50 protein-coding genes (1 of these 50 running past the window's edge) are annotated in these 57,671 nt (G+C 64.8%); 18 read left to right on the top strand and 32 right to left on the bottom strand.

The window, feature by feature from the left end:
* From CO669_RS17335 to CO669_RS17315, 5 genes are all read right to left on the bottom strand, one after another.
* A protein-coding gene (locus CO669_RS17335) for an ABC transporter permease (protein ID WP_097661020.1) crosses the window boundary here: on the bottom strand, positions 1-519 show its 5' portion. The gene continues 1,371 nt to the left of window position 1, outside the view; the window shows 519 of its 1,890 coding nt (coding positions 1-519); it begins with the start codon at positions 517-519; its stop codon lies off the left edge, out of view.
* A 171-nt stretch (positions 520-690) separates the two neighbouring features.
* Positions 691-1,893 carry an ABC transporter substrate-binding protein gene (locus CO669_RS17330; RefSeq protein WP_097661019.1) on the bottom strand — a complete coding sequence of 401 codons (1,203 nt, stop codon included), beginning with the start codon at positions 1,891-1,893 and terminating at the stop codon, positions 691-693.
* A 77-nt stretch (positions 1,894-1,970) separates the two neighbouring features.
* The gene (locus CO669_RS17325) at positions 1,971-2,555 is read right to left on the bottom strand and encodes an amino acid synthesis family protein (RefSeq protein ID WP_097661018.1); all 585 of its coding nucleotides are present in this window, start codon (positions 2,553-2,555) and stop codon (positions 1,971-1,973) included.
* 15 nt (positions 2,556-2,570) lie between these two features.
* Positions 2,571-3,464, bottom strand: a complete 894-nt coding sequence (locus CO669_RS17320; RefSeq protein WP_097661017.1) for a UPF0280 family protein — start codon at positions 3,462-3,464, stop codon at positions 2,571-2,573.
* Positions 3,461-4,918 (bottom strand): 6-hydroxynicotinate reductase, encoded by a 1,458-nt coding sequence (locus CO669_RS17315; RefSeq protein WP_097661016.1) that lies wholly within the window; start codon positions 4,916-4,918, stop codon positions 3,461-3,463. The genes CO669_RS17320 and CO669_RS17315 overlap by 4 nt, the downstream gene beginning before the upstream one ends.
* 238 nt (positions 4,919-5,156) lie before the next feature.
* Here CO669_RS17315 and CO669_RS17310 point away from each other — a divergent pair, with 238 nt between their 5' ends.
* The 3 genes from CO669_RS17310 to CO669_RS17300 all read left to right on the top strand — a co-directional run bounded on the left by CO669_RS17310 (position 5,157) and on the right by CO669_RS17300 (position 10,858).
* Positions 5,157-5,639, top strand: a complete 483-nt coding sequence (locus tag CO669_RS17310) for a (2Fe-2S)-binding protein (protein WP_097661015.1) — start codon at positions 5,157-5,159, stop codon at positions 5,637-5,639.
* Positions 5,639-9,160, top strand: a complete 3,522-nt coding sequence (locus CO669_RS17305) for a molybdopterin cofactor-binding domain-containing protein (protein ID WP_097661014.1) — start codon at positions 5,639-5,641, stop codon at positions 9,158-9,160. The genes CO669_RS17310 and CO669_RS17305 overlap by 1 nt, the downstream gene beginning before the upstream one ends.
* A gap of 165 nt (positions 9,161-9,325) precedes the next feature.
* Complete coding sequence (locus CO669_RS17300) at positions 9,326-10,858, top strand: hypothetical protein (RefSeq protein ID WP_097661013.1); 1,533 nt, start codon at positions 9,326-9,328, stop codon at positions 10,856-10,858.
* 6 nt (positions 10,859-10,864) lie between these two features.
* Here CO669_RS17300 and CO669_RS17295 read toward each other — a convergent pair whose 3' ends face one another.
* On the bottom strand, positions 10,865-11,827 hold the full coding sequence (locus CO669_RS17295) for a catechol 2,3-dioxygenase (protein WP_097661011.1): 963 nt from the start codon (positions 11,825-11,827) through the stop codon (positions 10,865-10,867).
* Positions 11,828-12,242: 415 nt separating this feature from the next.
* On the opposite strand from CO669_RS17295, the gene CO669_RS17290 reads away from it, so the two are divergent.
* Positions 12,243-14,000, top strand: a complete 1,758-nt coding sequence (locus tag CO669_RS17290) for an ATP-binding protein (protein ID WP_097661010.1) — start codon at positions 12,243-12,245, stop codon at positions 13,998-14,000.
* Between the two features lie 267 nt (positions 14,001-14,267).
* The gene (locus CO669_RS17285) at positions 14,268-14,783 is read left to right on the top strand and encodes an MgtC/SapB family protein (RefSeq protein ID WP_097661009.1); all 516 of its coding nucleotides are present in this window, start codon (positions 14,268-14,270) and stop codon (positions 14,781-14,783) included.
* A 3-nt stretch (positions 14,784-14,786) separates the two neighbouring features.
* On the opposite strand, the gene CO669_RS17280 is transcribed toward CO669_RS17285, so the two are convergent.
* The 5 genes from CO669_RS17280 to CO669_RS35995 all read right to left on the bottom strand — a co-directional run bounded on the left by CO669_RS17280 (position 14,787) and on the right by CO669_RS35995 (position 21,431).
* Positions 14,787-14,945 carry a hypothetical protein gene (locus CO669_RS17280; RefSeq protein WP_245444334.1) on the bottom strand — a complete coding sequence of 53 codons (159 nt, stop codon included), beginning with the start codon at positions 14,943-14,945 and terminating at the stop codon, positions 14,787-14,789.
* A 53-nt stretch (positions 14,946-14,998) separates the two neighbouring features.
* Positions 14,999-16,144 (bottom strand): PepSY-associated TM helix domain-containing protein, encoded by a 1,146-nt coding sequence (locus tag CO669_RS17275; protein ID WP_097661007.1) that lies wholly within the window; start codon positions 16,142-16,144, stop codon positions 14,999-15,001.
* Between the two features lie 5 nt (positions 16,145-16,149).
* Positions 16,150-18,117 carry a TonB-dependent siderophore receptor gene (locus CO669_RS17270; RefSeq protein ID WP_097661202.1) on the bottom strand — a complete coding sequence of 656 codons (1,968 nt, stop codon included), beginning with the start codon at positions 18,115-18,117 and terminating at the stop codon, positions 16,150-16,152.
* Positions 18,118-18,666: 549 nt separating this feature from the next.
* Positions 18,667-21,267, bottom strand: coding sequence for a cation-translocating P-type ATPase (locus CO669_RS17265; protein ID WP_097661006.1), 2,601 nt, complete (start codon positions 21,265-21,267; stop codon positions 18,667-18,669).
* On the bottom strand, positions 21,264-21,431 hold the full coding sequence (locus tag CO669_RS35995; protein ID WP_198964075.1) for a hypothetical protein: 168 nt from the start codon (positions 21,429-21,431) through the stop codon (positions 21,264-21,266). Before CO669_RS35995 ends, CO669_RS17265 begins: the two co-directional genes overlap by 4 nt.
* Positions 21,432-21,854: 423 nt before the next feature.
* On the opposite strand from CO669_RS35995, the gene CO669_RS17260 reads away from it, so the two are divergent.
* Positions 21,855-22,769, top strand: a complete 915-nt coding sequence (locus CO669_RS17260) for a hypothetical protein (protein WP_097661005.1) — start codon at positions 21,855-21,857, stop codon at positions 22,767-22,769.
* A 94-nt stretch (positions 22,770-22,863) separates the two neighbouring features.
* On the opposite strand, the gene CO669_RS35990 is transcribed toward CO669_RS17260, so the two are convergent.
* The gene (locus CO669_RS35990) at positions 22,864-23,007 is read right to left on the bottom strand and encodes a hypothetical protein (RefSeq protein ID WP_198964074.1); all 144 of its coding nucleotides are present in this window, start codon (positions 23,005-23,007) and stop codon (positions 22,864-22,866) included.
* Between the two features lie 435 nt (positions 23,008-23,442).
* Positions 23,443-24,072 carry a ParB-like protein gene (locus tag CO669_RS17255; RefSeq protein WP_097661004.1) on the bottom strand — a complete coding sequence of 210 codons (630 nt, stop codon included), beginning with the start codon at positions 24,070-24,072 and terminating at the stop codon, positions 23,443-23,445.
* Between the two features lie 330 nt (positions 24,073-24,402).
* Here CO669_RS17255 and CO669_RS17250 point away from each other — a divergent pair, with 330 nt between their 5' ends.
* The 6 genes from CO669_RS17250 (at position 24,403) to CO669_RS17225 (ending at position 29,205) form a co-directional block, all read left to right on the top strand.
* Positions 24,403-24,744 carry a hypothetical protein gene (locus CO669_RS17250; protein ID WP_097661003.1) on the top strand — a complete coding sequence of 114 codons (342 nt, stop codon included), beginning with the start codon at positions 24,403-24,405 and terminating at the stop codon, positions 24,742-24,744.
* 220 nt (positions 24,745-24,964) lie between these two features.
* Complete coding sequence (locus CO669_RS17245; RefSeq protein ID WP_007592476.1) at positions 24,965-25,252, top strand: acyl carrier protein; 288 nt, start codon at positions 24,965-24,967, stop codon at positions 25,250-25,252.
* Positions 25,253-25,262: 10 nt separating this feature from the next.
* A complete protein-coding gene (locus tag CO669_RS17240; RefSeq protein WP_097661002.1) occupies positions 25,263-25,733 on the top strand; it encodes a 3-hydroxyacyl-ACP dehydratase FabZ family protein in 471 nt (156 codons plus the stop codon).
* Entirely contained in the window at positions 25,730-26,935 is a 1,206-nt protein-coding gene (locus CO669_RS17235) for a beta-ketoacyl-ACP synthase (protein WP_097661001.1), read from the top strand. Before CO669_RS17240 ends, CO669_RS17235 begins: the two co-directional genes overlap by 4 nt.
* A gap of 51 nt (positions 26,936-26,986) precedes the next feature.
* Entirely contained in the window at positions 26,987-28,264 is a 1,278-nt protein-coding gene (locus CO669_RS17230; RefSeq protein ID WP_097661000.1) for a beta-ketoacyl-ACP synthase, read from the top strand.
* An 8-nt stretch (positions 28,265-28,272) separates the two neighbouring features.
* Complete coding sequence (locus tag CO669_RS17225) at positions 28,273-29,205, top strand: lipid A biosynthesis lauroyl acyltransferase (protein ID WP_097660999.1); 933 nt, start codon at positions 28,273-28,275, stop codon at positions 29,203-29,205.
* A gap of 134 nt (positions 29,206-29,339) precedes the next feature.
* On the opposite strand, the gene CO669_RS17220 is transcribed toward CO669_RS17225, so the two are convergent.
* The 7 genes from CO669_RS17220 to CO669_RS17190 form a co-directional block, all read right to left on the bottom strand.
* Positions 29,340-30,446 (bottom strand): polyamine ABC transporter substrate-binding protein, encoded by a 1,107-nt coding sequence (locus tag CO669_RS17220; RefSeq protein WP_097660998.1) that lies wholly within the window; start codon positions 30,444-30,446, stop codon positions 29,340-29,342.
* 6 nt (positions 30,447-30,452) lie between these two features.
* Positions 30,453-31,634, bottom strand: coding sequence for an aminotransferase (locus tag CO669_RS17215; protein WP_097660997.1), 1,182 nt, complete (start codon positions 31,632-31,634; stop codon positions 30,453-30,455).
* 7 nt (positions 31,635-31,641) lie between these two features.
* On the bottom strand, positions 31,642-31,968 hold the full coding sequence (locus tag CO669_RS17210) for a rhodanese-like domain-containing protein (RefSeq protein ID WP_097661200.1): 327 nt from the start codon (positions 31,966-31,968) through the stop codon (positions 31,642-31,644).
* Between the two features lie 305 nt (positions 31,969-32,273).
* On the bottom strand, positions 32,274-34,202 hold the full coding sequence (locus tag CO669_RS17205; RefSeq protein ID WP_097660996.1) for a potassium transporter Kup: 1,929 nt from the start codon (positions 34,200-34,202) through the stop codon (positions 32,274-32,276).
* Between the two features lie 141 nt (positions 34,203-34,343).
* Entirely contained in the window at positions 34,344-36,242 is a 1,899-nt protein-coding gene (locus CO669_RS17200) for a potassium transporter Kup (protein ID WP_097660995.1), read from the bottom strand.
* Positions 36,243-36,472: 230 nt separating this feature from the next.
* Positions 36,473-37,303: an OmpA/MotB family protein gene (locus CO669_RS17195; RefSeq protein WP_063195488.1), complete on the bottom strand. Its 831-nt coding sequence runs from the start codon at positions 37,301-37,303 to the stop codon at positions 36,473-36,475.
* 22 nt (positions 37,304-37,325) lie between these two features.
* Positions 37,326-38,099, bottom strand: a complete 774-nt coding sequence (locus tag CO669_RS17190) for a motility protein A (protein ID WP_063195489.1) — start codon at positions 38,097-38,099, stop codon at positions 37,326-37,328.
* A gap of 254 nt (positions 38,100-38,353) precedes the next feature.
* Between CO669_RS17190 and plsY the strand changes: the two genes are divergently transcribed.
* Positions 38,354-39,043 (top strand): glycerol-3-phosphate 1-O-acyltransferase PlsY, encoded by a 690-nt coding sequence (gene plsY, locus CO669_RS17185; RefSeq protein ID WP_097660994.1) that lies wholly within the window; start codon positions 38,354-38,356, stop codon positions 39,041-39,043.
* Positions 39,044-39,045: 2 nt separating this feature from the next.
* Here the strand turns inward: plsY and CO669_RS17180 are convergent, their stop codons facing one another.
* Positions 39,046-39,765: a hypothetical protein gene (locus CO669_RS17180; RefSeq protein ID WP_097660993.1), complete on the bottom strand. Its 720-nt coding sequence runs from the start codon at positions 39,763-39,765 to the stop codon at positions 39,046-39,048.
* Between the two features lie 167 nt (positions 39,766-39,932).
* On the opposite strand from CO669_RS17180, the gene CO669_RS17175 reads away from it, so the two are divergent.
* Positions 39,933-40,226, top strand: a complete 294-nt coding sequence (locus CO669_RS17175; RefSeq protein WP_097660992.1) for a hypothetical protein — start codon at positions 39,933-39,935, stop codon at positions 40,224-40,226.
* Between the two features lie 3 nt (positions 40,227-40,229).
* Here the strand turns inward: CO669_RS17175 and CO669_RS17170 are convergent, their stop codons facing one another.
* From CO669_RS17170 to CO669_RS17155, 4 genes are all read right to left on the bottom strand, one after another.
* Complete coding sequence (locus tag CO669_RS17170; protein WP_097660991.1) at positions 40,230-40,949, bottom strand: RraA family protein; 720 nt, start codon at positions 40,947-40,949, stop codon at positions 40,230-40,232.
* A gap of 124 nt (positions 40,950-41,073) precedes the next feature.
* On the bottom strand, positions 41,074-41,955 hold the full coding sequence (locus CO669_RS17165) for a CDP-alcohol phosphatidyltransferase family protein (protein ID WP_097660990.1): 882 nt from the start codon (positions 41,953-41,955) through the stop codon (positions 41,074-41,076).
* 85 nt (positions 41,956-42,040) lie between these two features.
* The gene (locus tag CO669_RS17160) at positions 42,041-42,745 is read right to left on the bottom strand and encodes a phosphatidylserine decarboxylase (protein WP_283806795.1); all 705 of its coding nucleotides are present in this window, start codon (positions 42,743-42,745) and stop codon (positions 42,041-42,043) included.
* Positions 42,746-42,826: 81 nt separating this feature from the next.
* The gene (locus CO669_RS17155; protein WP_097661199.1) at positions 42,827-44,779 is read right to left on the bottom strand and encodes an ABCB family ABC transporter ATP-binding protein/permease; all 1,953 of its coding nucleotides are present in this window, start codon (positions 44,777-44,779) and stop codon (positions 42,827-42,829) included.
* 201 nt (positions 44,780-44,980) lie between these two features.
* On the opposite strand from CO669_RS17155, the gene CO669_RS17150 reads away from it, so the two are divergent.
* Complete coding sequence (locus CO669_RS17150; RefSeq protein ID WP_198964073.1) at positions 44,981-45,586, top strand: LOG family protein; 606 nt, start codon at positions 44,981-44,983, stop codon at positions 45,584-45,586.
* 4 nt (positions 45,587-45,590) lie between these two features.
* Here CO669_RS17150 and CO669_RS17145 read toward each other — a convergent pair whose 3' ends face one another.
* The 4 genes from CO669_RS17145 to cysS form a co-directional block, all read right to left on the bottom strand.
* Entirely contained in the window at positions 45,591-45,968 is a 378-nt protein-coding gene (locus CO669_RS17145) for a VOC family protein (protein ID WP_097660987.1), read from the bottom strand.
* A gap of 139 nt (positions 45,969-46,107) precedes the next feature.
* On the bottom strand, positions 46,108-47,706 hold the full coding sequence (gene cimA, locus CO669_RS17140) for a citramalate synthase (RefSeq protein WP_097660986.1): 1,599 nt from the start codon (positions 47,704-47,706) through the stop codon (positions 46,108-46,110).
* A complete protein-coding gene (locus CO669_RS17135; protein WP_198964072.1) occupies positions 47,703-48,194 on the bottom strand; it encodes a GNAT family N-acetyltransferase in 492 nt (163 codons plus the stop codon). Before CO669_RS17135 ends, cimA begins: the two co-directional genes overlap by 4 nt.
* A 115-nt stretch (positions 48,195-48,309) precedes the next feature.
* Positions 48,310-49,692: a cysteine--tRNA ligase gene (cysS, locus tag CO669_RS17130; RefSeq protein ID WP_097660984.1), complete on the bottom strand. Its 1,383-nt coding sequence runs from the start codon at positions 49,690-49,692 to the stop codon at positions 48,310-48,312.
* Between the two features lie 289 nt (positions 49,693-49,981).
* Between cysS and CO669_RS17125 the strand changes: the two genes are divergently transcribed.
* Positions 49,982-50,275 (top strand): hypothetical protein, encoded by a 294-nt coding sequence (locus tag CO669_RS17125; protein ID WP_097660983.1) that lies wholly within the window; start codon positions 49,982-49,984, stop codon positions 50,273-50,275.
* Positions 50,276-50,418: 143 nt separating this feature from the next.
* Positions 50,419-51,609 carry a DUF2865 domain-containing protein gene (locus CO669_RS17120; protein WP_097660982.1) on the top strand — a complete coding sequence of 397 codons (1,191 nt, stop codon included), beginning with the start codon at positions 50,419-50,421 and terminating at the stop codon, positions 51,607-51,609.
* 188 nt (positions 51,610-51,797) lie between these two features.
* Here CO669_RS17120 and CO669_RS17115 read toward each other — a convergent pair whose 3' ends face one another.
* The 3 genes from CO669_RS17115 to CO669_RS17105 are packed head-to-tail and all read right to left on the bottom strand — an operon-like array spanning position 51,798 to position 55,324.
* Positions 51,798-53,555, bottom strand: coding sequence for an NAD+ synthase (locus CO669_RS17115; RefSeq protein WP_097660981.1), 1,758 nt, complete (start codon positions 53,553-53,555; stop codon positions 51,798-51,800).
* Between the two features lie 22 nt (positions 53,556-53,577).
* A complete protein-coding gene (locus tag CO669_RS17110) occupies positions 53,578-53,931 on the bottom strand; it encodes a diacylglycerol kinase (RefSeq protein ID WP_097660980.1) in 354 nt (117 codons plus the stop codon).
* Between the two features lie 4 nt (positions 53,932-53,935).
* Complete coding sequence (locus CO669_RS17105; protein WP_097660979.1) at positions 53,936-55,324, bottom strand: class II 3-deoxy-7-phosphoheptulonate synthase; 1,389 nt, start codon at positions 55,322-55,324, stop codon at positions 53,936-53,938.
* A gap of 183 nt (positions 55,325-55,507) precedes the next feature.
* On the opposite strand from CO669_RS17105, the gene CO669_RS17100 reads away from it, so the two are divergent.
* Positions 55,508-56,404: an alpha/beta hydrolase family protein gene (locus tag CO669_RS17100; protein ID WP_097660978.1), complete on the top strand. Its 897-nt coding sequence runs from the start codon at positions 55,508-55,510 to the stop codon at positions 56,402-56,404.
* The last annotated feature ends 1,267 nt before the right edge of the window (positions 56,405-57,671 follow it).

The raw sequence follows: 57,671 nt of genomic DNA, 5'->3' as shown, positions 1-57,671 counted from the left end.
GGCCCGCACCAGGACGCCCCAGCGCGTACGCTGAAACAGCAGCCAGAGAACGCCGAGCACGACGGGCCCCAGCACGATCAGGAACAGATCATAGCTCGGGATGTTCTGGCCGAAGAAATCCACCGCGCCCTTGAAGCCCGGCGCACGGCGGCCGACGAGATCGTCCGGTCCCCAGATCAGCACCACGAGATCCTCGACCATCAGGGTCAGGCCGAAGGTCGCGAGCAGCTGGAACAGCTCGGGTGCGTGATAGATCCGGCGCAGAAGCACCATCTCGACCAGCACGCCGATCAGCGCCACCGCGAGCGCAGCCAGCACGATGCTGCCCCAGAAGCCGAAGGCTCCCGACAGCCGCTCGGTCAAGGTGAAGGCGATGTAGGCGCCGATCATGTAGAAGGCGCCGTGCGCGAAATTCACGATCCGCGTCACGCCGAAGATGATCGACAGGCCCGAGGCCACCAGGAACAGCGACGCCGCGCTGGCGAGACCGGTCAGAAACTGTACGACGTAAAAGGCCATCGGCGGTCCGGGTTGGTTGAAATCCTAGGGTGGGTTAGCCCAGCGACTGCGCGGAGCTCAGTTCGCCCGGCGTAACCCACCAATTCTCGTGTGGCGCCGCGGGTGGTGGGTTACGCCCCGCAGATGCGCGTTGCGCATCCGCAGGGCTAACCCACCCTACGGCAGCGGAGATCAATCCTTCGGCCGCAGCTTCTCGACTTCGGCGTCGCCAGGAAGGTAGTCCGAGCCCTTCTTGTAGGACGAATCCACCATCACGCCCTTGCCGTCCTTCAGCGCGGTCTTGCCGACATAAGCGCCAAGCGTCGATTGGTGGTCGATCTTGCGGAAGGTGATCTCACCGAATGGAGACGGCACGGAAAGGCCTTCCGCCGCAGCGATCAGCTTCTCCGGATCGCTCGAGCCGGCTTTGGCAAGGATCGCCGCCGCCGACTTGATGGTCTGGTAGCCGACGATGGAGCCGAGGCGCGGATAGTCGTTGTACTTGGCCTGGTAGGCCTTCAGGAACGCGTCATGCTCGGGGGTCTTGATCGAGTACCAGGGATAACCGGTGACGATCCAACCCTCCGGCGTCTCGTCCTTGAGCGGGTCGAGATATTCCGGCTCGCCGGTCAGGAACGAGACGACCTCGCGTCCCTTGAACAGGCCGCGGGTGTTGCCCTCGCGCACGAGCTTGACGAGATCGGCGCCGAAGGTGACGTTGAGGATCGCCTCGGGGTTGGCGGCGGCAACCGCCTGCACCACCGGGCCCGCATCGATCTTGCCCTGCGGCGGCCACTGCTCGTCGACCCACTGGATATCGGGGCGCTTCTCGGACATCAGCTTCTTGAACACCGCGACCGCCGACTGGCCGTATTCATAGTTCGGCGCGATCGTCGCCCAGCGCTTGGCGGGCAACTTGGCGGCAGCCTCGACCAGCATCGCGGCCTGCATGTAGTTCGAGGGGCGCAGGCGGAAGGTGTACTTGTTGCCCTTCGACCAGGTGATGGCGTCCGTCAGCGGCTCGGCCGCGAGGAAGAACACTTTCTTCTGGTTGGCGAAGTCGCTGACGGCAAGACCGATGTTGGACAGGAACGTGCCCGCGAGCATCGCCACGCCCTCGCTCGAGACGAGCTCGTTGGCCGCGGTCTGCGCATCGGCCGGCTTGCCGCCGTCGTCCTTGGAGATGACGACGAGCTTCTTGCCGTTGATGCCGCCGGCCGCATTGACTTCCTCGACCGCGAGCTGCCAACCCTTGCGATAGGGCTCGGTGAAGGCCGGCAGCAGCGAGTAGCTGTTGATCTCGCCGATCTTGATGTCCTGCGCCAGGGCCGACTGAGCCATGCCGCCCGCCAGAAGCGCGAAGGCCGCGCCCACAAAATAGTTTCTCGCTCGCATCCCAACCTCCAGTTTTGAACTCTACGTCTTCAGCGTGTCTTGTCGGGGAAGCCGTGTCCGCCTCCCCGGTTCAAACCCTATCTCAGACCGTCTTCGCCCTTGATCTCCGCAACCGTCAGCCCGCCGACGCGCGGCAGCGGCCGGCCACTGTCGGTGACGGCGACCGCGACCATGATCTCGTTGGCGCGCGGCGCGTCGTTGATCTGCACCTCCATTCCGTCGAAATGGCTGCGCACGAAGGCGGCGTCCTTGTGCCCCAGCGGAATGTCGAGCGTCGTGCCCGGCCCGCTGCGCTTCTTCGACGACGGGATCAGCGCCGCGCCCTTGCTCAGGACCTTGCGTACCGGCGCGCCCATTTTCGGATGGAGAATCGCGGCGGCATGTTCCAGCTCGCCGTTCTCGCCGACGGCTGCGGCCTTGCCATAGCTCTGCGCCTTGGCGCCATCGATGCCGAGCGCGGCCACCGCACGCTTCGACAGGAGCTCGCCGAGCTCCTCGCCGATCGTGATCAGCGGCGACAGGTCCTCGACGTATTTTCCGGCAAAGGGATTTTCGATGACGGCGATCGCCGCGGCGCGACGGGTCGGCGGCGAGACCTGCCGGCCCATCTCCATCTGGGTCTCTTCGACGACGGTGACGATCTTGCGGATGATCGCGCTCATGTTTCGCTTCCCTGTTCAGGCAACCGCGCTCTCCAGCACAACCGGGCGCGCGCGTTGCTCTTCTATATCCTTTGCTCCGATGACAAGCATATCACCACAAAGCCGCACCACGGCACCCTCGATCAATCCGCGATCGAACAATCGACGTGCACATTCCGCGCCAGATTCGAGGGCGGCCCCGATCTCATTCCGTGACAATTCACCGACATGCCGGGTGACAAGACGCGCGCCGAGATCGCTGTCGGGCTGAAGCTCGCAAGCCGGCCGTCTGATGATGGCGGGATGCCCGGGCAGATCGACGGCGTTGGCGATGACGGTCGCAGCCGCATCGGCCTGCGACGCCGTCGTGGCCAGCACCGTCACGGCATCGGCGATACCGAGCGAAAAGCTGCGGCCGTGACGCCCGCTGGTCGCGACGCCCCGTACCGGGTCATCCGCATCGATCCTCATGGCGCGCATCACGCCATCACGATCGGGACGATCCATCAGGCCAATCGAAAAATGCTCGCCTGTACCCAGATGGAGGGCGATGTCGCCGCCGTTGTTGACATAGGCTTGATCGAGGCCCGCGGCGCCCAGCATGGCACCGAGAATCTCCTCCGCCACGCTGCCGGCGACCGCGGCCATCGGCGTGATGAAGCCATCCGCGGCAAAAGGCGCGACCGCGGCGTGCATCCGGCGCGCCACAACGCCCGTCAGCGAGGTCCGCTCCTGAGCGGCGGCGCGCAGCTCCGGCAGTTCCGCGCAGAGTTCGTCGAGCAGCCCCGTGAACCGCTGCGCCGCAGCTTCGTAAGCCGCATGCACCGAGCCCCCGGGGCCCCTCGCCTCGAGGATCAGATCGATCGGTCCATCCTGCAAATGCAGCCGCCGGCCATCAGACAGCAATGCGATTTGCGGGAGCCTCGTCATGCCCGAGGTCCCGGGATCGGATTCTGCCAGGGCAACTGCCTGATATCCTCACCGCTCTGCACTTCGGAGAGCGGCTTGACGTAATCCATATGCCCGCCCAGCGCGGCATAGTCGGACAGCTTCATCGTGAACTCGATCGGCGCGACTAGCGCCGGTGTCGGCACATAACCGAACGCCCCCGCCGGCATCTGCGTGACGTCGACCATGTAGGTGATGCCGCCGCCGGGCCAGACATAGACTGGCGCGCCGCCGCTGGTGACGCGCGTCAGCGCGTCCTTCACCGAGCGCGTCAGCCGCACCGGATTGTCGGTGACGCCCGCGCGCAAGGAACCGCCGGCACCCGCCATGAACAGCACCGTGCACAGCGCCGGCTCGCAATTTTCCTGGATGCGCTCGACCGAGAATTTCAGGTCGGCCGGCATCTCGGTCTCGACCGGCTTCAGGGCCTCATCGAGCACGTAGTAGGATGAATGCTCACCGGTGGTGGAGACCATCAGCATGGTCAGCCCGGCCCTGGCTTCCTTCTTGTCGAAGGGGCCGAGAATCGCCAGCGGATCGGAGATGTCGGTGCCGCCCCAGCCCGTGCCGGGATCGGCGACCTGGAAATAGCGGCCGGGCGTCGAGCGGCGCCCCTTCATCTTGATGCCGGTGTCGGCGATGTCGAGCAGCTTGCCGGCCTGATGCTCCGAAAGCACGCCGGTGATGTGGTCGTCGACGACGACGACTTCATCCACCTTGCCATGCCACTGCTTGGCGAACATGCCGATCGTCGCCGAGCCGCAGCCGACGCGCATGCGCTCTTCCCTGACGCCGTTGACGATCGGAGGCTGACCGGCCTGCACCACGACGCTCGCGCCGCCATCGATGGTGAGCTCCACCGCCTTGCAATTGGCGAGGTCCATCAGCGTGTCGCAGGTGACGCGGCCCTCCTTCTTGGAGCCGCCGGTCAGGTGATGCACGCCGCCGAGCGACAGCATCTGCGAGCCGTACTCGCTGGTCGTGACGTGACCGACGGCTTCGCCCTGCGCACGGACGGTCGCCGTCTCAGGGCCGAGATAGCGGTCGGTGTCGATCTTCACCTTGATGCCGCAGTAAGAGAAGATTCCCTCGGTGACCACGGTCACCATGTCGACGCCGTCGACCTCCGCAGAGACGATGAACGGCGCCGGCTTGTAATCGGGATAGGTGGTGCCTGCACCGATCGCGGTCACGAAAGTCGAGGGCTCGTGGACGATCTTGCCGTCCCAGTCTTCGGTCCGGCTGAACGGAACGAGCTTGCCGCCATGGGAGACCGTGCGCTCCAGGATCACGTGCGGATCGACGCGGACGAGCTTGCCGTCGTGATTGGCGTAGCGATCGCAGGCCCCCGCCGCGCCCGGCTTGATGTAGCACATCACCGGACAAGCATCGCAGCGGATCTTGTCGATGACGGCGTTCGTGGTTTCAGTCGTCATGTCGGAGCCAGCGGACTTGCGTTATCATTCGTATACGAACGATGTTGCGCGCTGTGCCCCGGGACTGTCAAGCGGCGGTGCAGTGCAAAAGATACAGCTGCCGCATAAAACCTCATTTGCCTATCCGCGCTGTCCACAAACAAGGCAGTCGCGCTGCAGTGCGGCATGCGCGGCTTGCACGTTTGTGTACAAACGGTATCGTCGCGATGGCGAATTTCATACGGGCCTGGGACGAGGGATGACGCAAACACCGATCCGCTTCACCGTGAACGGCAGGATCCACGAGGTCACGGCAGAGCAGCAGACACCGCTGCTCTACGTGCTGCGCAACGACCTCGCGCTCAACGGCCCGAAATACGGCTGCGGTCTTGGCGAATGCGGCACCTGTACTGTCCTGATCGACGGCGCCGCGGCGCGCTCCTGCGTGATTCCGGTTGGCGGTTGCGCCGGCCGCGACATCGTGACGCTCGAAGGGCTCGGCACGCGCGACAAACCCGATGTGGTGCAGCAGGCCTTCATCGACGAACAAGCCGCGCAATGCGGCTACTGTCTCAACGGCATGATCATGACCACCAAGGCGCTGCTTGCGATCAACCCGCAGCCGACCGAACAGGAGGCACTGTCGGCGCTGCGCTACAATCTTTGCCGTTGCGGCACGCATGTCGAAATCCTGCGCGCCGTGATGCGCGCGTCGGGCCAGCTCGCCGAGGCCGCGGACTGATGGCCTCCCCTGTTTCGAATGGAGCTGAGCGGCCGTCCGGTTCGCTCATTGTCGCCCGCACCGTGGACGAGGTCACATCGGAGACCTTCATCCGCATCACCGCGGACGGCTCGGTCACCGCCTATAACGGCCACGTCGATCTCGGCACCGGCATCCGTACCGCCCTCGGCCAGATCGTCGCCGAGGAGCTCGACGTGTCGTTTGCGCGCGTCGTGATCGTGCTCGGCGATACCGCCCTGGTGCCGAACCAGGGCGCGACCATCGCCAGCGAAACCATCCAGATCACAGCCGTCCCCTTGCGCAAGGCCGCGGCGCAGGCGCGGCAGTTCCTGATTGCGCGCGCCGCGGAGCGGCTGGAGTTGCCGGCGGCCGACCTCAAGATCGAGGACGGCCTCGTGCGCGGGCACGACAACCGCAGCGTCAGCTATGGCGAGCTGATCGGCGGCGAAGACATCCGGCTCGAGCTCGCCGACGACGTCACCGTCAAAGCGGTCGGCGACTACGCCATCGTCGGCCAGTCGATGCCGCGCATCGACCTGCCGGCCAAGGCCACGGGCGAATTGACCTTCGTCCATGACATCCGCGTACCAGGCATGCTGCACGGCCGCGTGGTGCGACCGCCCTATTCCGGCGTCGATGCCGGCCCCTTCGTGGGCACCAGCCTGATTTCAGTCGATGACTCCTCCGTGCGCGACATTCCCGGCATCAAGGCCGTGGTGCGCATCGGCGATTTCGTCGGCGTCGTCGCCGAGCGCGAGGAGAATGCGATCCGAGCGGCGGAACAGCTCAAGGTGAGTTGGAAGCCGACGCCTGATCTGACCGACCTTTCCGATGTCGAGACAGCGCTGCGCGCCAATCCGTCGACCCCGCGTACGCTGATCGACAAGGGCGACGTCGACGCGGCGATCTCGGGTGCTGCCAAGCCGATGCAGCGCACTTACGTGTGGCCGTATCAGATGCATGCCTCGATCGGCCCGTCCTGTGCGGTAGCCGACTTCCAGGACGGCAACATCCGCGTCTGGTCGGGCACGCAGAACCCGCACGTGCTGCGCAGCGACCTCGCGCTGCTCGTGGAGCGTCCCGAGAGCGAGGTGGAAGTCATCCGGCTCGAGGCCGCCGGCTGCTACGGCCGCAACTGCGCCGACGATGTCACTGCCGACGCCCTGCTGCTGTCGCGTGCGGTCGGCCGCCCCGTGCGCGTGCAACTCACGCGCGAACAGGAGCACGCCTGGGAGCCCAAGGGCACCGCGCAGCTCATCGACGTCAATGGCGGGCTCGATGCCGATGGCGGCATTGCCGCCTACGATCTCGCCACGCGCTATCCCTCGAACGCCGCGCCGACGCTGGCGCTGCTCCTCACCGGCCGCATTGCGCCCAATCCTGCCGTGCTCCAGATGGGCGACCGCACCGCGATTCCGCCCTACGACTACGACAACATGCGCGTCGTCGCCCACGACATGGCGCCGATCGTGCGCGCCTCCTGGTTCCGCGGCGTCTCGGCGTTGCCGAACACTTTTGCGCATGAATCCTATATCGACGAGGCCGCGACCGAAGCCGGCGTCGACCCGATCGAATACCGCCTGCGCTATCTGAAGGACCGGCGCGCCGTCGATCTCGTCAACGCGGTCGCCGAGCGTGCGGGCTGGGTACCGCGGCCGGTCCGCGAGGAGAAGGACGGCGAAGTCGTTCACGGCCGCGGCTTTGCCTATGCGCTCTATGTCCACAGCAAGTTTCCGGGCTACGGCGCGGCGTGGTCGGCCTGGGTCACTGACGTCGCGGTGAACAAGGCCACCGGCGATGTCAGCGTCACGCGCGTCGTCGCGGGCCAGGACTCCGGCCTGATGATCAATCCGGACGGGGTGCGCCACCAGATCCACGGCAACGTCATCCAGTCCACCAGCCGTGCACTGATGGAGGAGGTCTCGTTCGAGCGCGGCGCAGTCGCCGCACGCGAATGGGGTGCCTATCCGATCATCCCCTTCCCCGACGTGCCCAAGATCGACGTCTTGATGCTGCCGCGGCAGGACCAGCCGCCGCTCGGCGTCGGCGAGTCCGCCTCGGTGCCGAGCGCGGCGGCGATTGCGAATGCGATTTTCGATGCCACCGGCGTGCGTTTTCGCGAGCCGCCGTTTACGCCCGAGCGGATCCTGAAAGGCCTGCACGGTGAAACATCGCCGGTCCCGCAGGCGCTGCCCGCGCCTGCTCCACCGCCGCCGTCCCGCATCTGGGCGAATCCGTTCGCCAAGCGCGCCGGCGTCTTTGCGACGATCGCAGCCGTCTGCACCGCCGCGATCGGCGTCGGCGCAGCGCTGCTCCCGGGGCGCGCCATCGCGCCGATCGCGCGTCCCGATGCATCGGTCTATTCCGCAGCAACGATTGCCCGCGGCCAGCAGCTTGCCGCGCTCGGCAATTGCGCGGAGTGCCACACCAACATTGGCGGCGTACTCAACGCCGGCGGCCGCGCGCTGGAAACGCCATTCGGCACGATCTACTCAACCAACATCACGCCCGACGTCGAGACCGGCATCGGCGCCTGGTCCTACCCCGCTTTCGAGCGCGCGATGCGCGACGGCTTGCACCGGGACGGACGGCAGCTCTATCCCGCCTTCCCCTACACGCACTTTGCGAAGACTGATGATGCCGACATGCAGGCGCTCTATGCCTATCTGATGGCGCAACCTTCTGTGCGCGCGACGGCGCCGGCGAACGACCTCGCATTCCCGTTCAATCTGCGTCCTCTTCTGGCAGGCTGGAATGCGCTGTTCCACGACACGAAGGCGTTCAAGCCGGATCCCGCGAAGTCGGAAGCCTGGAATCGCGGCGCCTATCTCGTCGAAGGTCTCGGCCATTGCAGCGGCTGCCATTCACCGCGCAACGCGCTCGGCGCCGAGCAGCGCAAGGCCTATCTCGCCGGCGGCTTTGCCGAGGGCTGGGAAGCGCCGCCATTGACCTCGCTCTCGCACGCGCCGATCCCGTGGAACGAGGACGAGCTCTACGCCTATTTGCGCACCGGCCATTCGCGCTATCACGGCGTCGCCGCCGGCCCGATGGCGCCTGTCGTCAGGGATCTCAAGGCGCTGCCCGACCAGGACATCCGCGCGATGGCGGTCTATCTCAATTCCTTCAACGACTCCGCCGCCGATGCACCCGCGCTCGCCGCAAAACTCGAAAGCGCGACGCAAGTCACCGTCGCCTCGTCCACCGGCGCACGGCTCTATCAGGGCGCCTGCGCCGTCTGCCACGAAGTCGGCGGCCTGCCGCTGTTCGGCAGCCGTCCCTCGCTCGCACTCAACAGCAACATTCACAGCGCGACATCGGACAATCTCGTGCAGGTGATCCTGCACGGCATCGCCGATCCCGTGTCGAGCGATCTCGGCTACATGCCCGCGTTCAAGAACAGCATGAGCGACGCGCAGGTCGAGGAGCTCGTCACCTTCCTGCGCAAGCAGTTTGCGCCCGACAAGCCGGCGTGGACCGGCGTGCGCGAGACGATCCATCGCGCAAAAATGTCGGCGAATTGATCTCCATCGACAACGATGGCGCACCGCAGCAAACCGCCCTGAATCTCATCCTCTGGTTGTAGTAAACAATTATTGATGGTAGCCTTCTCAACTTAAATCGCGAAGCTACTTTGGGAATTCCCCGTCAGTGATTGCTCCGGCAGATTGCCAGTCCCGATTCCAGGGATGCGCATTGCGATGAGATATTTTGTAGATCGTCTTTGGTGGCTCTCGGTCCCGGTGTTGGCATTCGCCATCATCGCCGCCGTTCTGAGCGGCAACTCCGCGATTGCCATCGTAGCGGCCGCACTGCTCGGGATTGTGCTCGCGACGCCGCGCTATCACTTTCTGCTTGCAACCATGCTGATCGCGCCGCTCACGCTGCTCGCACTCATCCTGTTGGTCGTGGGGACATCGTGGGGTATCTCCAGCTCCCCGCTGGGCGATGCGGCTGCCGCGGTACCGCTCGGCGTCCTCGCCGGAGGCAGCGCCGTCTGCTCGCTCATTCCATACGCAGCCGCCCGATGGTCGCGACGCGGTCTTTCGGCCGCGCTGCTCACCTGGATCTGCGGCACTATTGCGATCGCTGCGGCGGCGAGCTTTGCGACGTCTGCGCTGGAGCGGCGGCTGCCGAACGCGCCTCTGCTCGGCCCCGAACGCGCTAAGCAAGTGCGTGCAATGAATGCCTCGATGTGGGTCACTTTCAGCAATGGTGCCGTCTACTTTCAGTATGATGGTCAGGTCGACTTGCCGGCCTGCAACGGCGTGCGTTCGCACGTCCACACCATGCAAATCTCTCCCGAGGCGCGCGGCCGGGTCGCGCAATTCGTCGATGGGCCCTTCGCCGAAAAACTCAAGCGCTGGTTTGACGGCAGTTATGACGGAGATCCGAGAATCCCCTGCCAGACGTCGGTAGACACTACTGCGGCAGGCATCACGAAGGTGACCAGAAGATGCGAGCCAACCGCACGCATGAAGACGTTCACGGAGCAGAATCCGATGCAAGGTTTCGACATCAAGCTCCCGACCGTCCACTTCCAGGCGCGGCCTCTGGACCCCGGCGCAAGCAGCATGATGACCATCACGGCCCCGCGCGGCTGTATCGCCGATACATTCCCGCGCGCGCAGTCGCGTGAGGAGCAAGGCGCAACGGAGACGCTTCGGCTGCGCGTTGGCTTTCCACGCCAGAACTTTGCGTTACAGGAGGCCGAGCGCCTTGGAGCCGAGCCCTGGAATGTCCATGTCTACCTGGTCAAGCCCGCCCTGCGCGGCCGCCTTGCCGGGGCCGTCGCTCGCACACTGATCGACCCCTGGAGCCTGCCGATCCTTTTTCTGGCCGTCGTGTTGGCGTCGCGCAGCTTAACGGTCAAGGCGGGACGCGCGATCGCCCAAGGCGAACGCTTTACAGCCTTGACGTCGCGTCTCTGCAACCGGCTTTCTCCCGCACGGGACAAGCTGACCAGACTGCGCCATCTATACGGCCGTCGCGGCCGGCTCGTCCGCCTGCTTTCGTCCGGGGCAATCGTTCTCGTCGGGCTGCCAATCGTGCTCATTCTGCTCAACGGTCTCTCCGTCCTGATGATGGAACCGACCTTTGTCGTCGCGGCGATCCTGGTCCTGGTCGCCCTCGTTGCGATAGAAGCCATCGCCTTCCTCGTCCGCCGTCTCCCGAAGCCTCCGGCGGAGCCGCCGCCTCTGCCCGGCAGCAGCGGCGCGTGACCCGCATTACCGCTTCACCTCCACCGGCGGCGTGCCGTGGGTGTGGAAGGACTCGATCGTCTTCAATCCCCAGGCCTGGCCCTTCTTGCGCTCTTCCTCCGTCCACACGATCGGCTTCCAGTCCGGTGCGAGGATCAGGCGCGCGCCGGCATTGGCGACCTCGACGCGGTTGCCGCCGGGCTCGTAGACGTAGAGGAAGAAGGTCTGCTGGATCGCGTGCTTGTGCGGGCCGGTCTCGATGTGGATGCCGTTCTCCAGGAAGATATCGGCCGCGCGCAAGATTTCCTCGCGGCTGTCGAGCGCGTAGGTGACGTGATGGAAGCGGCCGGGCACGCCGGAATGGTCGAGCGAATAGGCGAAGTCGTAGCTCTTGTTCGACATGGTCAGCCACATCGCCGCTTCCCGCCCGTCATTGAGCACGATCTGCTCGGTGAGCCGGCAGCCGAGATAATTCTCGAAGAACTCCCGGTTGGCCTTGATGTCGACGGCGAGGCAGTTGAGGTGGTCGAGCCGGCGGACATTGACGCCGCGCGCGGGAAAACGCTGCGCCTGGTTCTTCAGCGCCGGCTTCAGCTCGGGCGGCGCCTGATACCATTCGGTCTCGTAATAGAGCTCGACGATGTGGCCATCGGGATCTCTGCAGCGGAAGGTCGGCCCCTGCCCCATATCGCCGTCGATCCAGCCGATATCGAAGCCGGAGCCCTTCAGTGCGGCGACGCGGCGCTCCAGCGCCTGCTGGCTGCGGGCACGTAGCGCCATGTGCTCCATGCCTGAGGTCTTCGACGCTGTCAGTTTCAGCGAATAGCGCTCGTAATCGTCCCAGCCACGCAAGTACACCGACTCGCCCTTCTGCCCGCTGACGGTCATGCCCATGACGTCGACGAAGAATTTCAGGCTCTCCTCGGGCTTGGGCGTCAGCAGCTCCATATGGCCGAGATGTGCAAGGTCGAGGATCGGTTCGGGCTGCATGTTTTCCTCCAGGCATGGCGATCCGCCGGACCGGATCGCGTCATCGGACGCCGAGCCGCAACGCGCTCACGCATCCGAAGGCGGCGCCGAGGCCGCCCGTTCATTTGTACCAATGTACAAATGATTAGGTCCCGTCAACAAATCAAACACCCTGCCTCAAATGCACGAGGCGGGGCGGGAGACCAATGTCCTGCGAACGGAGGGCCCTGGCTCGCCGGATGGTAAAATATTCCTTAACTGTCGTCGGCTCCAATGGCCTGGAATTGCAGCATTTTCCCGCATTTTCCGCCCAAAACCGAGCCATCGGAACAAAGCCATTGGCCGAATTGTCGCGGATTTAACGAAGCACCCGCGCCTGCCGTTTAACCGTTTGTGCAGCGGCGACCGCGCATAGTCGGGGTTAAACTCCTCGCTCATGCCAGGTTCATTGATCGTGACATCCTTTGGACGCGTGATTTCGGTTCGCGGATCGCTCGCCCGGGTCGGGCTACTGGCGGAAAGCCGGATGCCCATCTCGGAAGTTCGGGCGACCGTCGGCCGCTTCGTCAGCATTCGCAGCGCCAGCTCGGTCATCGTCGCGATGATCACGGAAGTGTCCTGCGAGAATTTGTCGAGCAGCGACAATTATATCGCGGTTGCCTCGGTCGACCTGCTCGGCGAGATCCTCAACGCCAGCGACAAGCCGAAATTCCAGCGCGGCGTCACCAACTATCCGACCATCGGCGATGCCGTCGATCTGATCACCAGCCAGGAGCTGCGCACGATCTACGCGCCGACCGGCTCGGACCAGATCAATGTCGGCTTCCTCCAGCAGGACCGCTCGGTCGTCGCCTATGTCGATGTCGAGGAAATGCTGTCCAAGCATTTCGCGGTGCTGGGATCGACCGGCGTCGGCAAATCCACCGGCGTGTCACTCCTGCTCAACGAGATCCTGAAGGCGCGCCCGAACCTGCGCATCTTCCTGCTGGACGTGCACAACGAATATGGCCGCTGCTTCGGCGACCGCGCGCTGGTGCTCAATCCGCGGAACCTGAAGCTGCCGTTCTGGCTGTTCAACTTCGAGGAAATCGTCGACGTGCTGTTCGGCGGCCGTGCCGGCGTACCCGAGGAGCTCGACATCCTGGCCGAGGTGATCCCGCTCGCCAAGGGCGTCTACACCCAGTACCAGAACGCGGACCGCATCGGCCTCAAGCGCATCGATCCCAAGCAGGTCGGCTACACCGTCGATACCCCGGTGCCGTACCGGCTGGTGGACCTGATGTCGCTGATCGACGAGCGCATGGGCAAGCTCGAGAACCGCTCCTCCCGGATCATCTATCACAAGCTGATCTCGCGCATCGAAGCCGTGCGCAACGACCCCCGCTACGCCTTCATGTTCGACAACGCCAATGTCGGCGGCGACACCATGGCCGAGGTCATCAGCCATCTGTTCCGCCTGCCCGCCAACGGCAAGCCGATGACGGTGATGCAACTGGCCGGCTTCCCGGCCGAGGTGATCGATTCCGTCGTCTCGGTGCTCTGCCGCATGGCCTTCGACTTCGGCCTGTGGAGCGACGGTGTCTCGCCGCTGCTGTTCGTCTGCGAGGAAGCGCACCGTTACGCGTCCGCGGACCGCAACGTCGGGTTCGGGCCGACCCGCAAGGCGGTGTCGCGCATCGCCAAGGAAGGCCGCAAATACGGCGTCTATCTCGGTCTCATTACCCAGCGTCCGGCCGAGCTCGATGCCACCATCATCTCCCAGTGCAATACGCTGTTCACGATGCGTCTTGCCAACGAGCGCGACCAGGCGCTGCTGCGCGCCGCGGTGTCGGACGCCGCCGCGAACCTGCTCTCCTTCGTGCCCTCGCTCGGCACGCGTGAAGTGCTGGCCTTCGGCGAAGGCGTCGCGCTGCCGACGCGCCTGCGCTTCAAGGAGGTGCCGCCGCACCAATTGCCGCGCGGCGAAGCCACCATCTCGAGCGTGCCGTCCGTCACCTCCGGCCACGACATGCATTTCGTCAGCGCGGTGCTGGAGCGCTGGCGCGGCGCCACCTCGCAGCGCGACGTGCCGAACGATCCGGTGTTCTCCGCCCCGCCGGCCAAGACGCTCTCCAACGTCGAGGCCCCGATGCTGCAGCCGTCGATGGGGCTCGATCCTGACCGCTTCTCGCTCTTGAAGAAGCCGCTGCGCTAGCACATCCCGCGCGTCCCGGACGCGCCGCAGCGTGCAACGCTGCCGCGCAGAGGCCGGACACACGCCACAATCCCGGCGCTCTCTGGGGACATGACCTCCGGCTCTGCAGCGCTTCGCTGAAGAAGCCCAGCACGGCGTCCGGGGGCACGAGATGTTCCGACACCTCTGGAGCCTCTCGCCCGCATCGACTATGTTTGCCGGCGAGAAGCTGGCTTTCTCAACCATGACGAGCCTGCGCGCGAGAACGGAAGAATTGACGGACAAGACATGACCGAGCTCGATTGGCCCGAAATTCTGCTGCGTCTCGGAAGCGCGACACTCGCCGGGAGCGTGATCGGCCTGAACCGCGACCTCCATGGCAAGCCCATCGGGCTGAAGACGCTCGGCATCGTCGGGCTCTCCACCGCAACCGTCGTGCTGCTCACGGTCCAGTTCGCCGAGCCCGGCAAGATCACCGACGCGACGAGCCGTGTGATCCAGGGCATTCTGACCGGTATCGGCTTCCTCGGGGCGGGCGTGATCGTCCATGAGAGCGACCGTTTCCGCGTGCGCGGCCTGACCAGCGCGGCGTGCACCTTTCTCTCCGCCTGCCTCGGAATCGCCTGCGGCGCCGGGCAATGGAGGATCGTGCTGGTCGCCCTGGCCTTCACCTTCGTTCTGCTCACGATCGGCCGCCGCCTCGAACGCTGGCTGCACCGGATGCTCGGCGGCAAGGACGAGAAGCACGACGACGGCAACGATCTTGCCGAGCGCCATCTGCCGCATCCGGATGGCCGGACATAAGTCTCAGCGCGGATGAGCGGCGCGACGCCAGCAGACAATCGCCAGAACCACCGGCAGCGACAGCGCCAGCCACGACAGCACATCCGAGACGCCGTCTCCGACGAGCGCAAGGCCAAGCCCCGCGCCGCAGATGACACCGACAAGGAGCGGGATGCGAAACACATCCCAGACGCTTCTGTGAAGCCGAGGCCGGTTCCGGACGGGGGTAGCCATGGCTAGGCGCCGGCTGCCGCGGTCCGGCCTGCGTCGAGCGGCTTGCGGCGGACCGATGATTTTCGTCTGGCGACCCAGAGATAGACTCCGCTGACCAGGACGATGATCGTGACGATATCCAGCAGCGCCCAGATGATCTTCAGGGGAAGCCCGCCGTAATCGCCGAAATGCAACGGGCGCGAGACCTGCAGTGTCTTCAAATACCAGGGCACCTCGGGCGCCACGATCGTCCTGCCGTCGTTGGCGTCAACGAGCATCGGCTGGAGCATGCGCGCAGTGAACGGCGTCGCGCCTTTGGTCCAGACGACGAGATGCTGCGGGCTGCCGAAGCGCGCCGCTGTCGGCATCGTCACCGAGGTGACAAGACGGTCGGGAAATCTCGCGCGGACACGTTCGACCGCAGCCTGGACCGACGGGATCGGAGCCACCGGCTTGCCCATGTGAGGCGCCAGCAAGACGGGAATCAGCTGCGCACGCCACAGATCGAACAGCGGCGTCGCCAGCGTGTTGATCATGCCGGTGAGCCCCACCGCCATCATCCAGGTCACGGTGACGATGCCAAGGAGGTTATGAGTGTCGAGCCATCTGGCGCGGGGCGACGATCGCCGGCGGATCGTGCCGAAATCGAGCCGCCGCATGAACGGCCAGTACACGACCACACCGGACACGATTGAGGCGGCAAGCAGGAGCCCCATCGCGCCGAGAAACAATTCGCCAGGCAGGCCGGCGAACATGTCCTTGTGGATCCGCAACACGACGTCCATGACGCCCTGATGCGGCGCTTCCTCCCCGAGCACTGCGGCCGTCCGTGCGTCGAGCGTGAGACGATGGAAGTTTCCCGGCGCCGGGACGGCGGTTGGAGATACCGCGACCGTCACCAGTGGTTCGGTCTGCTTGAGATTGAGCATCAGCACGTATTGGCCCGGAAAGCGTGCCTGCGCCGCAGCGATCATGCGATCGAGCGAGAGGCGCAGCGTTCCCTCCGGCATGGCGGGCGCCGTGATCTCGTCCTCGAGCAGATCGTCGATCTCGTCGTGGAAGACCAACGGAAGCCCGGTCACGCACAGCATCAGCAGGAACAGCATGCACACCAACGACGTCCAGGTGTGGATGCGGGACCATAGCCGGATCGTGCGCGCCTGAACCATGACCTCTACCAGCGGTAGCTGAGAGTGCCCGTGATGGTGCGCGGGCTGGTGTATTGGCAGCCGCCGCCCGTCGTACAGGCAAGCGTAACGCGGTCGGCGATGTTCTTCACGTTCAGCGCCAGGTTCACGCCCTTGCGTTGGCGATAGTGCAGGCCGGCGTCGAACACGACGTAGCCCTCGTTGACGATGGTGTTGGTGGTGTCGGCGAAGGTCGGCCCGTTGTAGCGGACGCCGCCGCCGAGACCCCAGCCGTCGAAGGTACCACCCTGGACCGTGTAATCGAGATAGGCCGACGCCATCTGGCGGGCCACCAGCGTCGGGACCTTACCGAGGTCGGCGGCGACTGTGGTTTGCGTCACCTTGACGTCCTGATTGGTGTAGGTCGCCACGAGGTTCAGTCCGGGCACGATCTGCGCCAGCGTCTCGAACTCGACGCCGCGCGAGTTCACCTCGCCAAGCTGGACCGAGAATCCGAGATGTGATGGATCGCTCGTGAGCGAGTTCTGCCGCGTCAGATCGTACAGCGCCAGCGTCATCAACAGGGTTCGCGACGGCTGGTATTTGACGCCGACTTCGTGCTGCTGCGCCGAGGTCGGCTTGAACGGGTTTCCGACGAAGTCCGTGCCCGGTGTCGGCAGGAAGGATTCCGAATAGCTGTAGTAGGGCGCGACGCCGGAATCGAACACGTAGGAGACCGCCCCCCGCTTGGTGAAGGCCGTGTCCTTGGTGTCGGTGGTCTTGTTGGTCGCCAGGGCGTAGGTGTTCTGCTCCGAGGCATCGTATCGTCCGCCCAGCGTGAAGATCCAGTTCTGGATCTTCATCTGATCCTGCACATAGACACCGACCTGGTCGATCGTCTGGTTCGCCGACGGGGTGGTGAGCACGGTCGGATCCGCGATGGCCTGGTCGTAGACCGGATTGACCTTGCTGAGCGACGGCGCCGCTCCGAACGTGGTTCGATCCGTCATGTTGAACGCCAGATAGTCGACGCCGGAGACCACCGTATGCTGGAGCGGCCCCGTGCTGAACTTGCTGATCAGGTGGTTGTCGGTCGACAGGGTGTCGATGCTCTCCTGGATGCGCATCGCGCGCCGCGGAAAGACCGTCGTCGTATCGAGCGGAGTTCCGACGAATGTGAGATAGCGATAATCGAGCTCGCTGTGACCGTAGCGAGCCTTCGATTCGAAGATCAGGTTGTTGCTGAAGCGATGCTCGAACTGGTAGCCGACGCGCTCCTGCTCCTGGTCGAACCTGTTGTAGCTGGGATCGCCGAGGAACACCGGCAACGCCGTGACATTGGTGATCTTCCCGCCCGCCACGTGCAACATCGACAGCGGAAAGGCATTTCCGGTCACATCGTGCGTGTAGTCGGCGAGAATGGTGAGCGTCGTGTCGTTGGTCGGCTTCCAGCTCACGGCCGGCGCGATATACGTCCGGTTGTCCTTCACGAAATTCGAGAAATTGGCGATCTGCGCGTCGGAGTCCCTGAACACGCCGGTCAGCCGATAGAGCAGCGTACCGTCCTTGGTCGCGGGACCTCCGAAATCGAATGCGCCTTGAAAACGGTCGTAATTGCCGAACTGTCCGACGATCTCGCCGAAGGCCTTATCGGGCGGCCGCTTGCTGATGACGTCGACGAGGCCGCCGGGCGCCCCCTGCCCGTACATCACCGAGCTCGGCCCCTTGATGACGTCGATGCGTTCGAACCCGTAGGGCTCGTTGCGGAACAGCGACAGGAAATTGGGGTCACCGACCTCGCGCAGCCCATCGCGATAGGCGCCGTAGCCGTTGTTGTCGAAGCCGCGGATGAAGACGTTGTCAAAGCGCGGGTCCTTGCCGCCCGGCTGGGTGGCGAGACCCGCCACATATTGCAGCCCTTCGACCAGCGTCGTGACCGAACGGGCATCGAGCTGATCGCGGCTGACGACCGAGACCGATTGAGGTGTTTCGAGAATGGGCGTGTCTGTTTTCATCGCAGCCGAGCTGACGACAGGCACAAAGCCCCTCACCGGATCCGTACCGCGTTCCGTTGCGGCGACGGCCGGCTGAGCAGCGGCCTGGGTCGGCCGGCCCGACGCGCGCGATCGCGCTTGTCGGGCGCGCGCCGATTGCGAATTGCGCGAGGCCGTGACCTGGCGCTTGCTCTCACGACTTTGCTCGACAACGACGGGCGGAATCTCCGATGCTCCGCTCGCGCTCTGGGCTTGCGCGTTGCCGCTGCAAGCGATGGTCGCGGGAAGAGCGAGAAGACCGCACAACACCGTTACGCGCCCGCGCTTCCTTGCGCGTGCGTCAGACACGAATTCCAGCATTCCCAGTCCCCGAATTGACGGGGACAACCATGCAGAGACTCCGCGCGCACAATCAAAGTCTTTTGGACGCTCGCGTCGTAGAATCTATTTAGACTGGACTCGTTCTAACGAAATAGCGGCGACGTCCTGTTCGCGTCTTCCGTCGGTTGCACGATTTCCGATCGACGATCGATCACGGCGCGCCGCGATGACGCCCCATTGCACCAGACATTAGAACCGCAACCGCCGCGCCCATAACGGCTTCAGGAGTTCGAGCACCGTCAGCAGCAGAAGTCCCGCGCCGAGCGTAACCATGAGGTCGTCGAGATGCAGGGGGCCGAACCGAAACAGGCTGGACGCCGGCGGCCAGAACAGCGCAGCCGCCAGAATGGATGCGATCGACACGAAGATCCAGAGCAATGCCGGGTTCGGACGGAAGAACGCAGACAAGAACGATGCGCTGAACGACCGGTTGGCCAGCACGAGCGCGACGACGCAAGTGACGAGCGCGATGAAGGCCAGCGTGCGCGCCTCGTCGGGCGGGACGCCGGAGCGAAGCGCGACGACGAAGATCGCGGCGATCAAGGCAAATGCCATGGCTCCCTGGAGAACGCTCCAGCCGACCAGGGCCCACGAGAACAGCTCCGCATCGGCGCGCCGTGGCGGGCGCGTCATGACATCCCGCTCCTCCCGTTCGGCTTCGAACACGAGCGAGCAGACGGGGTCGATGATCAGCTCCAGAAACGCAATGTGAACGGGACCGAGAATCACGGGAAGCCCGAACACCAGGGGAAGCAGCGCAAGCCCCGCGATCGGAACGTGGACGGCGAAGATGAAAGCCATGGCCTTGCGGAGATTGTCGTAGATCCGGCGACCCAGGCGGACGGATGCAACGATGGAGCCGAAATCGTCGTCGAGCAGGACGATCGAGGACGCCTCGCGGGCGACGTCGGTGCCACGGCCGCCCATCGCGATCCCGATATTCGCAGCCTTCAGGGACGGCGCATCGTTGACGCCGTCGCCGGTCATCGCAGCGATCTCGCCGTTGCGCTTCATGGCCTGAACGATCCGCAGCTTCTGCTCCGGCAGGATCCGCGCAAAGACGTTCACGTTCCTGACGAGCGCCTCCAGCTCGCGATCGTCGGCGAGCCTGATCTGCTCGCCGGTCACGACCTCGTTGACGTCGAGCCCGGCTTGCCGGGCAATGGCCATGGCGGTCGCCGGATAGTCGCCCGTGATCATGACGACACGAATGCCGGCCGAACGGCATTCGGCCACGGCTTCGGGAACGCCCGGACGAAGCGGATCGGCCAGCCCGACGAGACCGAGGAAGCGAAACGAGAAGCCGTCCTGCGAGGCCGGCAGAACCTCGCCGTCGCAGGTCGCGGCGGCCACGCCGAGCACGCGAAGACCGTCCTTCGCCATGGCCGCGACCGCATCCTGCATCGCCGCCTGCGTCGCACCGTCCAGCTTGCAGAGGCGTGCAATCGCCTCGGGCGCGCCTTTCGCCGCGACGAGGACGCCGTTTCGATCAGGCAATTGCCAAACCTGGCTCATCGCAAGCAGCTCGGGACGTAGACCGTAGGTGCGGACCAGGGTCCGGGCGCTCTCGGCTTCATTCTCCGCCGGCAGGCCCGCCTGCACGAACCCATGCAGCGCCTTTTCCATCGGATCGAACGGCTCTGGCGAGCTCGCCAGAACGCTGCAGCGCGCCAGCTCGAAGAATTCCGAGCCCATCGGCGCTGGCTGCGACGCTGCGCGATACGACTTCGCCCCGTCGGGCAGCCTCAATTCCGCAACCGACATCCGGTTCTGCGTGAGCGTGCCAGTCTTGTCGGTGCACAGCACGGTCGCAGAGCCAAGCACCTCGATCGCGGCGGCGCGCCGCGTCAGCACCCGCGCCTTCGAGATGCGCCAGGCGCCCATGGCCATGAACACCGTGAGGACGACGGCGAACTCTTCGGGAAGCATGGACATGCCGATCGCGATGCCGCCGAGCAGCGCCTGCAGCCAGTCCCCGCGCAACGTGCCGTAAAGCACGACCGCCGCCAGGCTGATCGCCGCGCCGCCGAGAAAGCAAAGCCGCACGAGCCGCGCCGTCTGCTGTTGCAGCCGCGGCGGCTCCGCCTGCAGGCCATGCAGCGATAGTCCGATCTTCCCGATCTCGCTGCGAGAACCGGTGGCCTCGACTTCGGCGAGGCCCTCGCCTCGCACCACCAGCGAGCCCGAATAGACGAAAGGCAGATCGTCGCCGCCCGGACGATGCTCAGCCAAGGCAGCCTTTTCACTCGAGGAAGCCTTTTCAGTCAAGGAAGCCTCGGCGACCTGTGTCTTGACGGCCTGCTTGCGCACCGGGACCGACTCTCCGGTCAGCAGCGACTCGTCGACGGCCAGATCGTGGGCGCTGATGAGCACCGCGTCCGCCGGAATCCGGTCGCCTTCGGCCAGGACGAGGAGATCGCCACGGACGACGTCACGGCCCGCGATCCGCCGCCGCTCACCGTCCCTGACCACGAGCGCTCGCGGACTGGTCAGCTCTCGCAAAGCCTCGAGCACCCGTTCGGTACGGGTTTCCTGCACGATGGTGATGATGACAGACATGGCCCCGAAGGCCATGAGCAACAGCGCTTCGCTGAGGTCGCCGAGCAGCAGGTAGACCAGCCCGCCGGCCAGGAGCAGCGCGAGCATCGGCTCGCGCAGCACCTCGATCACGATGCGCAGCGGCGTGCGCCGTTCGGCCCGCGGCAGTTCGTTGAAACCGTCCTGTTGCAGCCGCAGCCGCGCCTCGGCTTCGCTGAGCCCGGACGAGTCCGCGCGTTCTTCCTTGCTCACGTCTTCCGCCGCAGGCTCCAGAGGCTGCCGACGCCGACGATCGCGGTGACGAGCAGAACGGCGACGAAGGTCTGAATGATGGTGAAGTTCAGGGCATCACGCGCGACGAACAGCGCCGTGAGCGCGCCGGCAATGATGAAGACGATGCGAAAGATGATGCTCATGGCCGTGCCTCCAGTCCTGCATGACTTGGAGCCCGGGCCCGCGACGTCGGGGCACAACACTGCTTCTGCAACCATGCGGGGGAATAGTACCGGTCAGCCCGGACACGCGTTTGCGGCATATCAAGATGCGCCTGGGACGCGATGTCGCTGGTCCGCGAATTCCTCCGCCTCGTGCCCCCGCAAGACCATCCGCGACAAGCGCGGCCGAGATCATCGGCGTGTGGCCCCCACGCAAAACAAGCCGGGCTGCAGGAACTTAAGTTCCCGCCTGACGGGAACCTGGATGATTCCACAATCGATTACGTTTTGTTAAAGGCTTCCCTCCTAACTAGCGAAAACACTTCGGCACAACCTCTGCAAGTTTCCGTCGAGTCCATCGGCGGAGACGCGTGACCGGTCGTGCCTGCTAAGGGCGTCCCTCCGATGAATCTGCGAGCCTCCATCATCGCAATGTGCGTTGGCGCGGCATTTTTCGGCGTTGGTTACGCTTGGAACTACCAGCCCGACATCATTGATCCCGATGAAGTCTGGAGCGCGTTTCAATCCGATCATCGCAAGGCCCGAGCGGCGGTTTCTCGCCTGCTCATCGAGCCGCATTCGGCTCGCTTCACCGGCCTGCGAACGGTCGAAGCCGACGCTGCGAGGTACGTCTGCGGTGCAGTGAAAGCGATGAACAACAGCGGCCACTATGTCGATGCCGCGTTCGTCTATACCGTCGCCAGCGACTTCGCCCGGGTCGACGACGACGGCCGGATAACGTCCCGGCAATCGCCCTACAAGCCGTGCCCAACCGCGGCCGATGACAGCATTGCCGAACGGCAAACGCCGATTGCCCCCGGCGCGTTCGTCGTGGCCAAGACGGTCGGAAGGGTCATCCCTCGATCCGGTGGCGGGACAATGGAGCAGCAGCTGGGCCAGCTGGCCGCACAGACGGCCGCCGTCGCACCGGAATCTGGATCCTCTTTGAGCCCGGTCGGGACGGGACCGGCGTTGGCACGTCCGCCTGCAGGTTCCGAGGCGAAGACGCCAGCAGAAAGCGATTTGACCTGGCAGGCCGATCGACCGCCGGTCACATGGCCGGCGCTCGCCTCGGACCAATGCCCGACGAGATCGACGCAACTGCCGACAGCCGCCGAAGCCTTGGCTCTTGCCAAGGACATCGAGGCCCGCTGGCAGCGGTCGAAGCCATTGGAGGTGCCGGCGAAGCGCCTGTTGTCAGAAGAGATCAAGAAGGCGCGCTGCGCACTGCTTGCGATTGATCCACTCGACAAGGAATATCCGCAGGCTTGGGCCGCCTTCGTGAGGCTGCGAAACGTCGATCGAGACCTGGCTGGCTGAAGCCATCATTTCGCGCTCGGCTTCACCACCGCCACGTCGGCGCCTTCAGTCGTCGTCCGCCGGACCGCACCAGCCGGGCAGATGCGCCATGCCATTAGCGCTTCGCCATCAACTCCAGCGCCGGCGCAAAGCGCTCCGAGAACGTCGACGACTTGGCGTGGTGAACTGCGGCAAAGGATGCCGAAACTCCTGCCGAAGCGACCGCGAGCAAGGCAATGACGAAAATCATACGGCGCATGTTCGCCTCCTGAGTGAGCCCCTCCACGCATAGAGATGGGGCGGCTCTGTTTCAGGACGGTTTCGTGGGCGCGGAAATTGATTTCGCTCAAGCGCCTGTGATGGGATTGCGCTTATCTGGGCGCAAGCGATCACCAACTAACAGTCATCGACGCGTTTTGCAGCGGAGCGTCAGTCGAGTCGGGAATTTTCCACCCGCGGCTGCGATCCTAAGCAACGCGACAAGCAGCACACGCTGAAACGTGGAGCGACCGAGGACGACTCAAATGAAGATCGTGATCCAGGAAGCTCAATGGCCTGTGGCACCTCATCGTCGGATCGTGCCAAATCCGAACGCCCTTCCTGGATACCCAGGACCGTGCGCTGGTGGTCACTTACGCCCGCCGGGCCTATCCTGGCGCCAGGATCTTTCAGCGCGACTGATGAGCGATTGCCTCTAATCTTCGTCCTCCGGACCGCACCAGCCGGGCAGATAGATCGCATCCTTGCTCTTGGCCGCGGACATCGCCTTCTCGAGGGCCTTGTCGAAATCCGCCGACACCAACTTGCGCGAGACCTTACGGCGCAGGAAGTCGGCCCACAAAAATTCGGAGAACGGCGTGGTATCCTTGGCGAAGCCGCCCATGCGACGCAACTCGCCGGCGAGACTCCGGAACGGATCGTCCTTGAGATCGGCGATCGACTTCGGCAGATCGCGGAACGACCGCCGCTCGCCCTTGGTGTCGTAAGGGTAGACCCAGCGCTTGTTGTCCATCACGCCCCAGAACGCCTCGCGCTCAACCATGCGGAGGTCGCCGACGACGGTCACCAGCACCTCCTTGACACCTTCGTCGTGCAGCGCGCGGCCGAGATGATGATGGTCGATCACGTAATAGCGCGCGTCGGGACCATAGACGACCGGGATCATATGCTTGCCGAGCAGATCGGCCTGCTTCCTCTTGTCATGCTCACGCCAGCGCTTGCGCTTCTCCTTGACCTCGCGCATGCCGACCGTCATCTGCGTCGGCCGCAGCGACAGGATCGGGACCGGATGCACTCTCGGCTCGCGCGCGTTGGTCGTGGTCATGGTCGAAGGCCCCTCGGATGGATGCAGCTGAACGGCTCAGGTTCCCCTGACTATGACACGGGCCCCGCGGCAGCAAAACGTGTTCGGAAGGACGCTCGGATCACAAGCTGATGTAGACGGAAACGAAGACGTGAAATTCATTGCTGTTGCTCCGCCGGTTATTGCAGCGCAACGCCCGCCGACGTCACTGCCGATTCCGCGACCGCTGCACGCCGATCCATGTAGAAATAGTGCGCGGCAACGAATACACGCCTGCATTGAAAATATTTTCTGCAACGCGTTCATCACGTATGCTATCTAAAATCGCTGCTTCGGAGTGATCCCCGCCCCATGAACAACCAGCGGCACATAAGCTCTGACGACGAGCACCGGGTGCTCCAGTTCAGGCCGCGCACCTCGCCTTCCCCTGCGGTCCAGCGCGGCAGCGGTACCGTGCAGCCGTTGCGGGTCGCGCCCGAACCTCTCGACCTGTCACGCTACGAGCAGCCCCGCGCCGAGCCGGACGATTTCCGCCATCGCATGCTCGCCAATATCGCGGCGCTGGCCTTTACCATCGCGCTGACAGCCATCGGAATTTGGCTTGCGGTCAGCATCGCCGACCTGCGCCGGACCCAGGATTGCGTGCTGATGGGCCGTCGCGACTGCGTCAAGATCACGACGCCGCATATCTAGGCCCGATCCGGCCGACCGGTCCGGCGGAAGGGGCTCCGGCGCGCATCCCAGCAACGTCTCCCCACCTGGCCGGCTCCATTGAACTCGGAGCGGCGCTCCGATATACGGGCTTTCGACCCGGCCAGAGGGGGGTTGAGGGCGTCATCAGGGGCGCGATGCCCACCCACCGTGCCACTCTGGATAATCTGACAAATATCCGCAATATATCAAAGGCTTAGTGATGTCTTCCACATTCGATCAGGTCGCCACGATCATCGCTGAAACCTGCGACATCCCGCGCGACACGATCACGCCGGATAGCCATGCCATCGACGATCTCGGCATCGACAGCCTCGATTTCCTCGACATCGCGTTCGCGATCGACAAGCAATTCGGCATCAAGCTGCCGCTGGAAAAGTGGACCCAGGAGGTCAACGACGGCAAAGCGACCACCGAACAGTATTTCGTGCTGAAGAACCTGTGCGCCCGCATCGACGAACTGGTTGCGGCCAAGGGCGCGAGCGCCTAAGCGCGCGGTCATGCAACTCGAATACTTCCACATGATCGATCGCATCGTCGACCTCAAGGTCGACGAGAAGACGATCGTCGTCGAAGCCCAGGTCCCCAAGGAGAGCACCATCTTCGAGGGGCACTTCCCGGGCTATCCCTTGATGCCCGGCGTGCTCCTGATCGAATCGATGGCGCAGGCCTCTGGCTGGCTTCAGCTCGGCGTGTTCAAGTTCGAGCGCATGCCGATCCTTGCCGCCGTCAAGGAGGCCAAGGTGCGCGGTTCCGTGTTTCCCGGCGATCTCATGAGTATCGAGGCGAGCCTGACCTATGAAGGCTCGGGCTATGCCATGACCGAAGCCAAGATCAGGGTCGGCGGCAAGCTGCGCGCCAATTCCGCGCTCACCTTCACGCTGATCCCCTTCCCCAATTCGGATATGCGCGGATACATGGCGAAGGTCGCCGAGCGCGTCGGCTTTCCGCAACAGGTCGTATCGCCATGACTGACACTGCTTTGAAGCCCGGCCAGACGGAAGTCTGGATCACCGGCATTGGACTCGCGACTTCGCTCGGCGAGGGCCTCGACGCCAACTGGGCCGCGCTTTCCGAGAAGCGCATCAATGTCGATGACAAGAGCTTTGCGCCCTACATCGTGCATCCCCTGATGCCCGTCTCCTTCGACGCCCAGATCCCGAAGAAGGGCGATCAGCGCCAGATGGAAGCCTGGCAGCGCATCGGCACCTACGCTGCCGGCCTTGCGCTCGATTCCGCCGGCATCAAGGGCAACAAGGACATCCTGTCGAAGATCGACATGGTGGTGGCCGCCGGCGGCGGCGAGCGCGATCTCAACGTCGACACGGGCGTGCTGACCGCCGAGGCCAAGGGGGCGAACGCGCCCGGCTTCCTCAACGAACGGCTGATGAGCGATCTGCGCCCCACTCTGTTCCTGGCGCAGCTCTCCAACCTGCTCGCCGGCAACATCGCGATCGTGCACGGTCTTGGCGGCACCTCGCGCACCTTCATGGGCGAGGAAGTCGCCGGCGCGGACGCCGCACGCATCGCGCTGGCACGCATCGCCTCGGGCGAGAGCGACATTGCCCTCGTCGGCGGCTCGCACAATGGCGAGCGCAAGGACCTGATGGTTCTCTACGAATTCGGCGACTTCAACCTGAAAGACAAGTTCGCGCCGGTGTGGGCGCGAAAGGATCACGCCGGCTTCGCACTCGGCTCGGCCGGCGCGTTCCTGGTGCTGGAATCGAAGGCCCATGCGGAGGCGCGCGGCGCAAAGCCGTTCGCAAAACTGTCGAGCGTCGTTGCCGACCTCGCCCGCCGCAAGCAGCCCGGCGACATGGCCGCGACGCTGGAAAAGCTCTGGGACAAGCTGCCCAGGCGCGAGGGCAAGGGCGCGATCATCACGGGTGCGACCGGCGCGGAGCCTGCGACCTCGGAAGAGCGCGGCTTCCTGAAGGGCCATGCCGATTTCCCGGTGCGCTCGACCGGCACCATGTTCGGCCACACCATGGAAACGCAATTCCCGCTCGGCATCGCGCTCGCCGCACTGTCGATCTCGCGGGGCGCGCTGTTCCCGCCGAACGATTCGACCGGGACCGAGATTGAAATGCAGGGAGCACCCACCCAGATTGTGGTGGTGGGGGCCGGACACTGGCGCGGCGAAGGCATGGCGCTGGTCGAAGCTGTCGGCTGAAGCGCGGCGCGCTTTGGCCGGATGATACTCTAGCTTGATCGGGGGATCGACATGACTGCACCACGCGACAGATTCGGGCGTCCCGTCGTCGTCGTCACCGGTATGGGCATCACGACCTCGCTCGGCGCCGGCAAGGCCGACAATTGGGCGAAGCTCGTCGCCGGCGAATCCGGCATCCGCACCATCACGCGCTTTCCGGTCGACGGCCTGAAGACCACGATGGCCGGCACGGTCGATTTCGTCAGCGTCGATCCGTTCTCGTCCACCGGCCTGTCCGAACGGATGGCCGAGCTGGTGACGCAGGAGGCGCTCGAGCAGGCTGGCATCGGCGCCAAGGCCGATTTCCCGGGCCCCCTCTTCCTCGCGGTTGCGCCGGTCGAGGTGGAATGGCCGCAGCGCCGCGAGCTCGGCCGCGCCGTCGGCAAGCCCGACTTCACCTATGACGATCTCCTGCGCATCTCCGGCGGCGGCAAGTACAGCGCCTATCACCATCGCTTCATGTTCGGCTCGGTGGCGGCCCACCTCGCCGAGACCTTCGGCACCAAGGGCTCGCCGATCTCGCTGTCGACGGCGTGCGCGTCCGGCGCCACCTCGATCCAGCTCGGCGTCGAGGCGATCCGCCGCGGCGAAACCGATGCCGCGCTGTGCGTCGCGACCGACGGCACGGTCAATCCCGAAGCCATGGTGCGCTTCTCGCTGCTCTCGGCGCTGTCGACCCAGAACGATCCGCCGCAGGCGGCCTCCCGCCCCTTCTCCAAGAACCGCGACGGCTTTGTCATGGCCGAGGGCGCCGGTGCGCTGGTGCTGGAGAGCTATGAAGCCGCCACCGCGCGCGGCGCAAAGATCCTCGGCGTGATCGCCGGCTGCGGCGAGCTCACCGATTCCTTCCATCGCACCCGCTCGTCTCCCGATGGGAAGCCGATCATCGGCTGCATGAACAAGACGCTGGCCGACGCCGGCATGACGCCGGACCAGATCGACCACATCAACGCGCACGGCACCGCGACGCCCGAGAACGACAAGATGGAGTACAACACGACGTCGGCCGTGTTCGGCGAGCTCCTGCAGAAGATTCCGGTCACCTCGAACAAGTCGATGGTTGGCCACACCATCTCGGCCGCCGGCGCGGTCGAGGCGATCTTCTCGCTGCTCACGCTCGAGCATCAGCGCATTCCGCCGACGATCAACTACGACAATCCGGATCCCACGATCCTGTTCGACGTCGTCGGCAACAAGGCGCGCGATGCCCGCGTCACCGCGGTGATGTCGAACTCGTTCGGCTTCGGCGGCCAGAACGCCTCGCTGATCCTGACCCGCGAACCGGCCTGACCGGACGCATGTCGCTGATTCCCATCAGCACGAAGATTCGCGCGCGGAATGCAGCCAAATCGATCAGCGGCAGCCTGATCGGCGCGGCCACCGTCGGCATGCTGCGCACCACGCGCTATTTCGACCCGGTCAAGACCTCGGACTTCTTCGCGCGCGTCACCAAGACGATCGGGCCGCGCCTGCGCGAGCATCGCATCGGCCGCGCCAACCTCACCGCGGCCTTCCCGGAAAAATCGCCCGAGGAGATCGAACGGATCCTGATGGGCGTGTGGGACAATCTCGGCCGCGTCGGCGCCGAATTTGCCCATATGGACCACGTCTGGGATTACGATCGCGAGCATCCGGAACTGAGCCGGATCGAACTGCCGCCGCGCACCGTCGAGCTGTTCGATCACATCAGGGACGACGGCAAGCCGGCGCTGATCTTCGCTGCGCATCTGTCCAATTGGGAACTGCCGGCGCTCGCCGCCGTCGCCCATGGGCTGGACACCGCAATCCTCTACCGCCGGCCGAACATCGCCTCAGCCGACCGCATCATCCAAGAGATGCGCCAGGTCAACATGGGCACGCTGATCCCCGCAGGCCGCGACGCGCCGTTGCGCCTCGCGCAGGCGCTCAAGGACGGCAAGCACGTCGCGATGCTGATCGACCAGTATCTGACCGGCGGCGTCGAGGTCACCTTTTTCGGTCGCAAGACCCGCGCCAATCCGATGCTGGCGCGCCTGCTCCGCCAGGTCGAATGCCCGATCCACGGCGTTCGCGTCATCCGCAAGCCCGGTGGCCGCTTCGCCGCGGAGCTCACCGAAGAAGTCCAGCCGGTGCGCGACGCCGAGGGCAAGATCGACATCCAGGGCACGACACAGGCCGTCACCAACGTGGTGGAGAGCTGGGTGCGCGAATATCCCGAGCAGTGGCTGTGGCTGCATCGGCGTTGGCGATAGCGGCGCCGTCATCGCGAGCGCGGCGACTTGTCCGCCGAAGCGATAGCGAAGCCGGAAGCAATCCGGAATCCTCCGCAGGAGCAATCTGGACTGCTTCGTCGCTTTGCTGCAATGACGCGTGTTGGGAGCCGTTGTCAGCGGCCGGTCTTCACCTTGGTCCACAGCCGATTGATCACCCGCTGCGTCGCCGGATCGCGCGCCGTGATGACGAACAGCTTTGCGAGCGTCGCCTCGTCCGGATAGATGTTCTTGTCACCAAGGATTTTGGGATCGACCAGTTTCTGGCTGGCGAGATTGCCACTCGCATAGGACAAAAAGTCCGAGTTCTTGGCGGCGACCTCGGGGCGGTAGAGATAGTTGATCAGTTCGTAGGCTTCCCTGACGTTCTTGGCATCCGCGGGGATCGCGAGATTGTCGAAGAACATCTGCGCGCCCTCCTTCGGAATGGCGTAGCCGATCTCGACGCCGCTCTTGGCTTCCGCCGCGCGAGCGCGGGCCTGCATGATGTCGCCGGACCAGCCGACCACGAAGCAGATCTCGCCGGTGGCGAGCGCGCTTAAGTATTCGGACGAGTGGAACTTGCGCACGGACGGCCGGACCTTGGCGACGGCATCGGCGGCCTTCTCGAGGTCGGCCTGCTTGGTCGAGTTCGGATCGAGCCCGAGCCAGCTCAGCGCCGCCGGGAAGATGTCGTCGGCGGAGTCGAGCATGTGCACGCCACAGTCTTTGAACTTGGCGAGGTTCTCCGGCTTGAAGACGATGTCCCAGCTGTCGACCTTGGCGTCGGGTCCGAGGATCTGCTTCACCTTGGCGACGTTGTAGCCGATGCCCGTCGTGCCCCACATGTAGTTGGCGGCGTAGTCGTTGCCGGGATCGTAGGTCGCCAGATGCTTGGTCACCATCGGCCAGGCATTGGCGAGGTTCGGCAGCTTCGCCTTGTCGAGCTTCTGGAAGATGTTGGCCTTGATCTGACGCTGCAGGAAATAGGCCGTGGGCACCACGACGTCGTAGCCGGACTTGCCGGCCATCAGGCGCGTCTCCAGCGTCTCGTTGGCGTCGAAGGTGTCGTAGACCACCTTGATGCCGGTCTCCTTGGTGAAGGCCTCAAGGACGTCAGGCGCCATGTAGTTGGACCAGTTGTAGAAGTTGACGACCCGCTCCTCGGCTCCTGCGGAAGGCGAGAGCAACGTCAGCACGGCGGCGATCGCGAAACCAATCCCGGAGCGGCTGACGTTCGTCATCTTTCTCTACCTCTTGCGCCCGCGCACCGCGTCGGACAGCCGCTCCAGCGCGGTGTCGAGGGTCTCGTCCTTCTTGGCAAAGCAGAAGCGCACCACCGAGGTGACCGGGTCCTGCTCGTAGAATGCCGACACCGGGATCGCGGCGACCTTGTAATCCCTAACGATCCGCCAGCAGAACTCGGTGTCGCTCTCGTTGAGGCCGAGCGGCGACAGGTCGACGGTGAGGAAGTAGGTGCCTTGCGACTTCAGCACGGGAAAGCCGAGGCTCTCCAGCCCCTTGGTCAGCCGGTCCCGGCTCCGCGTCAGATCCTTGCGCATCGACAGGAAGTAGTCGTCGGACTTGCCGAGGCCGTAGGCGACGGCCGCCTGCAGGTTTGGCGCGGTGGTGAAGGTCAGGAACTGGTGCACCTTGGCGGCGACCCGCAGCAGCGGCGGCGCGGCGCAGACGAAGCCGATCTTCCAGCCCGTGAGCGAAAAGATCTTGCCGGCCGAGCCGACCTTGATGGTGCGCTCGCGCATGCCGGGGATGGTGATCAGCGGAATGTGCTTGTGCTCGTCGAAGGTGACGTGCTCCCAGACCTCGTCCGTGATCGCGATGACGTCGAACGCCTGACAGTAGCGCGCCAGGAGCTCGAGGTCCTCGCGCGGATACACCACCGCGGACGGATTCAAGGGGTTGTTGAACAGCACCGCCTTGGTCTTTGAATTGAAGACGCTTTTCAGCATGTCCTCGTTCAGCCGCCAGTGCGGCGGCTCGAGCCGGACGAGGCGCGGAATGCCGCCGGCCTGGCGGATGATCGGCAAATAGGAATCATAGACCGGCTGGAAGCAGACCACTTCATCGCCGGGCTGCACCACCGCGAGGATCGCCGAGGTCAGCGCCTCGGTGCCGCCGGAGGTCACCATCACCTCGCTCATCGGATCGAGCTTGAGGCCGTGCCAATGGCCGTAATGGGTCGCGATCGCCTGGCGCAGCTCCGGCAGGCCCATCATCGAGGGGTACTGGTTGTAGCCGTTCAGCGAGGCCTCGGCCGCGGCGCGGCGGATGTCCTCGGGGCCGGGATCATCGGGAAAGCCCTGGCCGAGATTGATGGCGGCATTGTCGCGGGCGGCCTGCGACATCGCCTCGAAGATGGTGACGGGAAGGTCGGCGAAGACCTTGTTCAGCGAAGAGCTTTTCGTCGTCATCGCGCGGTTAGCCACCGACCTTGCTGGAAAGACCCGCCGCCTTCCAGCCGAGCATGCCGCCGGCCAGATGCTTGTCGTAAGGCAGGCCCGCCGCCTGCGCCGCGAGCGAGGCCGTCACCGAGCGCTTGCCCGAGCGGCACGCGAACACGACCTGCTTGCCTTGCGGATCGGGGATCGCCTTGGGATCAAAGGTCGAGAGCGGCACCACGACGCCGTAAGGATAGGCCTCGGCCTGCACCTCGTTCGGCTCGCGCACGTCGACCAGCAGATAGCGCCCTTCCGCGACACCCTTGGAGACCTCGTCCGGGGTCAGATCCTGTACCTGGTTTGCCACATCATCCTCCAACGTCGCAGGGCCGCATGCCGGGCGTTCCGGCCGGCGGCAACCTCGCCTCTCGGGCGGCGAAAATCAAGCGCTACAAAGGCTTGAGCCGCGCGGCGCAAGTTAAAGCTAAATCGCAGCGACTTGAAGCGCGGCTTTCGGGAGGGCTGAGGATACTGCCTCAACTCCCCACCACGCGTTCGGTGTCATTCCGCGCGAAAGCGGGGAATCCAGTACGCCGCGGCTCCTCGATTCTAGCCGCGCCGTCTCTGGAATACTGGATCGCCCGGTCAAGCCGGGCGACGACAGTGGTGGGGCTAGATCGCCACCTGCGTTCCCACCTCGACCACGCGGCCGCTCGGGATCTGGAAATAGTCCGTGGCGTCGTTGGCGGAACGGCTGAGCGAGATGAACAGCCGGTCCTGCCAGCGCGGCATGCCCGAATGGGCGGCGGGCTTGAGCGCCCTGCGCGACAGGAAGAACGAGGTCGACATGATGTCGAACTGCCAGCCGAGCTTTCGGGCGATCGCCAGGGCCTTCGGCACATTGGGCGATTCCATGAAGCCGAACTTCAGCGTCACCTTGGAGAAGGTCGGGCTGACCTGCTCCAGCTTGACCCGCTCGGCCGGATCGATGCGCGGGGTCTGCGCGGTCTCGATGGTGAGAATGACATTCTTCTCGTGCAGCACCTTGTAGTGCTTCAGACTATGCATCAGCGCGGTCGGCGCGCTGAGCGGGTCCGAGGTCAGGAACACGGCGGTGCCGGGCACACGCTGCGGCGGGCGCTTCTCCAGCATGGCAACGAGGTCGGCGAGCGGGAACTCGAGCTTGCGCGACTTCTCGAATAGCAGCCGGCTGCCGCGCCGCCACGTGTACATCAGGATGATCATGAGCGCGCCGAGCGCCAGAGGCACCCAGCCGCCCTCGAACACCTTGAGCAGATTGGCGGTCAGGAAGGTCAGGTCGAGGAACAGGAACGGGGCGATCAGCGCCGCGGCGGTCAGCGGCTTCCACTTCCAGCCCTTCCAGATCACGACAAAACCCATCATCGCCGTGACCACCATGGTGCCGGTGACAGAGATGCCGTAGGCCGAGGCGAGCGCACTCGACGAGCGGAACAGCAGTACCAACAGCACCACCGCAACCAGCAAGAGCTGGTTGATGCGCGGGATGAAGATCTGGCCGGAATGGGCTTCAGACGTATGGCGAATTTCGAAGCGCGGCAGCAGGCCGAGCTGGATCGCCTGGCGCGTCAGAGAATAGGCGCCGGTGATGACGGCCTGGCTCGCGATGACGGTTGCCATGGTGGCGAGAACAACCATGCCACCGCGGATCCAGCCCTGCGGAAACAGCTGGAAGAACGGGCTCTCGATCGCGCCGGGATCACCGAGCACGAGCGCGCCCTGCCCCAGATAATTGAGCGCCAGCGACGGCAGCACGATGAACAGCCAGGCGGTCTGGATCGGCCGTTTGCCGAAATGGCCGAGATCGGCATAGAGAGCCTCGGCGCCGGTGACCGCCAGGAACACCGCGCCCAGCGTCACGAAGCCGATGATGCCGTGGTGGACCATGAAGGACACGGCGTAGAGCGGGTTCAGCGCGTACAGGACTTGCGGCTGCTGAATGATCGGATGGATCGCCGCCGCCGCAAGCACCGCAAACCAGACGCACATGATCGGGCCGAAGAAGGCGGCGACACGGGCGGTTCCGCGCGACTGCACCGCGAACAGGCAGACCAGGATCACCACGGTCAGCGGCACGATGTAGGGCTCGAACCGGAGCGTGACATCCTTCATGCCCTCGATCGCCGATAGCACCGAGAGCGCCGGCGTGATCACGGCGTCGCCATAGAACAGCGCGCCGGAGATGATGCCGAGCAGGACGATGGTCGCCCCGCCGGTGCCGACCGCGCGCTGGGCCAGCGCCATGAGCGCCAAGGTGCCGCCCTCGCCGTTGTTGTCGGCACGGAGCAGGATCACGACGTATTTGAGCGTCACCACGACGATCAGCGCCCAGAGGATCAGGGAGAGCACGCCGAGCACCGCAGCCGGCGTCGGCACCCCCTCTGCCCCCGAGGCGGCCATCACCGCCTCGCGGAACGCGTAGAGCGGGCTGGTGCCGATATCGCCATAGACCACCCCGATGCTGCCGAGCGTCAACGCCCCGAAGCCCGCGGTCGTGTGGGCCTCGCCATGCCCATTGGCCGCCGCCGTTTCCGGGGCGGAAATCGCTACGTCACTTGTCATGGGAGAGCCCAGTGGCCTCTAAAAATGCTTCACTGCACAACGGCGGAAGAGCGCGCGGCTTATAGTCCTGCGCTGCCGGCATAGCCTAGCCCGATTCTGGGCCCTTGCCATGCAATTTTTGCATGGATGTGCCATTTGCACTCAAATAGTCACTTGGGTTCCGACTTCAACCACGCGGCCGGTGGGGATCTGGAAATAATCCGTGGCATCGTTGGCGGACCGGCTGAGCGCGATGAACAGGTGATCCTGCCAGAGCGGCATGCCTGACTGCGCGGACGCCTTCAGCGACCGGCGCGACACGAAGAACGACGTCGACATGATGTCGAACTGCCAGCCCTGCTTGCGCGCGATCGCGAGCGCCTTGGGCACGTTCGGCTGCTCCATGAAGCCGAAGCGCAGACGGACCTTCGAGAACTTGTCGCTGATCTTCTCCATGCGGAATCGTTCCGCGAGGTCGACCCGCGGCGTGTGTGCGGTCTCGATGGTCAGGATCACGTTGTGCTCGTGCAGCACCTTGTTGTGCTTGAGATTATGCAGCAGCGCGGTCGGCACGAAGGCGGGATCGCTGGTCAGGAACACCGCGGTGCCCTTGACGACGTGCGGGGGCCGCTTCTCGAGGCTCCGGATCAGGTCGTCGAGCGGCACCTCGATCCGGCGCGTCTTCTGGATCAGGATTCCGGAGCCCTTCCGCCAAGTCCAGATCGTCCCGGCCATGGCGGCGCCGAACAGCAGCGGCACCCAGGCCCCCTCGAGCAGCTTCAAGAGATTGGCGCTGAAGAAGCTCAGGTCGACGACGACAAAGGGCATGATCACGGCTGCCGCGGTCGCTGCGCGCCAGTTCCACAATTTCCAGATCACGACGAAGCCCATGATGCCGTCGGCGACCATGGTGGTGGAGACCGCGATGCCGTAGGCCGAGGCCAGGTTGCTGGGGGTGTGAAACAGCAGCACCAGCAGCATCACGCCGATCAGCAGCAGCCGGTTCACCCGCGGAAGATAGATCTGGCCGGCGTGGGTCTCGGACGTATAACGCACCTCGAAGCGCGGCAGCAGGCCGAGCTGCACCGCCTGATAGACCAGCGAATAGGCACCGGTGATCACCGCCTGGCTCGCGATCACGGTGGCCGCGGTCGCAAGCCCGACCAGCGGCAGCACCAGCCCCTCGGGGACCATGCGATAGAAAGAGTGCTCGATCGCGCTCGGATCGGACAGCACCAGCGCACCCTGACCGAAATAGTTGATCAGGAGCGCGGGCAGCACGAAGAACATCCAGGCCGACTGGATCGGCTTGCGCCCGAAATGACCCAGGTCGGCATAGAGCGCCTCCCCGCCGGTCACCGCCAGGAACACGGCGCCGAGCGTCACGAGGCCGATCGTGCCGTGCGACAGCACGAACTGCACCGCGTAATAGGGATTGATCGCCGCCAGCACGGAAGGATCGTCGGCGATGTGGACGGCGCCCATCACCGCGATGACGGTGAACCAGACCACCATCACCGGACCGAAGGCGGAGGCGACCAGCGCGGTCCCCTTGCTCTGCACGGCGAACAGCAGCACCAGGATGAGGACGGTGAGCGGCACGACGTAGTGCTCGAGCGCGGGGGTTGCGAGCTTCAGGCCTTCCACGGCCGATAGCACCGAGATCGCCGGCGTGATCATGGAATCGCCGATGAACATGGAGGCGCCGACCACGCCGAGGGCGAGCAGCAACCAGCTCCGCCGCCCGAGCGCGCGCTGGCCGAGCGCCATCAGGGAGAGCGTGCCGCCCTCCCCGTTATTGTCGGCGCGCAACAGCAGCAGGACGTATTTGGCGGTGACGACGATCAGCAGGGCCCACAGGATCAGCGAGAGCACGCCGAGCACGATGACGCGCGAGACCGGCTCGCCATGCGCCGCCCCCCTGACAGCCTCGTGGAATGCGTAAAGCGGCGAGGTGCCGATGTCGCCGAAGACGACGCCGATGCTCCCGAGCGTAAGGGACCAAAAACCTGAGGTGACCGGCCCTTCCTGGGTCTCGGCCTGTGTGATGCTCGCCGTCATGAAGGTGGAAAACGCTTCTTCCCTGGAATTGATCCGGCGCCTTTTGACGCTTCCGGTGCGCCTGTCAATCGGTGCACCACCATAGCAGGCGCAGAGCCGGATGCTGTGACACCGCGGCCACGTTCATCGCCGGCGCGACGACATGCCTCAGGTAGAATGGTAGCGCAAGGGGGCCTATTTTCCGAGCAGGATCTCGTCTGAAGACCGGGACTCACCGTGCCGGGTGACGCTCACGGCTTCAGATTCGGCGGCAGCGGCGGATCCTCGCGCATCAGGGTGATGGTCACCCGCCGGTTGGCCGCGAGCGAAGGATCGTCCGGAAACAGCGGCTGGGTGTCCGCCTTGCCGGAGACGGCGAAAATATGCGACGGCGGCAGGCCCTCGCGTTCGAGGATCTGACGCACGGCGTTGGCGCGGTCGGCCGACAGGTCGAAGGCGCCGTAGTCGCTGCGGTTCGGCACGAAGCCGGCTGCGGTGTGGCCGGCGATGGAGACGCGGAGCGGCGTGGCCTTGAGCGGGATCGCGAGCTTCTCGACCAGGCGGCGGGTGCGGTCATAGGGCACCTTGGAGCCGTCGGCGAACATCGAGCGGCCGTCCTGGTCGACGATCTCGAGGTTGAGGCCCTGCTTGGTCTCCTCGAACATGATGTGCTTGGACATCTCGGTCAGCTCCGGCATGTCCTGCAAGGCCTGACGCAGCGAGGCCGCGGCGAGCGCGAAATTGCGGTCGACCTTGATCTTCGCGCCCGACGTCTTGTCGCGATCTTCCTGGTCCGGGGTCGGCGTGTTGGAGGCATCCTCGGGCTGGATATGGTCGACGTTCTTCAGCCGCGGGCGGGTCGGCAAACCGTCGGATTCCACGATGCCGGCATAGCGCGCTTCGCTCTGCACGCCGAAGGCGTCGCGCATCGAGCCGGCGACGATCTTCAGCTTGTTGGCGTCCTGGGTCGAGAACGCCACGAGCATCACGAAGAAGCTCATCATCAGGCCCATGAGATCGGCGAAGGTCACGAACCAGCCGTGACCGCCTCCATGCGCATCGCCGCGTTTCTTCTTGGCCATGTCTCAGATCCCGGCGGGCGGCTTACGCCGGCACCGGCTCGCCCTCGGCGTGACGATGCTTCTCCGGCAGGTAGGCCAGCAGCATTTCGCGCACGAGCGTCGGGCTCTTGGAGTCGCGGATCATCAGGATGCCGTCGATGATCAGGGTGCGGTTGGTCTCCTCGTCCAGCAGCTTGCCGTGCAGCTTGTCGGCGATCGGCAGACAGAACAGGTTCGCGACCAGCGCGCCGTAGAGCGTGGCGAGCAGCGCGGTCGCCATGAACGGGCCGAGCTTGGAGGGGTCGGTCATATTGGCGAACATCTGCACCATGCCGATCAGGGTGCCGATCATACCGAACGCCGGGGCGCAGTCGCCGATGGCGCGGTAGATCTTGCTGCCCTCGTCGAGGTGCATCAGGAAGTTGTCGCGGTCGCGCTCGAGATTGTCGCGGATGAAGTCGAGGTCGTAACCGTCGGCGACGTAGCGGATGCCCTTGGCGAGGAACGGCTCGTCTGTCTCGACCTTTTCGAGGCCGACCGGGCCCTGCTTGCGGGCGATCTCGGCGATGCGGGCGAGTTCGTCGACGAGGTCGTGCGCCGACAGTCGGCTCATGGTGAAGGCGAACTTGGCGCCGAGCGGAAGGCCGTGCAGGAGCGCCGAGAGCGGAAAGCGGATCATGGTGGCGGAGATCGAGCCGCCGAAGATGATGATCATCGCATGTTCGGAGATGAACATGTGAAGGTCGCCACCCATGAAGATCATTGCGGTGATGACGATGATGCCCGCCGTGAGCCCGACGCTCGTCATGATATCCATAGGATACTCCAACGCGTACGCAACAACGGCCGTCCTGGCCGCTGGCGCGGCCCAACCCCGAACCGCATCGGAAACCCTAGAGCGCCGCCCTTAAAGCCGCGTAAAGGTTAAGTTGAGCCGGCCCACAACACCGGCGCGGCGCATCGGGATGAGGCCAGCTTTGCCGACGGCCGACTGGAATTTCAACGCTTTGCTAACCATGATTGGGGGCACCGGACGATGACGCCTGATAGAATGACGCCGAGGTGGTCTCCATGATTTTCTGGTCAGCGAGCGCGTTTGGACTGGCCGTCGCTTATCTCTTCGGCTCTGTGCCAACGGGCTATCTCGCCGGGAAGCTGCTTCGTGGCATCGATATCCGTGAGCACGGCTCGAAATCCACCGGCGCGACGAACGTGTTGCGCACCCTGGGAAAATGGCCCGCGCTGGTGGTGCTTCTGATCGATGTGATGAAGGGTGCCGCGGCGATCGTGTTTGCGCGCTGGTTCTTTGGTTGGGTCTTCACATTGCCATCAGGCACGGTGCCGGCCGCGCTCGATCCGCAAAGCTGGATCGACTGGGCCGTGTGCCTTTCCGGACTTGTCGCATTGCTCGGGCACGCCCTTTCGATCTGGCTGAATTTTACGGGCGGCAAGTCCGCGGCGACCGGGCTCGGTGTTCTGCTGGCGATGTCGTGGCCGGTCGGCCTCGGCGCCGCAATCGCTTTTGCCATTGCACTCGCCATTTCTCGCATTGTGTCGCTGGGCTCGATCCTGGCCGCGCTGACGGCGATCGCCCTCGTCTGCATCCTCGAGCAACCATTGCCTTACCGATTGCTGGTCATTGCAGGTGGCATCTATGTGATCGTGCGCCATCGCGCTAACATTCAGCGGCTGCTGGCGGGAACGGAACCGAGGTTCGGACATTTCAGTTCGGAACCACAACGTCGTCGTACGGAAACCTGACCTCAGTTCAGGCCGACCTTGGGTATGATCGCCTGCTTGAGCGGCTGCATGCTGGGAAGGCTGTACAGCTGCGAGAAGCTCTGCTTGTCCTTCTGGTACAAGACCAAGACCTTGTCGTCCGTGATCTGGTGCACCGAGTAGAGCTGCTCGATGCCCTCGATCAGCTTCCGGTAATTGGTCCCGTCGAGATCGCTCGTGGCCACGGACACCGCATCCCTTTCGGTCAAGCGATTGTCGCCGTTCGTATCCCTGTCGACGATCACGTAGAGCAACCCGACGACGCTACGCGAATTGTCGGTGATCTTCGCCTTGTCGAATACCACCTGGCCTTCGATAATCAACTGATTGGCACGGTCGAACAACCACCGCACCTCGCCGTTCGAAGCGTTCATGAAGAGATAATTGACGGTGTTCTGCTCCGAGCGCTTCAAGGAGTAGGATCCAGCGTAGGCTTGCCCGCGGACCAGCGCGACGCGCACATAGGGTGTCCCGACGAGAACATAGGGCGTTCCCAGCGAGAATTCCTCCGAGACTTTTTCCTGCTCGCCAACATTGACCACGTTGGTCACGCGGCGCGTCCGCGTCGTCTCGCCAAACAGCGACCATGCGAGCGAAGCGGCCAGAAAAATGAAGACCACCAGGGCGCCCGCAAGCACAATTGCGTTGAACCGCCAGACGCTCCTGAAGAAACGATTTGCCTTGCGTGTCACGACATTCCACACCGCCGGCTCTCATGCGCCGGCAACAGATTGAGCAGGCTGGAAGCCTAATGCGTCTTCGCTGAGACCGCCAGTCCGCGAACGACTGCGGCCCTGCGCCACGGGCGAAACGATGGGTGATCTGCTATTTTGCAGCCCTGCGGCAGGCTCGATCGCGGGAGCGATTTGCAATGTTGACGCTGTTCAGTGTTCTCACCGCGTTGCCGGCGGTGCTGGCGATCCATCTGCTGGAGCCGGAGCTCGTCCTGCCGGCGTTCAGCGCCCTGCTCTTTGTCGAGGCCGCTTTCGCCGCCAGCGCAGCGCGGTTGATCCACAGCGCCGACAGCCCCGATGACATTACCCTGTGGGATCTGGCCGGCGGCTTCACCCTGATCGGATGCGCCGCCGCGATGTTCGGAGAGCCGGACCAGGCTGCCCTGTTCCTGACCGAACAAGGCAGCTCGCGACCGGCGTCATCGCCGTAAGCTTCAGTGGATCTCCGCCGACCGCTTCAGCGCGGCCTTCAGCTTCTCCAGCGAGAAGTCGGGGCTCCGCGCGATCTCGAGGATCGGCGTCTCGCGGCGGCCACAGAGCTCGGCGGCCTCGGGGAGCTTGGCGGCGATGTCGTGCGGGATCACGATGGCGCCGTGCTGGTCGGCGTGAATCAGGTCGTCCGACCTCACGGTCATGCCGGCGACGCGCACCTCGCCGCCGAAGCTCTCGGCATGCACCCAGGCATGCGACGGGCCGATCGAGCCGGCCAGCGCCTGGAAGCCCGGCGCCCATTGCGGGATGTCGCGGATCGAGCCGTCGGTGATGACGCCGAGGCAGCCGAGCGCCTTGTGCACGTTGCTCTGCACCTCACCCCAGAACGCACCGTAGCCGACATCGGGACCGTCGATGTCCTGGATCACCGAGATGCGCGGGCCATGGCCGGTGCCGACATATTCGTAATATTCGATGCGGCGCTTCGACTGCTCTTCGGGTGCAAGCGAGGATTTCAGCACCGAGCGGATCGCAACCGTCCGGGCATAGCCGACGATCGGCGGCAAATCGGGGAACGGGCAGACCAGTTGCTTGGTGGTGTAGCCGATCAGCCGACGCTCGGGCGCCACGATCTCCATGGCATTGCAGATCGTCGGCGTGTCATAGCGGCCCAGCGCTTCGAGGACGGAAGCGGGCAGCGGCCCGGTCGCGGAATTGGTCACGGCGTTCTCTCCCAGATTGGCGGCGGTTGATTGTGCGATGCCGCCAGCATCAGGGCGATATAGCCGAGATCGGGTCTCGACCCAACTCGGCACGCCATCATGGCAGATATCCGCGTGTCGCCGTTCAGTGCAGCCGTCCGGGCCGGTCGTCGTCGTGCGGCGGCTCCGACAAATTCGCCAGCGTCGGCGCCGAGGGCGGCGACGAGACCTCGCCTCCCGATGGCGCAGCGGCCTCCATCGCGCGTGCCTGATCGCGATAGGATTTGTAGCCGAGCGGCAAAGCGAGAAGATACAGCACCGTGCCGATCGACAGCACGTGCCAGGGATAGGCGATCAACAGCGCGATGAAGACGATTACCGCAACGAAGGCCGGCAGCACCAGCTCGGGCGCCACGCGCATGCGCTTGGTCTTGCCGGAGAACACCGGCAGACGCGACACCATCAGGAAGGCGATCAGCAGCGTATAGGCCGCCGTCACCGCCGCAGGAGCGCGGCCGAGATCGAGGAAGGCGACATAGATCGGCAGCAGCACGGTGATCGCGCCGGCCGGCGCCGGCACGCCAGTGAAGAAATTGGCGGCGAAGGCCGGCTTGTTCGGATCGTCCATGGTGGCATTGAAGCGGGCCAGGCGCAGACCGCCGGAAATCGCGAACACCATCGCGGCGATCCAGCCGGCATTGCCGAGCTCGTGAAGCTGCCAGAAATACAGCATCAGCCCGGGCGCGACGCCGAAATTGACGAAATCGGCAAGACTGTCGAGCTCAGCGCCGAACTTCGACTGGCCCTTGATCAGGCGCGCGATACGGCCATCGATGCCGTCGAGCGCGGCGGCAAACACGATGGCATAGACCGCGAGCGACATCCGCCCCTCGATCGACAGCCGGATCGAGGTCAGGCCGGCGCAGATCGCCAGCAGCGTGATGACATTGGGCACCAGCATCCGCACCGGAATCGGGCGGAACCGGCGGCGGCGTATGTCGGGATCTCTCAAATCGTAGGGCGTCATGGCGGTCCTCACCTCAAGGCGAGATATAGCAAGCCGCGCCCTCCTCCGCCATTGCTGCGGAACCCGCTCGCAGGCCGACTATTGGTTAATTGGCGCGGAAGGCGCGGCTGGGGTCGTCGCCGGCAAGATCGGCCAAAATCGTCTCGCCGGCGATGGCGGTCTGCCCTTCCGAGACCAGCGCCCTGGTACCCACAGGCAGATAGACGTCGAGCCGCGAGCCAAAGCGGATCAGACCGAAACGCTCGCCGGCGCCGATCGCCTGCCCCTCCCTGACGAAACAGACGATGCGCTTGGCGACGAGGCCTGCGATCTGAACCACGCCGATGCGAGCGGTCGGCGTCGAGATGACCAGCGAGTTGCGCTCGTTATCTTCGCTGGCCTTGTCGAGCTCGGCATTGATGAAGAGGCCGGGACGGTAGGCGATGCGGTCCACCCTGCCTGCTACGGGCGCGCGGTTCACGTGACAATTGAACACGCTCATGAACACCGAGATGCGTGGCAACGGCCGGTCCCCGAGCCCGAGCTCGGCCGGCGGCAGCGCCATGGTGATCATCGAGACGCGACCGTCGGCGGGCGACACCACCAGCCCGTCGCGCACCGGCGTCACGCGCACGGGATCGCGGAAGAACAGCGCGCACCACACGGTCAGGATCGTGCCGATCCAGCCCAGAGGCGACCACAGCCAGAACAGGATGAGGCTGACCAGCGCAAAGGCGCCGATGAAGGGATAGCCCTCCTTGTGAATCGGCGGGATCTGACGCTGGATCGAATCGAGAATGGACATCGCTATCTGCCGCTGAAAGGGTTGACGGCGCGCGGGTCGCCCCGTGCGGTGGGGATGTTTAGGCCAGAGTTGGGACCGGAGACAAGGTCACACCGCCGCAGGTGCCGTCAGGGCGTCATCGACCGGAGGCGGCTCCCGGTTGGGCGCCTCGCTGGTGTCGGCCATCTTGGCCAGCCTCTCGCGCGCCTCCTCGGCCTCGCGCTGCCTGTTCCACATGCTGGCATAGAGACCGCCATGTGCGAGGAGTTTGGCGTGGGTTCCCCGCTCGGCGATCCGGCCCTGGTCCAGCACGATGATCTCGTCGGCCCCGACGATGGTCGATAGCCGGTGCGCGATCACCAGCGAGGTGCGGTTCTTCGCCACCCGATCGAGCGCGCCCTGGATCTCGTGCTCGGTGTGGGTGTCCAGCGCCGAGGTCGCCTCGTCCAACACCAGGATCGGCGGCGCCTTCAGCACGGTGCGCGCGATCGCGACGCGCTGCTTCTCGCCGCCCGACAATTTCAGCCCGCGCTCGCCGACCTGGGTCTCGTAGCCCTTCGGCGCCATGCGGATGAAATGATCGATCTGCGCGAGGCTCGCGGCCTCCTCGACTTCGGCGTCGCTGGCGTCCCAACGGCCATAACGGATGTTGTAGCGGATGGTGTCGTTGAACAGCACGGTGTCCTGCGGGACCATGCCGATGGACGCGCGCAGCGAATCCTGCGTCACCGCGCGAATGTCCTGGCCGTCGATCAAGATCTTGCCGCTGGAGACGTCATAGAGACGGAACAGAAGGCGCGAAATGGTCGACTTGCCTGCGCCCGACGGGCCGACGATGGCGACCGTCTTGCCGGCCGGCACTTCGAAGCTGATGCCCTTGAGGATCGGGCGCGTCGGCTCATAGGCAAAGCGCACGTCCTCGAAACGCACCGTGCCGGCGGAGACGGCCAGCGGCTTGGCGTCGGGGATGTCCTTGATCTCGGCCTCGCGGCCCAGCACGCTGAACATCTTCTCGATGTCGATGATCGCCTGCTTGATCTCGCGATAGACCATGCCCATGAAGTTCAGGGGCTGGTAGAGCTGGATCATCATGGCGTTGACCAGCACGAAATCGCCGACCGTGTTGCTGCCGTTGCGCACCCCGATCGCGCACATCAGCATCGTCGCGGTCAGGCCCAGCGTGAAGATCACGGCCTGGCCGGTGTTGAGCACGGCGAGCGAGGTATAGGCCTGGATGCTCGACTCCTCGTAGCGTGCCACCGAACGGTCGTAGCGCTGCGCCTCGCGCGCCTCGGCGCTGAAATACTTCACGGTCTCGTAGTTGAGCAGCGAGTCGATCGCCTTGGTGTTCGCCTCGGTGTCGGAATCGTTCATCCTGCGGCGGATGCCGATCCGCCACTCGGTCGCGACGTAGGTGTAGTACATGTAGACCGTGACCGTGATCAGGGTCGCGACCACGTAGCGCCAGTCGAACTGCCAGAGCAGCACGGCCATCAGCAAGGAGACCTCGACGATGGTCGGGATCAGCTGCAGGATCACCATGCGCACGATGACCTCGATGCCCTCGCGGCCGCGCTCGAGCACGCGCGTCAGGCCGCCGGTCTTGCGCTCGAGGTGAAAGCGCAGCGAGAGCTCGTGCATGTGGATGAAGGTGATGGTGGCAAGCTTGCGCACGGCATGCATGGCGACGCGCGCGAAGATGCCGTCGCGCCATTGCGTCAGCACCGCCATCAGGATGCGCATCAGACCGTAGCTCGCGGTCAGCAACAGCGGCGAGGCGATCACCCAGAGATGCCAATTGTCGGCCTGCACCGGCGCCGTGTTGGCGCCGGTCAGCGCGTCCGTCGCCCATTTGAAGCTGAACGGCACCGTCAGCGTGACCAGCTTGGCGGCGAGCAGCAGCACCATGGACCAGACCACCCGCATCTTCAGATCGAAGCGGTCGCCCGGCCAGATATAGGGCCATAGATGTGCCAGCGTGCCCATCAACGTGGCCCGCTCGAGCGGCCCGCCCGAGGGATCGGGCACGTCGGGAACGTGGGGCGAATGAGGTGGGCTCATCAAGAAACCTGGGAGGCCCGCCGGGCGCGGGCGCGCTGCAATGACTGTTTTCGCTTGTCCATATAGAAGCTTCCGGCGGCGAGCGCACCCCGCCAGATGGCGATTCGTCGATAGTTTGTCGCCATTTACCGGTAGATTTCCGGACGATCCGAATCACCTGAAGGGCTTGACGCCCCTTCGCTGCAATGCATCATGGCACCAATGAGCACGATCAAAACCGTCTGTGTCTATTGCGGGTCCGGCCCCGGAACCAATCCTAACTTCATCGAAGCGGCGAAGGCGCTTGGCAAATCGCTGGCGGACAACCATATCCGCCTCGTCTACGGCGGCGGCTCGCTCGGCCTGATGGGAGCGGTCGCAACCTCGGTGCTGGATCACGGCGGCACCGTCACCGGCATCATCCCTGACTTCCTCCGGATGCGCGAGAACGCGTTGACGCGGGTGCAGGAGATGGTCGTCACGCCCGACATGCACGAGCGCAAGCGGCTGATGTTCGAGCGCTCCGACGCTTTCGTCGCCCTGCCCGGCGGACTCGGAACGCTTGAGGAGTTGGTCGAGCAGCTGACCTGGCAGCAACTCGGCCGTCACGCCAAGCCGGTGCTGCTCGCCAACATCGACAATTTCTGGGAGCCGCTGTTCTCTCTGGTCTCCCACATGCGCCAGACCCAGTTCATCCGCGCCGGCCTTTCCGTCGATATCCTGAAGGCGGACAAGGTCGAGGAGATCGTCCCGCGGCTGCGCGCCGCGGCTGCGCAGATTCCCGACAGCCAGCGCGATCTCGCACCCGAAGTGGCGCGCAAGCTGTAGCGCCCTACTCTGCCGGAAACGTCACGGCCTCGATGCGGTTGCCGTCGGGGTCGGTGACGAACGCCGCGTAGTAGCGCACGCGATCGTGCGGACGGATACCGGGCGCACCGTCCGAGGCGCCGCCGGCGGAGAGCGCTGCGGCGTGAAACGCATCGACTTCGCTTGTCGTCCTCGCCCGCAGGCAGATGTGGACGCCGCTTTCGGGCGCCACGCGCGGCATGGCCTCGCGCAGATTGATCCAGAACTCGGGATAGGCCTTGCCGAAGCCGACCGTCCGCGGCCGCGTGACGAGGCGCGTGAGGCCGAGCGCTGCGAGCGCAGCCTCGTAGAACCTTGCGGCGCGATCGAGATCGCTGACGCTGACGGAAATATGGTCGATCATGTGCCGTGCCCTTTCCCACCCTCGGTGCCATCGCCCGGCTTGACCGGGCGATCCAGTACTCCGAGAAGCTGCGGCGTTACGGAGAAGCCTCGGCGTACTGGATACTCCGCTTTCGCGGAGTATGACAGTCGTTGTGGGGCTACGCCGGCGCACCCGACTTCACGAGCTTGTAGATCACCGAATCCATCAGCGCCTGGAACGAGGCGTCGATGATGTTCGGGGACACGCCGACCGTGGTCCATCTGTCGCCGTTCTCGTCCTCGCTCTCGATCAGCACGCGCGTGACCGCGCCGGTGCCGCCGTTGAGGATACGCACCCGGTAGTCGATCAGCTTCAGCCCCTCGATGTATTTCTGGTACTTGCCGAGATCCTTGCGCATGGCCACGTCGAGCGCGTTGACGGGGCCGTTGCCCTCGGCGGCCGAGATCAAATACTCGCCGGCAACGTCGACCTTCACCACCGCGAGCGCCACGGTGACGCGCTCGCCCAGCGCGTTGTAGCGCTGCTCGACATTGACGTCGAATTGTTCGACCTCGAAATAATGCGGCACCTTGCCGAGCGTGCGGCGCGCCAGGAGCTCGAACGAGGCGTTGGCGGACTCATAGGCATAGCCGGCGGCCTCGCGCTCCTTCAGCTCCTCGACGAGGCGCGTCAGCTTCGGATCGCTCTTCTCATACGCAATGCCGGCACGGTCGAGCTCGGCGATGACGTTGGAGCGGCCGGCCTGGTCGGAGACCAGCACCTTGCGGTGATTGCCGACCAGATCCGGCAGCACATGCTCGTAGGTCTGCGGGTCCTTCAACACCGCGGACGCATGGATGCCGGTCTTGGTGACGAAGGCGCTCTCGCCGACGTAAGCCGCATGCCGGTTCGGCACGCGGTTGAGCATGTCGTCGAGCGTGCGCGAGACCTTGACCAGCGTCGCCAGCTTCTCGGAAGTGACGCCGATCTCGAGGAATTCGGCAAAGCCCTTCTTCAATTTCAGCGTCGGAATCAGCGAGCAGAGATTGGCGTTGCCGCAGCGCTCGCCAAGGCCGTTCAGCGTGCCCTGGATCTGCCGCGCGCCGGCGCGCACCGCGGCGAGCGAATTGGCCACCGCCTGCTCGGTGTCGTTATGGGCGTGGATGCCGACATGATCGCCGGGGATATGCTTTGTCACCTCGGTGACGATGGCCTCGACCTCATCAGGCATGGTGCCGCCATTGGTGTCGCACAGCACCACCCAGCGCGCGCCGGCTTCATAGGCGGCCTTGGCACAGGCGAGCGCAAACTCGGAATCCTCCTTGTAGCCGTCGAAGAAATGTTCGCAGTCGAGCATGACCTCGCGACCGGCAGCCTTCGCGGCCGCGACGCTGTCGCGGATCGAGGCGAGGTTTTCCTCCTTGGTGGTCTCCAGCGCGACGCGCACCTGATAGGCCGAGGATTTCGCCACGAAGCAGATCGCGTCCGCCTTCGCTTCCAAAAGCCCGGCCACCCCAGGATCGTTGGAGACCGAGCGCCCGGCCCGGCGCGTCATGCCGAAGGCGGTGAAGCGCGCATGGTTGAGCTTCGGCTTGGTGCCGAAGAATTCCGTGTCGGTCGGATTGGCGCCGGGATAACCGCCCTCGACGTAGTCGATGCCGAGATCGTCCAGCATCGCGGCGATGACCTGCTTGTCGGTCAGTGTGAAATCGACCCCGTTGGTCTGCGCGCCGTCGCGCAGCGTGGTGTCGAACAGATAAAGGCGCTCCTTGCTCATTGCGATGCTCCGAGCGTCTTCTTCATCGTGGTGTTGGCAAGCCACTCGTCGTTGATCGTGATGCTGTTGCGCTGCATGGCGACGTAGTCGCGCTTGGCGAAGAAGCCCTGCGCGGTGTCGCTGGCATCGACCGTGAGCGCTGCCGCGCCGCGGCCGCCGGCAAGCTTCTCCAGCGCATCGACCAGCACGGTGGCGATGCCCTGCCCGCTCACGGCCGGATGCACATAGAGCATGCGGATGTGATCGGCGCCGCGCAGCGAGGCGAACCCTACGGGCGAGCCTTCCAGCGTCGCGATCAAGGTCAGGTCGGCCGCGAGGCGCTTGCCGAACTCCTCGTCCTCGGCCGCTTCCATCCAGGCCCGCTGCTGCGCCTCGCTGTAATCGTCAGCGGTCAGCTCCTCGATGCTGGCGGTGAAGATCGCGGCAAGCACCGGCACGTCATCGGGCAGGAACGGCCGCAACCCGGGCTTCGGCAAAGTCTGTCCCATCGTGTTCACCACAACCCGTAGAGTTTCAGCACGATCGCCACGGCGGCGCCGAGCAACAGGACCTTCAAGGCGATGTAATAGAGCCAGTGGCGCGGGAAAGGCGTGTCGGGCCGCTTCATCGCGCAATCTCCCACGTCGTTCCGTCCTTGGAGTCCTTGATCGCAACGCCCATCGCCGCGAGCAGATCGCGGATGCGGTCGGACTCCCTAAAATCCTTTCGCGCGCGCGCAGCTGTTCGCTCCGCGAGCAGGCGCTCGACCTCGCTGGCGTCAACGCCGCTCGCCTGCTGCTTGCGGCTTTCCCACTGCCCGGCGCTCTCGGACAGGAAGCCGAGCAGCCGCAACGACCCCGCCAGCGCACTCACGTCGCCGCCACGCAGGCCATGCAGCGCCGCGATCGCCAGCGGCGTGTTGAGATCGTCGAGCAGCGGCTCGATCACGGATGCGGCCGGCTTGCCGGGCTCGGCATCCGCGGCGATGCGATACCAGTCGTCGAGCGTCTTGGCGCTCTCCTCCAGCGACTTCATGGTCCAGTCGATCGGCGAACGGTAATGCGTCTTCAACATGTTCAGACGCAGCACCTCGCCCGGCCAGTCCTTGAGCAATTCGCGGATGGTGATGAAGTTGCCGAGGCTCTTCGACATCTTCTCACTTTCGACCTGCAGGAAGCCGTTGTGCATCCAGTAGTTCGCCATGCGCTGCTGATGGAAGGCGCAGCAGGTCTGCGCGACCTCGTTCTCGTGATGCGGAAACACGAGATCGATACCGCCGCCGTGGATGTCGAAATGCTCGCCGAGATGCTTCCACGCCATCGCCGAGCACTCGATGTGCCAGCCCGGACGTCCCTCCGCCCTGATGCCTGCCGGCGACGGCCATGACGGCTCGCCGGGCTTGGACGGCTTCCACAGCACGAAGTCGGTATTGCCCTTCTTGTAGGGCGCGACATCGACGCGGGCACCGGCCACCATCTCGTCCAGCGAGCGATTGGAGAGCGCGCCATAGCGCGGCAGCGAGGAGTTGGCTGCGTTCATCGCCTGCGGCGAGAACAGCGCGTGGTCCTCGGCGACATAGGCAAAGCCGCCCTTGACCAGCCGCTCGATGATCTCGCGCATCTCCGCGATATGCTCGGTCGCGCGCGGCTCGACGCTCGGCCGCAGGGCGCCCAGCGCGTCGACGTCGGCATGAAACTGCTTGCCGGTCTGCTCGGTGACTTTGCGGATCGCCTCGTTCAGCGGCAGCCCGGGAAAGTCGCGCGCGGCGCGGTCGTTGATCTTGTCGTCGACGTCGGTGATGTTGCGAACATATTTGACGTGCGTCTCGCCGTAGATGTGGCGCAGCAGGCGAAACAGCACGTCGAACACGATCACGGGCCGCGCATTGCCGATATGGGCGAAGTCATAGACGGTCGGTCCGCAGACATACATGCGGACATTGTTCGCATCGAGCGGCACAAAGGCGCGCTTTTCCCGGCTCAGCGTATCGTGAAGACGCAATTCCATGACAACCCATCCCTTGCGGCCGGGCGTCCGAGGCTCTCAATGTCTGAGAAAAGACGGCTCCAGCCAGCGAATCGCTAGCTCGTAATCTCGCGGCAAATGGCGCAAATGGCGAGGAGACCGTTCATGCGGAACATATGGGCTATAAGGCGCCCCTGCGTCAAGAGAGCGCCCGCAAACGCACCGTTTTGCCCGGCAAGGCGCACGCCCCGTCATGGCGGTTCATGATCCCCTAACCATTTGAGCCCATTCTGGAACCGGCAGTTCCCCTTTTTGCCCCCGGTGCTTTTTCATGCGATTCTTGCCCGCGCTCGTTTCGAGCGCTCTCATCTTTGCGGCCTCCAGCGCCCTCGCCGAAAGCCGCGTCTTCATCATCGCCAACCAGGCGGTCGACCATTGCCTGGCCAAGGGTGACAAATGCGGCGCCTCCGCCGCGCGCACCTATTGCCAGTCACGCGATTTTGCCCAGGCATCAAGCTACCGCCGGGTCGATCCCGACGAAATTACCGGCTCCGTCCCCAAATCCGGCACAAATTGCTCCCATGGCCATTGCGACGAATATGTCGCAATCACCTGCCAGCGCTGAATTTGCTCGGAGCTGGCGCAGCTTAGGCCGGTCCCTTGGCCCCTGAAACGACGTGACGATGCCGCGGGAAGCGGCTATTGGAGGGCGCGCTTCGGCCCTGCAAAGTCACGTCGAAAGTCACATTGGGCCGTGACCTCGCTAGAATGGCGGATATGCCTGAATTCCTGTCCCTCTCCCGTGCTCGCTTCCTCCTTGCCTGCACCGTGCTCTTGAGCACGGCCGTGCTCGCCACTGGCGCCATTGCTCAGGCCGGTCCTCCCGGACCGCCGCCGCAGCCCGGGCAGAACGGCCTCGGGCCGAACCCGATGTGCGTACGGCTGGAGGGCCAGCTGGCCGCGCTGGATCGGGGTGGCGGCGGTGGCGACCCCGCGCGCGAGGAGCAGATCCGCCGCTACCAGGATTCCCAGGCCAAGCAGCAGGCCGAGCTCGACCGCGTCACCATGCAGGCCAAGCGCATGGGCTGCGACTCCTCCGGCTTCTTCTCGCTGTTCAACGGTCAGTCCGCCCAATGCGGCCCGGTCAACACCCAGATCCAGCAGATGCGCGCCAATCTGGACCAGATCACCGGCAATCTCGAGCGCCTGCGCGGCGGCGCCGGCGGCGGCTACAGCCCGGAGCGCGACAACCAGCGCCGGTCGGTGCTGGCGGCGCTGGCGCAGAACAACTGCGGCCCGCAATATGCCAATGCTGCGCAAGGGCAAGGCGGCGGCAACTTCCTGAGCAATCTGTTCGGCGGCAACAACGCGGGCAATCCTCAAGGCGTGCCGCCCTCCGATCTCGGGCCGCAATCCGGCACCTACCGCACCGTGTGCGTGCGCACCTGCGACGGCGCCTATTTCCCGGTCTCCTTTGCCACGGTGCCGGCGCGCTTCCCCGACGACGAGAAGACCTGCAAGGCGCTCTGCCCGGCCGCGGAAGCCGTGCTCTACACCCATCGCAATCCCGGCGAAGACATGAACTCGGCGGTCTCCATCAGCGGCCAGCCCTACACGGCGCTGCCGACCGCTTTCAAATTCCGTAGCGAGTTCAACCCGTCCTGCTCCTGCAAGGCCGCCGGCCAGACCTGGGCGGACGCGCTGAAATCCGCCGACGACAAGGCGACCGCCGAGCAGCAGGGCGACATCATCGTCACCGAGGAGAGCGCCAAGAAAATGCAGCAGCAGCGGCTCAACAAGGGCACGCCTGCAAACGCCAAAAAGGGCGCGGCTCCCGCGCCGACGACTGCGACTGCACCGGCCGCAACGCCGCCTGCGGATGCGGGCACCGCTGCAAGCTCCGAGAACAAGCCGATCCGCTCGGTCGGCCCGACCTTCCTGCCGCAGCAGCAGAAATAGGCGGCGGCGGCTAGCCACCGCCTCGCACTCAGTGTCATGCCACGCGAAGGCGGGGCATCCAGTCCCGCGTGGCAGATGTCGTATCCGACAATGTCCGCCGCGGAGTACTGGATCATCCGCCTTCGCGGATGATGACAGCCGAATGAAGGGCGAGACCGCCTGCCCTCACCCCAAGCATCCTTGACAGCTCACCCCTCGAACGCGTCGATCGAGGCCTTGCTGCCGCGCGACACCAGCGTGTCGTCCGCCGCCGGGAGCTTCTCGCCCCTGTCGCGAAAACGGTTGGTGATGGGATAGCGGCGGTCGCGGCCGAAATTCCTGGCCGTCACCTTCACGCCGGGCGCGGCCTGGCGGCGCTTGTATTCGGCGACATTGAGCAGATGGTCGATGCGGGTGACGGTCTCGCGATCGAAGCCGGCGGCGATGATCTGATCGAGCGGCTCCTCGCGTTCGATGAGCCCCTGCAGAATGGCGTCGAGCACCTCGTAAGGCGGCAGCGAATCCTCATCTCGCTGGTTCTCGCGCAGCTCCGCGGTCGGCGGCCGCGTGATGATGTCGGGCGGGATCACCTCGCCGGCAGGCCCGAGCGCGCCGTCCGGCTTCCAGCCGTTACGCAAGCTTGCCAGCCGAAACACCTGCGTCTTGTAGATGTCCTTGATCGGGTTGAAGCCGCCGTTCATGTCGCCATAGAGCGTGGCGTAGCCGACCGACATCTCCGACTTGTTGCCTGTGGTCACCACCATCAGACCGGTCTTGTTGGAGATCGCCATCAGGAGCGTGCCGCGGGTGCGGGCCTGGAGATTTTCCTCGGTGATATCTGGCGGCAGGTTCTTGAACAGCCCAGAGAGGATGGTCTCGAACCCGCCCACGGCTTCCGCGATCGGCAAGACCTCGTAGCGGATGCCGAGATGGCCGGCGAGCTCGCCGGCGTCCGCGATCGAATGCGCTGCGGTGTAGCGGTAAGGCAGCATCACGCCGTACACCTGGTCGGCGCCGAGCGCATCGACGGCGATCGCCGCGCACAGCGCGGAATCGATGCCACCGGAGATGCCGAGCAGCACGCCGGGGAAGCCGTTCTTGGCGACATAGTCGCGCAGGCCCAGCACGCAGGCGGCGTAATCGGCCTTGTCGCCCTCGACCTGCTCCGCGATCGGCCCGGTGCAGCGCCAGTCGTCGCCGTTGCGGGTGAAGCGCAGGGTGACGATGCTTTCCTCGAACGCCGGCAATTGCGCCGCAAGCGAGAGATCGCCGTTGAGCGCAAAGGAGGCGCCGTCGAACACCAGTTCGTCCTGGCCGCAGATTTGGTTGAGATAGACCAGCGGCAGGCCGCTCTCGGTGACGCGTGCGACCGCGACCGACAGGCGCACGTCGCTCTTGTCGCGGGCGTAAGGCGAGCCGTTCGGGACCAGGATGATCTCGGCACCGGTCTCGGCCAGCGTCTCGACCACGTTCTCGTAGTCCTCGGACTCTTCCAGCCAGATGTCCTCGCAGATCGGCACGCCGATGCGAACGCCGCGCACGGTCACGGGCCCCGCGGCAGGGCCGCGCGCAAACAGCCGCTTCTCGTCGAACACGCCGTAATTCGGCAGGTTGCACTTGAAGCGAAGTGCGGCGATGCGGCCACCGTCGAGCAGCGCGCAGGCATTGTAGAGCTTGCCGTCCTCGACCCAGGGCGTGCCCACCAGCATGGCCGGCCCGCCATCGGCGGTCTCGCGCGCGAGCGCTTCGATCGCAGCGCGGCAGGCCGCCTGGAATGCCGGCTTCTGCACGAGGTCTTCCGGCGGATAGCCGGCGATGAACAATTCCGGAAACAGCACGAGATGGGCACCGTCGGCAACAGCTTGCGCGCGCGCAGCGCGCACCTTGGCGGCATTGCCCTCGATGTCGCCCATGACAGGATTGAGCTGGGCGAGCGTGACCGCGAATGCGTTGAGACGTTCGGCCATGGCCGCCCCTATTCGATCCGCGTTAGACGAAACCCAACCGCTCGACGATGGCGAAGATCCAGAACGCACCGGCCATCAACAGCGCCACGCCGACTGCGGCCGAGCCCATGTCCTTGACCCGGCCGATTTGCTTGTCGTGATCCATCGTCAGCCGGTCGGCGAGCTTTTCGATCGCGGTGTTGAGCAGCTCGACGGTCAGCACGAACGCAACCGAACAGACCAGCTCGACCGCGCGCATCGCGGTCGCGCCGACCAGCCAGGCCAGCGGCAGCGACACGAGGAGCGCAAAAATCTCCTCGCGGACGGCCTGCTCCGATCGGAACGCAAAGGCCAGACCGTTACGGGAATTGATCGTGGCCTTCCAGATCCGCAGCAAGGTCTTAGAGCCCCGCTGCGACCGGCATCGGCTGGGACTTGCCGGCGCGCTCCTGCTTGAGGAGCTCTGCGACCAGGAAAGCCATGTCGATGGATTGCTCGGCGTTGAGGCGGGGATCGCAGACCGTGTGGTAGCGGTCGTTGAGATCTTCGTCCGTGATCGCACGGGCGCCGCCGAGGCATTCGGTGACGTCCTGGCCGGTCATCTCCAAATGCACGCCGCCGGCATGGGTGCCTTCGGCCGCATGGATGGCGAAGAACGACTTCACCTCGGACAGGATGCGGTCGAAGGGGCGCGTCTTGTAGCCCGACGTGGAGGTGATCGTGTTGCCGTGCATGGGATCGCACGACCAGACCACCGCCCTGCCCTCGCGCTTCACGGCGCGGATCATGTTCGGCAGATGCTCGCCGACCTTGTCCGAGCCGAAGCGGCCGATCAGCGTCAGCCGGCCCGCCTCGTTGTCGGGGTTGAGCACGTCGATCAGCTTCAACAGCTCGTCGGGCTTGAGCGACGGGCCGCATTTGAGCCCGATCGGATTCTTGATGCCGCGGAAATATTCGATGTGGCCGTGATCGAGCTGGCGGGTGCGATCGCCGATCCAGATCATGTGGCCGGAGGTCGCGTACCAGTCGCCCGTCGTTGAATCGACGCGGGTCATGGCTTGCTCGTAGCCGAGCAGCAGCGCCTCGTGGCTGGTGTAGAAATCGGTGGCGCGCAGCTCGGGATGGGCTTCGAGATCGAGGCCGCAGGCGCGCATGAAGTTGAGCGCATCCGAGATGCGGTCGGCCAGCTCCTTGTAGCGGCGGGATTGCGGCGAATCCTTGAGGAAGCCGAGCATCCATTGATGCACGCTGCCGAGATTGGCGTAGCCGCCGGTGGCGAAGGCGCGCAGCAGGTTCAGCGTCGCGGCCGACTGGCGATAGGCCATCAGCTGGCGCTGCGGATCCGGGACGCGCGCTTCCTTGGTGAAGGCGATGTCGTTGACGATGTCGCCGCGATAGCTCGGCAGCTCGACGCCATCAAGCTTCTCGGTCGGCGACGATCGCGGCTTTGCGAACTGGCCGGCGATGCGGCCGACCTTCACCACCGGCACCGCACCGGCATAGGTCAGCACCACCGCCATCTGCAGCAGCACGCGGAAGAAATCGCGGATGTTGTTGGCGCCGTGCTCGGCAAAGCTCTCGGCGCAGTCGCCGCCCTGGAGCAGGAAGGCCTCGCCGGCCGCCACGCGCGCCAGCGCCTTCTTCAGGTTGCGCGCCTCGCCCGCGAACACCAGCGGCGGAAAGGTCGCAAGCTGTGCCTCGACGTCGGCCAGCGCCTTGGCGTCGGGATAGTCGGGCACCTGTAGCACCGGCTTGCTGCGCCAGGACTCGGGCGTCCACCGCTCGGACATCGCAATCTCTCCGTGAAGCAAAAAAGTGCAACCTGATCTGGGGGTTGCGAGGGCCGCCTTATACACAGGCTGGCACGACATCGCCAGTTGTAAATCCGTTTCGCATCGCAAACCCTTGCGGGTAAAGCCAAATTCGCATTTGCTAGGAAACGGCGAGGAAACCGGCAGGGATACCTTCCGCCCATGGACGTGGCACTGGACGACGTTTTCATCGACGAGATCAGCTTCCCGGCGACCGACGGGTATGGGCTGGGCGGCACCCTGTTCCTGCCGCGCGGCACCAAGCGCCATGCGGTGCTGATCAACTCGGCGACCGCCGTCCCGCGAAAGATCTATCGCGGCTTTGCCTCCTACCTCGCCCATCGCGGCTGCGCGGTGCTCACTTACGACTATCGCGGCATCGGCGATTCCCGTCTGCCGGCGATGGTCGGCTACAACCAGCCGAAATCGCTGGTCGGCTTCAAGGCCTCGATGTCGGACTGGGCTGCGCAGGACGTCACCGCCGCGGTGCGCTGGATGCGCGAGCGCTATCAGGGTCTGCCGCTGGCCTATATCGGCCATTCCTTCGGCGGCCAGGCACTCGGGCTGATCGAAAACAATACCGACATCTCGCGCGCGGCCCTGGTGGCCTCGCAGGCGGCGACCTGGCGGCTGATGACCTCGCCGGAAAAATATCGCGTCTTCGCCTTCATGAACTTCGTCGGCGTGCCACTGGTCCATGCGCTCGGCTATGCGCCGGGCTGGGCCGGGGTCGGCGAGGATCTGCCCAAGGGCGTCTTTCTGCAGTGGGCCGAGTGGGTCTCGAGCCCGCGCTATCTCTTCGATTCAAAACTGCCGGCGCTGGAAAATTTTACGAAGTTCAAGGGCGAGCTGCGCGCACTGTGCTTTTCCGACGATCCCTGGGCGACACGGCCGGCGGTCGAGCTGCTGACGAGCGGGTTCTCCGCGATCAAGCCGGAGGTGCTGACGGTGAGGCCGTCCGACGTCGGCGCCAAGACAATAGGCCATTTCGGCTTCTTCCGCCCCGATCACCGCGACACGCTGTGGCGCGGGGTGGCGGAATGGATTCAGGGGGAGTGAGGCCGACGCGGGCGCGGTGACGACGGTCTCGTGTCCCGGACGCGCTGCAGCGTTCTTACACTGCCGCGCAGAGCCGGGACCCAGCGGGCCGTAGCACGCGCATGTAACATGGGCCCCGGCTCTGCGCAGCAACGCGAAGGCGCTGCAGTAGGGTGGGCAAAGGCGCATAGCGCCGTGCCCACGATCTCCTTCCGTAAGCAACAGAGCGTGGGCACGCTTGCGCTTTGCCCACCCTACGAGATCGAGCTTGTGACACGCAGCCCATGTCGCAGACTCTGCATTGCTTCGCTGCGCTCGCAATGACGTGGTGATGGCGTCGATCCTTCGAACTCGCATCTCGCTCTGCAGACGGTTCGTAGGATGGGTAGAGCCCTTGCGAAACCCACCATGCGTCCTCGTCGACGAAAGGTGATGGGCTTCGCTTTGCTCTACCCATCCTACAATCCTGCAGACACGGCTTCGCAGCCTCGCGGCTTTTCTCGCCCGAGCTTTGCTTCGTCTCTTCACCCTCTGATGAACGAGGGCGCAGGGAAGACCGGGAGCCGGTTGGCTCCCATGAACCGCCATGCCAAGAGCAGACTGCGTGCGCTTCGTGCATAGCGGAGAACAGGGCAACCGGAGACATCCCGGCCTTCCCTGCGCAGTGGCTTTACGGCTTATGTCGTGCTCTCCCCGGGGAGCGTTGCACTATTGCCCCCGTCGCCTTGCGGATGGCTGACGCGCGCGTCCGGTTGAACGACACGCATCACCGCAACACTTGGCGCACAGACCCCGGGCGCCAGGACCACACGATTTCGCCGTACGCCGATGACACCGGTCGTGTGCGCGATCGTCTCGCTCACGGTTGCCCGCCCTGCAAGACTTTTCGCGCCGATGTCACCTGCGTCCACCGCCACCCGGCCCGCGTTCGTGACGATCGCGATACGCCCCTCTTCGTTGGGCCGGGATGCCACGACACATACGCCATTCCCGAATTTCGGTAAAGCGGAATATTTTTGGCGGCGGGCATTGCCCCACCGCTCGCGTGTTTTGCCCGTCGGGCACCACAAGGTCTTGTAGATGTCGTGCCCGGCCGCGGCCCGGGCGTTTGCGTGGAAACGTGGAAAGCGTGCGCGGATTCTCGCACGCGGCGCCTCGCCCGATTTCCGCCTTTAGCCCATGGCCGCCTTTCCACGACGCCCGCTGATTTGTCTGCTTGTGACCGATTCTGTTGAAAAAGGCGGCTGTTGCGACGCAGAGGGATCAGTGATTCAGTCTGTCTAATTGG

Origin of the sequence: Bradyrhizobium sp. Y36, assembly GCF_002531575.1 — a bacterium.
GTDB lineage: Bacteria > Pseudomonadota > Alphaproteobacteria > Rhizobiales > Xanthobacteraceae > Bradyrhizobium.
Note: the sequence above shows the minus strand (reverse complement) of the source record. Positions and strands in the feature narration are given on the sequence as shown.

What these genes read in the sequence shown, in the direction of transcription:
- CO669_RS17205 (WP_097660996.1), bottom strand. Translation starts at nt 34,202, where the DNA reads ATGACAAGTGACGTAGCGATTTCCGCCCCGGAAACGGCGGCGGCCAAT.
- CO669_RS17255 (WP_097661004.1), bottom strand. Translation starts at nt 24,072, where the DNA reads ATGACCACGACCAACGCGCGCGAGCCGAGAGTGCATCCGGTCCCGATC.
- cysS (WP_097660984.1), bottom strand. Translation starts at nt 49,692, where the DNA reads ATGGAATTGCGTCTTCACGATACGCTGAGCCGGGAAAAGCGCGCCTTT.
- CO669_RS17330 (WP_097661019.1), bottom strand. Translation starts at nt 1,893, where the DNA reads ATGCGAGCGAGAAACTATTTTGTGGGCGCGGCCTTCGCGCTTCTGGCG.
- CO669_RS17235 (WP_097661001.1), top strand. Translation starts at nt 25,730, where the DNA reads ATGACTGACACTGCTTTGAAGCCCGGCCAGACGGAAGTCTGGATCACC.
- CO669_RS17155 (WP_097661199.1), bottom strand. Translation starts at nt 44,779, where the DNA reads ATGAGCCCACCTCATTCGCCCCACGTTCCCGACGTGCCCGATCCCTCG.
- CO669_RS35990 (WP_198964074.1), bottom strand. Translation starts at nt 23,007, where the DNA reads ATGCGCCGTATGATTTTCGTCATTGCCTTGCTCGCGGTCGCTTCGGCA.
- CO669_RS17190 (WP_063195489.1), bottom strand. Translation starts at nt 38,099, where the DNA reads ATGGATATCATGACGAGCGTCGGGCTCACGGCGGGCATCATCGTCATC.
- CO669_RS17315 (WP_097661016.1), bottom strand. Translation starts at nt 4,918, where the DNA reads ATGACGACTGAAACCACGAACGCCGTCATCGACAAGATCCGCTGCGAT.
- CO669_RS17310 (WP_097661015.1), top strand. Translation starts at nt 5,157, where the DNA reads ATGACGCAAACACCGATCCGCTTCACCGTGAACGGCAGGATCCACGAG.
- CO669_RS17175 (WP_097660992.1), top strand. Translation starts at nt 39,933, where the DNA reads ATGTTGACGCTGTTCAGTGTTCTCACCGCGTTGCCGGCGGTGCTGGCG.
- CO669_RS17165 (WP_097660990.1), bottom strand. Translation starts at nt 41,955, where the DNA reads ATGACGCCCTACGATTTGAGAGATCCCGACATACGCCGCCGCCGGTTC.
- CO669_RS17240 (WP_097661002.1), top strand. Translation starts at nt 25,263, where the DNA reads ATGCAACTCGAATACTTCCACATGATCGATCGCATCGTCGACCTCAAG.
- CO669_RS17295 (WP_097661011.1), bottom strand. Translation starts at nt 11,827, where the DNA reads ATGCAGCCCGAACCGATCCTCGACCTTGCACATCTCGGCCATATGGAG.
- CO669_RS17270 (WP_097661202.1), bottom strand. Translation starts at nt 18,117, where the DNA reads ATGAAAACAGACACGCCCATTCTCGAAACACCTCAATCGGTCTCGGTC.
- CO669_RS17220 (WP_097660998.1), bottom strand. Translation starts at nt 30,446, where the DNA reads ATGACGAACGTCAGCCGCTCCGGGATTGGTTTCGCGATCGCCGCCGTG.
- CO669_RS17290 (WP_097661010.1), top strand. Translation starts at nt 12,243, where the DNA reads ATGCCAGGTTCATTGATCGTGACATCCTTTGGACGCGTGATTTCGGTT.
- CO669_RS17150 (WP_198964073.1), top strand. Translation starts at nt 44,981, where the DNA reads ATGAGCACGATCAAAACCGTCTGTGTCTATTGCGGGTCCGGCCCCGGA.
- CO669_RS17225 (WP_097660999.1), top strand. Translation starts at nt 28,273, where the DNA reads ATGTCGCTGATTCCCATCAGCACGAAGATTCGCGCGCGGAATGCAGCC.
- CO669_RS17230 (WP_097661000.1), top strand. Translation starts at nt 26,987, where the DNA reads ATGACTGCACCACGCGACAGATTCGGGCGTCCCGTCGTCGTCGTCACC.
- CO669_RS17285 (WP_097661009.1), top strand. Translation starts at nt 14,268, where the DNA reads ATGACCGAGCTCGATTGGCCCGAAATTCTGCTGCGTCTCGGAAGCGCG.
- CO669_RS17300 (WP_097661013.1), top strand. Translation starts at nt 9,326, where the DNA reads ATGCGCATTGCGATGAGATATTTTGTAGATCGTCTTTGGTGGCTCTCG.
- CO669_RS17135 (WP_198964072.1), bottom strand. Translation starts at nt 48,194, where the DNA reads ATGGGACAGACTTTGCCGAAGCCCGGGTTGCGGCCGTTCCTGCCCGAT.
- cimA (WP_097660986.1), bottom strand. Translation starts at nt 47,706, where the DNA reads ATGAGCAAGGAGCGCCTTTATCTGTTCGACACCACGCTGCGCGACGGC.
- CO669_RS17125 (WP_097660983.1), top strand. Translation starts at nt 49,982, where the DNA reads ATGCGATTCTTGCCCGCGCTCGTTTCGAGCGCTCTCATCTTTGCGGCC.
- CO669_RS17275 (WP_097661007.1), bottom strand. Translation starts at nt 16,144, where the DNA reads ATGGTTCAGGCGCGCACGATCCGGCTATGGTCCCGCATCCACACCTGG.
- CO669_RS17200 (WP_097660995.1), bottom strand. Translation starts at nt 36,242, where the DNA reads ATGACGGCGAGCATCACACAGGCCGAGACCCAGGAAGGGCCGGTCACC.
- CO669_RS17260 (WP_097661005.1), top strand. Translation starts at nt 21,855, where the DNA reads ATGAATCTGCGAGCCTCCATCATCGCAATGTGCGTTGGCGCGGCATTT.
- plsY (WP_097660994.1), top strand. Translation starts at nt 38,354, where the DNA reads ATGATTTTCTGGTCAGCGAGCGCGTTTGGACTGGCCGTCGCTTATCTC.
- CO669_RS17100 (WP_097660978.1), top strand. Translation starts at nt 55,508, where the DNA reads ATGGACGTGGCACTGGACGACGTTTTCATCGACGAGATCAGCTTCCCG.
- CO669_RS17195 (WP_063195488.1), bottom strand. Translation starts at nt 37,303, where the DNA reads ATGGCCAAGAAGAAACGCGGCGATGCGCATGGAGGCGGTCACGGCTGG.
- CO669_RS17215 (WP_097660997.1), bottom strand. Translation starts at nt 31,634, where the DNA reads ATGACGACGAAAAGCTCTTCGCTGAACAAGGTCTTCGCCGACCTTCCC.
- CO669_RS17250 (WP_097661003.1), top strand. Translation starts at nt 24,403, where the DNA reads ATGAACAACCAGCGGCACATAAGCTCTGACGACGAGCACCGGGTGCTC.
- CO669_RS17305 (WP_097661014.1), top strand. Translation starts at nt 5,639, where the DNA reads ATGGCCTCCCCTGTTTCGAATGGAGCTGAGCGGCCGTCCGGTTCGCTC.
- CO669_RS17105 (WP_097660979.1), bottom strand. Translation starts at nt 55,324, where the DNA reads ATGTCCGAGCGGTGGACGCCCGAGTCCTGGCGCAGCAAGCCGGTGCTA.
- CO669_RS17245 (WP_007592476.1), top strand. Translation starts at nt 24,965, where the DNA reads ATGTCTTCCACATTCGATCAGGTCGCCACGATCATCGCTGAAACCTGC.
- CO669_RS17120 (WP_097660982.1), top strand. Translation starts at nt 50,419, where the DNA reads ATGGCGGATATGCCTGAATTCCTGTCCCTCTCCCGTGCTCGCTTCCTC.
- CO669_RS17325 (WP_097661018.1), bottom strand. Translation starts at nt 2,555, where the DNA reads ATGAGCGCGATCATCCGCAAGATCGTCACCGTCGTCGAAGAGACCCAG.
- CO669_RS17320 (WP_097661017.1), bottom strand. Translation starts at nt 3,464, where the DNA reads ATGACGAGGCTCCCGCAAATCGCATTGCTGTCTGATGGCCGGCGGCTG.
- CO669_RS17145 (WP_097660987.1), bottom strand. Translation starts at nt 45,968, where the DNA reads ATGATCGACCATATTTCCGTCAGCGTCAGCGATCTCGATCGCGCCGCA.
- CO669_RS17115 (WP_097660981.1), bottom strand. Translation starts at nt 53,555, where the DNA reads ATGGCCGAACGTCTCAACGCATTCGCGGTCACGCTCGCCCAGCTCAAT.
- CO669_RS35995 (WP_198964075.1), bottom strand. Translation starts at nt 21,431, where the DNA reads ATGAGCATCATCTTTCGCATCGTCTTCATCATTGCCGGCGCGCTCACG.